The 57,671-nt window shown below is 58.7% G+C and carries 48 protein-coding genes, 3 pseudogenes and 1 riboswitch; of the genes and pseudogenes, 26 read left to right on the top strand and 25 right to left on the bottom strand.

Translation table 11 applies throughout. The features are described from left to right. Positions 1–209: 209 nt before the first annotated feature. From H8A92_RS09150 to noeE, 4 genes are all read right to left on the bottom strand, one after another. Entirely contained in the window at positions 210–1,286 is a 1,077-nt protein-coding gene (locus H8A92_RS09150; RefSeq protein WP_338026518.1) for a HoxN/HupN/NixA family nickel/cobalt transporter, read from the bottom strand. A 763-nt stretch (positions 1,287–2,049) separates the two neighbouring features. Further along, on the bottom strand, positions 2,050–3,936 hold the full coding sequence (gene cysN / locus H8A92_RS09145) for a sulfate adenylyltransferase subunit CysN (protein ID WP_229195506.1): 1,887 nt from the start codon (positions 3,934–3,936) through the stop codon (positions 2,050–2,052). Continuing rightward, positions 3,936–4,835: a sulfate adenylyltransferase subunit CysD gene (gene cysD / locus H8A92_RS09140; RefSeq protein WP_229195505.1), complete on the bottom strand. Its 900-nt coding sequence runs from the start codon at positions 4,833–4,835 to the stop codon at positions 3,936–3,938. Before cysD ends, cysN begins: the two co-directional genes overlap by 1 nt. A 264-nt stretch (positions 4,836–5,099) precedes the next feature. Continuing rightward, positions 5,100–6,359 carry a nodulation protein NoeE gene (gene noeE, locus H8A92_RS09135; RefSeq protein WP_229195504.1) on the bottom strand — a complete coding sequence of 420 codons (1,260 nt, stop codon included), beginning with the start codon at positions 6,357–6,359 and terminating at the stop codon, positions 5,100–5,102. 679 nt (positions 6,360–7,038) lie between these two features. Between noeE and H8A92_RS09130 the strand changes: the two genes are divergently transcribed. Then, on the top strand, positions 7,039–7,494 hold the full coding sequence (locus H8A92_RS09130; protein ID WP_229195503.1) for a MarR family winged helix-turn-helix transcriptional regulator: 456 nt from the start codon (positions 7,039–7,041) through the stop codon (positions 7,492–7,494). A 681-nt stretch (positions 7,495–8,175) separates the two neighbouring features. Here the strand turns inward: H8A92_RS09130 and H8A92_RS09125 are convergent. The 3 genes from H8A92_RS09125 to H8A92_RS09115 form a co-directional block, all read right to left on the bottom strand. Beyond that, on the bottom strand, positions 8,176–8,361 hold the full coding sequence (locus H8A92_RS09125; RefSeq protein ID WP_076829490.1) for a hypothetical protein: 186 nt from the start codon (positions 8,359–8,361) through the stop codon (positions 8,176–8,178). A gap of 1,120 nt (positions 8,362–9,481) precedes the next feature. Then, a complete protein-coding gene (locus H8A92_RS40950) occupies positions 9,482–10,699 on the bottom strand; it encodes a Ulp1 family isopeptidase (protein WP_338026517.1) in 1,218 nt (405 codons plus the stop codon). A gap of 22 nt (positions 10,700–10,721) precedes the next feature. Continuing rightward, positions 10,722–12,347, bottom strand: a complete 1,626-nt coding sequence (locus tag H8A92_RS09115) for a hypothetical protein (RefSeq protein WP_229195502.1) — start codon at positions 12,345–12,347, stop codon at positions 10,722–10,724. A 371-nt stretch (positions 12,348–12,718) separates the two neighbouring features. On the opposite strand from H8A92_RS09115, the pseudogene H8A92_RS09110 reads away from it, so the two are divergent. Further along, positions 12,719–12,976: pseudogene (locus H8A92_RS09110) on the top strand (IS66 family transposase); the annotation flags it as partial. Positions 12,977–13,089: 113 nt separating this feature from the next. Here the strand turns inward: H8A92_RS09110 and H8A92_RS09105 are convergent. The 7 genes and pseudogenes from H8A92_RS09105 to H8A92_RS09075 all read right to left on the bottom strand — a co-directional run. After that, positions 13,090–13,940 (bottom strand): annotated as a pseudogene (locus tag H8A92_RS09105) (4Fe-4S dicluster domain-containing protein); the annotation flags it as partial. Between the two features lie 88 nt (positions 13,941–14,028). Continuing rightward, complete coding sequence (gene ccoP / locus H8A92_RS09100) at positions 14,029–14,901, bottom strand: cytochrome-c oxidase, cbb3-type subunit III (RefSeq protein ID WP_229195501.1); 873 nt, start codon at positions 14,899–14,901, stop codon at positions 14,029–14,031. Positions 14,902–14,907: 6 nt separating this feature from the next. After that, positions 14,908–15,072, bottom strand: coding sequence for a cbb3-type cytochrome c oxidase subunit 3 (locus tag H8A92_RS09095; protein WP_229158203.1), 165 nt, complete (start codon positions 15,070–15,072; stop codon positions 14,908–14,910). A gap of 11 nt (positions 15,073–15,083) precedes the next feature. Beyond that, entirely contained in the window at positions 15,084–15,818 is a 735-nt protein-coding gene (gene ccoO, locus H8A92_RS09090) for a cytochrome-c oxidase, cbb3-type subunit II (RefSeq protein WP_229195500.1), read from the bottom strand. Next, positions 15,787–17,481: a cytochrome-c oxidase, cbb3-type subunit I gene (gene ccoN / locus H8A92_RS09085; RefSeq protein ID WP_229195531.1), complete on the bottom strand. Its 1,695-nt coding sequence runs from the start codon at positions 17,479–17,481 to the stop codon at positions 15,787–15,789. The genes ccoO and ccoN overlap by 32 nt, the downstream gene beginning before the upstream one ends. Before the next feature lie 69 nt (positions 17,482–17,550). Continuing rightward, complete coding sequence (locus H8A92_RS09080) at positions 17,551–17,889, bottom strand: hypothetical protein (RefSeq protein WP_229195499.1); 339 nt, start codon at positions 17,887–17,889, stop codon at positions 17,551–17,553. A gap of 347 nt (positions 17,890–18,236) precedes the next feature. Further along, entirely contained in the window at positions 18,237–18,464 is a 228-nt protein-coding gene (locus H8A92_RS09075; protein WP_229195498.1) for a hypothetical protein, read from the bottom strand. Between the two features lie 528 nt (positions 18,465–18,992). On the opposite strand from H8A92_RS09075, the gene H8A92_RS09070 reads away from it, so the two are divergent. After that, a complete protein-coding gene (locus H8A92_RS09070; RefSeq protein ID WP_229195497.1) occupies positions 18,993–19,211 on the top strand; it encodes a hypothetical protein in 219 nt (72 codons plus the stop codon). Here H8A92_RS09070 and H8A92_RS09065 read toward each other — a convergent pair. Then, positions 19,195–19,410 carry a hypothetical protein gene (locus H8A92_RS09065; RefSeq protein ID WP_229195496.1) on the bottom strand — a complete coding sequence of 72 codons (216 nt, stop codon included), beginning with the start codon at positions 19,408–19,410 and terminating at the stop codon, positions 19,195–19,197. The two genes, H8A92_RS09070 and H8A92_RS09065, sit on opposite strands and share 17 nt — an antisense overlap. 774 nt (positions 19,411–20,184) lie before the next feature. On the opposite strand from H8A92_RS09065, the gene H8A92_RS09060 reads away from it, so the two are divergent. The 9 genes from H8A92_RS09060 (at position 20,185) to hemN (ending at position 27,429) form a co-directional block, all read left to right on the top strand. Beyond that, the gene (locus tag H8A92_RS09060) at positions 20,185–20,367 is read left to right on the top strand and encodes a hypothetical protein (RefSeq protein ID WP_229195495.1); all 183 of its coding nucleotides are present in this window, start codon (positions 20,185–20,187) and stop codon (positions 20,365–20,367) included. A 107-nt stretch (positions 20,368–20,474) separates the two neighbouring features. Beyond that, positions 20,475–20,816, top strand: a complete 342-nt coding sequence (locus H8A92_RS09055; RefSeq protein WP_229195494.1) for a hypothetical protein — start codon at positions 20,475–20,477, stop codon at positions 20,814–20,816. 198 nt (positions 20,817–21,014) lie between these two features. After that, complete coding sequence (locus H8A92_RS09050; RefSeq protein WP_229195493.1) at positions 21,015–21,281, top strand: histidine kinase dimerization/phospho-acceptor domain-containing protein; 267 nt, start codon at positions 21,015–21,017, stop codon at positions 21,279–21,281. 62 nt (positions 21,282–21,343) lie between these two features. Next, positions 21,344–21,832 carry a sensor histidine kinase gene (locus H8A92_RS09045; protein WP_229195492.1) on the top strand — a complete coding sequence of 163 codons (489 nt, stop codon included), beginning with the start codon at positions 21,344–21,346 and terminating at the stop codon, positions 21,830–21,832. Beyond that, positions 21,798–22,403, top strand: coding sequence for a response regulator FixJ (gene fixJ / locus H8A92_RS09040; RefSeq protein ID WP_229195491.1), 606 nt, complete (start codon positions 21,798–21,800; stop codon positions 22,401–22,403). Before H8A92_RS09045 ends, fixJ begins: the two co-directional genes overlap by 35 nt. 296 nt (positions 22,404–22,699) lie before the next feature. Beyond that, positions 22,700–23,530: a universal stress protein gene (locus H8A92_RS09035; RefSeq protein ID WP_229195490.1), complete on the top strand. Its 831-nt coding sequence runs from the start codon at positions 22,700–22,702 to the stop codon at positions 23,528–23,530. Between the two features lie 721 nt (positions 23,531–24,251). Continuing rightward, complete coding sequence (locus H8A92_RS09030) at positions 24,252–24,845, top strand: helix-turn-helix domain-containing protein (RefSeq protein WP_229195489.1); 594 nt, start codon at positions 24,252–24,254, stop codon at positions 24,843–24,845. A 151-nt stretch (positions 24,846–24,996) separates the two neighbouring features. Continuing rightward, complete coding sequence (locus H8A92_RS09025) at positions 24,997–25,626, top strand: hemerythrin domain-containing protein (protein ID WP_229195488.1); 630 nt, start codon at positions 24,997–24,999, stop codon at positions 25,624–25,626. A 450-nt stretch (positions 25,627–26,076) separates the two neighbouring features. Next, entirely contained in the window at positions 26,077–27,429 is a 1,353-nt protein-coding gene (hemN, locus tag H8A92_RS09020) for an oxygen-independent coproporphyrinogen III oxidase (protein WP_229195487.1), read from the top strand. A gap of 702 nt (positions 27,430–28,131) precedes the next feature. Here hemN and metE read toward each other — a convergent pair. Beyond that, complete coding sequence (gene metE, locus H8A92_RS09015) at positions 28,132–30,477, bottom strand: 5-methyltetrahydropteroyltriglutamate--homocysteine S-methyltransferase (protein WP_229195486.1); 2,346 nt, start codon at positions 30,475–30,477, stop codon at positions 28,132–28,134. A gap of 98 nt (positions 30,478–30,575) precedes the next feature. After that, positions 30,576–30,777, bottom strand: a riboswitch (cobalamin riboswitch). Positions 30,778–31,008: 231 nt separating this feature from the next. Then, on the bottom strand, positions 31,009–31,206 hold the full coding sequence (locus tag H8A92_RS09010; RefSeq protein ID WP_229195485.1) for a hypothetical protein: 198 nt from the start codon (positions 31,204–31,206) through the stop codon (positions 31,009–31,011). 693 nt (positions 31,207–31,899) lie between these two features. On the opposite strand from H8A92_RS09010, the gene H8A92_RS09005 reads away from it, so the two are divergent. After that, a complete protein-coding gene (locus H8A92_RS09005) occupies positions 31,900–32,757 on the top strand; it encodes a nodulate formation efficiency C protein (protein WP_229195484.1) in 858 nt (285 codons plus the stop codon). Between the two features lie 443 nt (positions 32,758–33,200). Here H8A92_RS09005 and H8A92_RS09000 read toward each other — a convergent pair whose 3' ends face one another. After that, a complete protein-coding gene (locus H8A92_RS09000; protein ID WP_229195483.1) occupies positions 33,201–33,383 on the bottom strand; it encodes a hypothetical protein in 183 nt (60 codons plus the stop codon). A gap of 192 nt (positions 33,384–33,575) precedes the next feature. Then, entirely contained in the window at positions 33,576–33,701 is a 126-nt protein-coding gene (locus H8A92_RS40755; RefSeq protein WP_274613295.1) for a hypothetical protein, read from the bottom strand. Between the two features lie 542 nt (positions 33,702–34,243). On the opposite strand from H8A92_RS40755, the gene H8A92_RS08995 reads away from it, so the two are divergent. Continuing rightward, positions 34,244–34,969 carry a thermonuclease family protein gene (locus H8A92_RS08995; protein WP_229195482.1) on the top strand — a complete coding sequence of 242 codons (726 nt, stop codon included), beginning with the start codon at positions 34,244–34,246 and terminating at the stop codon, positions 34,967–34,969. 10 nt (positions 34,970–34,979) lie between these two features. After that, a complete protein-coding gene (locus tag H8A92_RS08990; RefSeq protein ID WP_229195481.1) occupies positions 34,980–35,723 on the top strand; it encodes a carbonic anhydrase in 744 nt (247 codons plus the stop codon). An 879-nt stretch (positions 35,724–36,602) separates the two neighbouring features. On the opposite strand, the gene H8A92_RS08985 is transcribed toward H8A92_RS08990, so the two are convergent. After that, entirely contained in the window at positions 36,603–37,754 is a 1,152-nt protein-coding gene (locus H8A92_RS08985) for an 8-amino-7-oxononanoate synthase (RefSeq protein WP_229195480.1), read from the bottom strand. Between the two features lie 1,971 nt (positions 37,755–39,725). Further along, positions 39,726–39,911 carry a hypothetical protein gene (locus H8A92_RS08980; protein ID WP_229195479.1) on the bottom strand — a complete coding sequence of 62 codons (186 nt, stop codon included), beginning with the start codon at positions 39,909–39,911 and terminating at the stop codon, positions 39,726–39,728. Positions 39,912–39,974: 63 nt separating this feature from the next. Between H8A92_RS08980 and H8A92_RS08975 the strand changes: the two genes are divergently transcribed. Further along, a complete protein-coding gene (locus H8A92_RS08975; RefSeq protein WP_229195478.1) occupies positions 39,975–41,141 on the top strand; it encodes an acyl-CoA dehydrogenase family protein in 1,167 nt (388 codons plus the stop codon). Positions 41,142–41,693: 552 nt separating this feature from the next. Then, on the top strand, positions 41,694–43,415 hold the full coding sequence (locus tag H8A92_RS08970; protein WP_229195477.1) for an MFS transporter: 1,722 nt from the start codon (positions 41,694–41,696) through the stop codon (positions 43,413–43,415). A 657-nt stretch (positions 43,416–44,072) separates the two neighbouring features. Here the strand turns inward: H8A92_RS08970 and H8A92_RS08965 are convergent. Further along, positions 44,073–44,375, bottom strand: a complete 303-nt coding sequence (locus H8A92_RS08965; RefSeq protein ID WP_229195476.1) for an HU family DNA-binding protein — start codon at positions 44,373–44,375, stop codon at positions 44,073–44,075. 575 nt (positions 44,376–44,950) lie between these two features. On the opposite strand from H8A92_RS08965, the gene H8A92_RS08960 reads away from it, so the two are divergent. Beyond that, positions 44,951–45,238 carry a hypothetical protein gene (locus H8A92_RS08960; protein WP_229195475.1) on the top strand — a complete coding sequence of 96 codons (288 nt, stop codon included), beginning with the start codon at positions 44,951–44,953 and terminating at the stop codon, positions 45,236–45,238. Between the two features lie 422 nt (positions 45,239–45,660). On the opposite strand, the gene H8A92_RS08955 is transcribed toward H8A92_RS08960, so the two are convergent. Continuing rightward, entirely contained in the window at positions 45,661–45,837 is a 177-nt protein-coding gene (locus tag H8A92_RS08955; RefSeq protein WP_229195474.1) for a hypothetical protein, read from the bottom strand. A 903-nt stretch (positions 45,838–46,740) separates the two neighbouring features. Here H8A92_RS08955 and H8A92_RS08950 point away from each other — a divergent pair. Continuing rightward, entirely contained in the window at positions 46,741–47,367 is a 627-nt protein-coding gene (locus H8A92_RS08950) for a Crp/Fnr family transcriptional regulator (RefSeq protein WP_229195473.1), read from the top strand. A gap of 117 nt (positions 47,368–47,484) precedes the next feature. On the opposite strand, the gene H8A92_RS08945 is transcribed toward H8A92_RS08950, so the two are convergent. Continuing rightward, on the bottom strand, positions 47,485–47,667 hold the full coding sequence (locus tag H8A92_RS08945; protein WP_229195472.1) for a hypothetical protein: 183 nt from the start codon (positions 47,665–47,667) through the stop codon (positions 47,485–47,487). A 1,231-nt stretch (positions 47,668–48,898) separates the two neighbouring features. On the opposite strand from H8A92_RS08945, the gene H8A92_RS08940 reads away from it, so the two are divergent. The 5 genes from H8A92_RS08940 (at position 48,899) to H8A92_RS08920 (ending at position 54,749) form a co-directional block, all read left to right on the top strand. Further along, positions 48,899–50,410: an FAD-dependent oxidoreductase gene (locus H8A92_RS08940; RefSeq protein WP_229195471.1), complete on the top strand. Its 1,512-nt coding sequence runs from the start codon at positions 48,899–48,901 to the stop codon at positions 50,408–50,410. Positions 50,411–50,431: 21 nt separating this feature from the next. After that, the gene (locus H8A92_RS08935) at positions 50,432–51,739 is read left to right on the top strand and encodes an aminotransferase class III-fold pyridoxal phosphate-dependent enzyme (RefSeq protein WP_229195470.1); all 1,308 of its coding nucleotides are present in this window, start codon (positions 50,432–50,434) and stop codon (positions 51,737–51,739) included. A 31-nt stretch (positions 51,740–51,770) separates the two neighbouring features. Continuing rightward, positions 51,771–52,709, top strand: a complete 939-nt coding sequence (locus H8A92_RS08930) for a sulfotransferase family protein (RefSeq protein ID WP_229195469.1) — start codon at positions 51,771–51,773, stop codon at positions 52,707–52,709. Then, the gene (locus H8A92_RS08925; protein ID WP_338026516.1) at positions 52,706–53,953 is read left to right on the top strand and encodes an MFS transporter; all 1,248 of its coding nucleotides are present in this window, start codon (positions 52,706–52,708) and stop codon (positions 53,951–53,953) included. Before H8A92_RS08930 ends, H8A92_RS08925 begins: the two co-directional genes overlap by 4 nt. Positions 53,954–54,539: 586 nt before the next feature. Continuing rightward, positions 54,540–54,749, top strand: a complete 210-nt coding sequence (locus H8A92_RS08920) for a hypothetical protein (protein ID WP_229195467.1) — start codon at positions 54,540–54,542, stop codon at positions 54,747–54,749. Positions 54,750–55,506: 757 nt separating this feature from the next. Here the strand turns inward: H8A92_RS08920 and H8A92_RS08915 are convergent. After that, positions 55,507–56,154, bottom strand: coding sequence for an FkbM family methyltransferase (locus H8A92_RS08915; RefSeq protein ID WP_338026515.1), 648 nt, complete (start codon positions 56,152–56,154; stop codon positions 55,507–55,509). A gap of 946 nt (positions 56,155–57,100) precedes the next feature. Between H8A92_RS08915 and H8A92_RS08910 the strand changes: the two genes are divergently transcribed. Together H8A92_RS08910 and H8A92_RS08905 are read left to right on the top strand one after the other, a co-directional pair. Continuing rightward, positions 57,101–57,415 (top strand): co-chaperone GroES, encoded by a 315-nt coding sequence (locus H8A92_RS08910; RefSeq protein ID WP_229158150.1) that lies wholly within the window; start codon positions 57,101–57,103, stop codon positions 57,413–57,415. A 78-nt stretch (positions 57,416–57,493) separates the two neighbouring features. Then, positions 57,494–57,671 (top strand): annotated as a pseudogene (locus H8A92_RS08905) (TCP-1/cpn60 chaperonin family protein); the annotation flags it as partial.

Here is a 57,671-nt window from a genome sequence, read left to right as displayed (position 1 = left end):
GCGAGGTACCAGATATATTGTCTGCTATCAACGATAGCGGGACAGCTCCCACAAAACTGTCAAGTCTGAGACTAGAGGGATGAATCATGCAGGAACTCCCCATGCCGCATCACAACGAGCGGGGCTCGCCAACCGAGATGCCTTCGCGCATCGGGTCGCGCATAAGCTTGGAGGCTTCCGCGTGCCGAAGCTCATCCGATTGTATGAGCTCACCCCGGCTCGAGCGGCTTTTCGAGCCCTTGCCAGCGATAGATCGCAAATGACAGCGCCCAACTGACCAGGAAGATGCCGACTACGAGATAACCGAAATTGGCCAAGCTGCCGTTGAGATCGTCCACCGCGCTCCAGAAAGTGCCTTCGAGCGCTAATTTGTTGGCGAGCAGGCCAAGTGCCTCGATGCCGCCGATCAGCAGCGCCACGACGACAGAGATCGCCGTAATGGTCAGATTGTACCAGATCTTGCGGATCGGGTTGAGGAAAGCCCAGCCATACGCGCCGACCATCAAGACGCTGTCGGTCGTGTCGACAAGCATCATGCCGGCGGCGAAGAGAGCCGGAAATATCATCACCGTACTGAAGTCCAGTCCTCCCGAAGCTTGCCCGGCTGCGACGGTGAAAAGGCTGATTTCCGTCGCGGTATCGAATCCGAGGCCGAACAACAGACCGATCGCGAACATCTGCCAGCTCGCCGTCACCATGCGAAACAGCGGACGCAAGAGGCGGGACAGCAAGCCACGACCGGACAGAAGCAGACCGAACTCATTCTCTCCGATGTGTTCGCCACGCCGCGCACGCTGAAAGCTCCGCCAGACATCCCGTAGGATCACAAGGTTGATGGCGGCAATTGTCAGCAAGAAGAAGGCCGATGCACCGGTACCGATGATGCTGCCAACCGCCCGGAACTCCTGGAAACCGCTTTGCAGCGCGAGCGCCGCAGCTGCGATCGCGGCAACCGCCACTGCAACAGACAAGGAATGGCCAAAGGCGAAGAAAAGTCCGACCGCGAGGGGGTGTCTGCCATCCTGCATCAGCTTGCGAACGACATTGTCGATGGTCGCGATATGATCGGCATCGACGGCGTGCCGAAGGCCGAGCACATAGGCCAACAACGCTGTCGCCAGCAGCGTCGGCCGCTCTGACAGCGCCACGATGGCCCAGGTCCAGGCGAAGCAATTGATGGCCAACAAGAAGGCATAGAGCGGGATGATTCGACTACGCGAGGCAGCCGATGCGTCGTCTATGGCAAGCTTTAGATATGCGAACATGATCTTGCCTCGGCAGCGCATTCAAGGATGAGTTCGACCACGAACGTCCCTCGTTGCATAAGTGCCGCGCGCGTCAAAGCCGGCTCGTTCAGGCTGAAGACGAACCGACGGATACAGCATCCGATGATCATGACCATTCGCAGCACGAAATGGACAATCGCGATGGTCGCAACGGCAGTGGAGATGAGTGCATTTCCTACTTCTCAGGGCTAGTGCACCCTCGCGGTGCAGGTTTCGTGCCGCTCTGCTGCGCTAACGCGCTGGACCGCTTCGTGCGGCTTCTATCCCGCCGTCAGCCGGCGTCGCGCGACTCGTTGGCGAAGATCGAGAGACACCGTGGCCCAGGAAAAAAGGTACTTTGCTCCTCAATCCCGGATTGCGGACGAGATCGAGGCGCCAGGACACTGCGGCTCTGCTGCACGAGGACCCGGCGCCGCGCTAGCCGCACATGCAGAAAAAAGGTCGGTTGAAACCCTCGTGCGACTGGAAAGCTGACTTCCTCTCTGTCCTTCGTTCATGGCGTCATAGACTCTGACCTGGAGCAGGGGACGGCACTTCTTGAGCTCTTGCGCTCCCGCCCAGGCGCCGTCTCTTGTCGCGAATTCGGTTTTCAATTGACCGTCGACTGCGAACACATAGCCGAAAGCGGGCAATCGACGAGATGGATGCAACCATCTTAATCCTTCAGCATCGACGAGTCCGATCGATGCTCCCAATTAACCCGAGTCGCCTTTGCCGGACCAGTAGGCTGGTGAGCGGCATCCGCGACGACGAAGCGACAGGTTTATCGCCGCTCATCGCAGAGGAGTGCGCGCGCCATCACGGCGTCGACGACGACTTCCGCTGCTTGCTCTGGGGCCTGCTCCATCGTCCTGAGATGAATTTCCGGCCTTATCGGCGCTTCGTAGGACGCATCGATGCCTGTGAAGTTCTTGATCTCACCGGCTTTTGCCTTTGAGTAGAGACCTTTTGGATCCCGCCTTGCGCATTCCTCGATTGGCGTATCGACAAAGACTTCGATGAACTCGTCCTTGCCAATCAGGCTGCGAACCATGTCTCGTTCGGACCTGTAGGGGGAGATGAACGAGCAGATCACGATCAAGCCGCTATCCAGCATCAACTTGGCAACGTGTCCGACGCGCCGAATGTTCTCCTCCCGCTCAGCCTTCGAGAAGCCTAGGTCCGCGTTCAATCCGTTCCGGAGGTTGTCACCATCTAGCAGCATGGCATGCCGCGACATTGCGAGCAGCTTCTGATCAACCATGTTGGCGATCGTCGACTTTCCCGCGCCAGACAGACCGGTGAACCAGACGACGCAAGGCTTCTGACCCTTGAGCGCGGCGCGCTCACCCCTGCCCACCGAAAGCGCCTGCCAGGGAACATTGGTGGCCCGCCGCAGTGGAAACGCAATCATGCCGGCGCCGACCGTACGATTGGTGTAACGATCAATGACGATAAATGATCCGGTTTTCCGGTTAACGTCGTAAGGATCGAATGCGGCGGGCAGTGTGGTCGCAACATTGCAGAACGCGATCTCGTTGAGAGAAAGCGTCTCGGCAGCCAGGTGCTCACATGTGTTGACATCGATCCGATGCCTGATTGCGGTAATGCTGCCGGCGACCGTCTGCGAGCCAATCCGCAGGATGTAATTTCGTCCGGGAGCCAGCGGCTCGTTGTCCATCCAGATCAGATAAGCGGCGAATTGGTCGGCGACGCTGGGTCGTTCGGTTGGCCGCGACAGAAGATCGCCACGGCCGATATCGATCTCGTCTTCCAGCGTAATGGTGACGGCATCGCCGGCTTCAGCGTCGACAAGGTCGCCACCATGGGTCACGATCCGCTTGATGCGGGTGGTCCGTCCGGATGCGGCGACAACGATCTCGTCGCCTGCCGAGATCCTGCCGGAAGCCACCGATCCGGCGTAGCCGCGAAAATCCGGGTCGGGCCGGTTCACCCATTGGACCGGAAAGCGGAAAGCCTGGCTTGCAGTGTCGGACTGGATATCGATGCTCTCCAAATGCTCCATCAGGCATGGACCATGATACCACTTGGTATGAGCGGACCGGTCAACGACGTTGTCGCCGTGGCGGGCAGAGATCGGGATCGGAACAATCGAGCTAAAGCCAAGGCCAGCGGCAAAGGCCAGATAGCTGGCGACGATCCGATCGAAAGCAACCTTGCTGTATGCGACAAGGTCGATCTTGTTCACTGCCAGAACAACGTGGCGAATGCCAAGCAGCGAACAGATGAAGGAGTGGCGGCGGGTCTGAACCAACACGCCCTTGCGGGCATCGATCAGGATGATTGCGAGCTGCGCATTCGAGGCGCCAGTTGCCATGTTGCGGGTGTACTGCTCGTGACCGGGAGTGTCAGCCACCATGAAAGAGCGCCGCGGCGTCGTGAAGAAGCGATAGGCGACGTCGATCGTGATGCCCTGCTCCCGCTCAGCCTCGAGCCCGTCGACGAGCAGCGCGAAGTCGATGTCGGCGCTGCCGTGCCTGATGCTGTCGCGTTTCACCGCCGTGAGCTGATCTTGGTAGATCATCTTGCTGTCGTGCAGCAACCGACCGATCAGGGTCGATTTTCCGTCGTCCACCGAGCCGCATGTTATGAATCGCAGCTGGTCCCTTGCACTAGGGTGGACAGGTTTCGACATTGCTATGGAAGTCATCAAAAGTAGCCTTCCCGCTTCTTCTTCTCCATCGAAGCGGCTTCATCCGTATCAATCAGGCGTCCCTGACGCTCCGACACCGTCGCTGTCCGCATTTCTGCGACGATGTCCTCGATCGTCGTCGCATCGGATTCAATTGCCCCGCTCAAAGGATAACATCCCAGCGTGCGAAAGCGGATCATGCGCATTTGCGGCGTCTCATCGCAGTTGAGCGGCAATCGCTTGTCGTCCACCATGATCGTCGCGCCATTTCGGCGCACCGTCGGTCTTTGCTTTGCGAAGTAGAGCGGGACGACCGGGATCTTTTCGAGCATGATGTATTCCCATACGTCGAGCTCGGTCCAGTTTGACATCGCGAACACGCGCATGCTTTCGCCCTGGCGTATCCGCGTGTTGAACAGGCTCCAGAGCTCCGGCCGCTGGTTGCGGGGGTCCCATACGTGTCCGGCCGAACGGAAGGACAGTATCCGTTCCTTGGCGCGGCTCTTTTCCTCGTCACGCCTGGCTCCGCCAAGAGCGGCATCAAATCCGTAAAGCTCGAGCGCCTGCTTCAGGGCGTCGGTCTTCATCACCTGGGTATGAAGCGTCGAGCCGGAGTCGATCGGATTGATCCCGCGCGCAATGCCCTCCTCATTCACATGGACGATCAGCTCGACGCCGAGCCGCTTGGCCGTCGCGTCCCGGAAGCTGATCATCTCGCGGAACTTCCAAGTCGTGTCGACGTGAAGCAGGGGGAAAGGCAATTTTGCCGGATAGAACGCCTTGATTGCAATGTGCAGCAGCACGCTCGAGTCCTTTCCGATCGAGTAAAGCATGACCGGCCTTTTGAACTCGGCGGCCACCTCACGCATGATTTCGATCGATTCAGCTTCAAGACGTCGCAGATGGTTTGGCAGCATATATGTTCTTTTCGATGCAGGATCTCGGTTCTGCAGCCCCGGCCCAGGAGGAACGTCAGGTGCGAGCTCGCCGGTGCGCGTCGCTATCCAAGCGATCAAATGCCGGTTGGGCGGCGGACTGACTGACACTCTCCGGGCATGTCGCATTCCACCGTCGTACCGCCGGCGCCTGCCTCACACGCTATTGGCGCAGATCAGCTCGTTGGGCGGAGGAATCCTGGCTAAATCAGCCAGCGTGTTTTGATCGCAAGCATCCAGATCACCCTAAGCCATATTGATGATCTGCTCAAGCCGCGCGACCTCGCCACGCAAGATCTCGATAGCCGCATCACGAGTCCGAATAGCATCCAGCCCTGCAGCTCGATCAGCTTCTGACGCCAAAAGTGCCTGCTGCAGCTGCGCTTTCATTGGATCGGCCAGGCGCAAATTTTCCGCAACGCTGGCGGCGGACAGATCTTGCGCCTGCACCACGGACATGTCGCACGTGGAACGAAGGTTCTCTGGAAGCTGCGGAGCAGTGTGGACTTGCTCGGATTGTGATGGCCCGGACGATGCTCCGGCCTTGCCAGTTCGCAAATCCCACCAGGTTCGGAAGGTGTGTCGATAGAGTTCAGTTAGCTGAGGCCCCCTATCCACAACTCCGGCTTGCTGTGCATGCAGCAGTTCCGCCTCATAGCCGAGTTCTTTCAAGAGCTCGGTGCCGACCAGATCGGTCACGGTTTGCATTTCTTCGATGCTTAGTTGGGATTGCCATGTCTTGACAGAGCTTTGATCGACCGAGTTTCGTTCCAGGATCTTTCGATCCCCAAAGCTGCTGGATCGAAGATAATCTACTTGTCCCATGCTCGCCGATGCGGCCGCCGCGGGATCACAGCCGAGTCCGCTTAGCAGGCGCCTAATCTCTTCGTCTGGTTGCGTCACGAGCAGCTCATATCGCACCAGCTGTGTGCGCGGGCGCGTGCGGTGCGCGGCGAGCCTCGGAAGGCCCAGAACCAAATCGGCAAATGAAGATATTAGGCCATCGGGCAGACGAAGCATGAGATCGGCGAGACTAGATACGCTGACCGAGTAGGAGCTTTCGGCTCGAAGCGGGATGCCCCACGTGGATTTCAGTGAAGCCGCGATGGCATAAGGATTGCGCATCAAAAGGATGTGTGGCGCTTCTGGATAGACACGTTCAAGGAATTCGAGCGCCGCCCAGTAACGTGGCGTTTTGTCTACGATGATCCGCTTGCCCGCTGCTGCCAGATACTGACCGTATGCTGCATCGGCGAAAGCGCGGCTGGCAGTCGTCCGATCGATGCGCCCCAGGAATTCGGAGGTTGCGCTCTCAATCAGCAAAGATCCTGCCGGGTGGCGTTTATCCACCCTTCCGAAGGCTTCAAGTGCCAACATCAACCAGGGTTCAGGCGGAGCCATGACCTCTGGATGGCTTTGGAGCAGGTGTGCCAGGAGTGTTGTCCCGGCTCGTGGAAGCCCGAGGAGAAAGCAGACCACAGGCGAACCGCCAAAAGCACAACTCATAATTCAGGCCCCATACTTGAAATGCGAACCGCGTTCGATTGAGCGAACGGCCAGTTGAGGCGGCCGCTCGCATACCAAGCGTTACTGCTACGCCTGCCACTCATGATTTGAGAGCCGTTACGTTCAATCGATTGGGCGGGATCGCTAGCGTTTGCCAGCTGCGGTCGCCCCCGATTGCTCGACAGTAGAGACCAAGTCAAGGACCAGGCAACTGCACGAAGGTTTGCTGCGCATATGGGAAGGATGGAATGAACTATACGGAAGTTTACGGGTAACGACCGCGGCGCATGGGACTATACTAAATACGATCGACGCGATGCCGCTTGCCAGGCCATTGAAAACATAAATGCGACATGCACCTCGCTGATGCTCGGCGTACACCGGAGAAGTTCTTCAGCGCGCGATATCGGTCCCGGCGCAACTGCCTGCCGCTGCTCGGCCAACACAATCAGCGTTTTGCACGTCTACCAACCTTGCTGTCGCAAGTCCCACAATCCGTCCGATCTGTACCAAGTATCTGAGTCGCTTGCTCTCGCGGCGTTGTCCCGATTTCTAATCCGCGCTAATGGAAGGTTTGTAAAGGATGGAACCCTGGCCCACAATGCCGCCGGATTTACCTAGTCCAGCAACCGCGCCTTATCGTATCTCCACTGAGGGACAGGAGATATTCCGGCCGTTCATGTGGGAGATCAGATCGATCAGTGCCTGCCTCGAAGAACTCGCCAAATTCCGTGCCAATATGCTTGGCATCACTGGGCCACAGTGGATGATCCTGATGGCAGTGGACTATCTGGGCAAAGAAAAAGGTGTGTCCGTCAACCTGGTGTCACGGTTGATGCACGTCGATCCTTCTTTCGTCACGACCCACTCAAAAGTCTTGGAGAAAAAGGGATTCCTGCGGCGCAAACCCTCCACAGCCGATGCGCGAGTAGTTCAGATGTCGCTGACCGCCAAAACGCGCAAGCATCTCGCAAGTTTGACGCCTCGAGAGGAAGCGCAGGATGTACAGGCTTTTGACGAATTCGGCCCTGACGGATCAAGCGAGTTCATTGCCGGGCTGGCCGCAGTGAGGCATCGCTTGGAGAAGGCCCGCTCCGGCATCCAGAAGACCAAAACGAGCAATCGTCAGAAATGAAGCTGGCTAACCATCCGACTCTCCCGGCCTTCGAATATTTCGTGAGGCGGCGCGGTCGAAGGTGGTTATGGTCCGTCCACACCGCCGAAGGCGCGCAGGTGATGATGGGTTTCGCACGCAATCGCTCCGCCGCCGTCTATCAAGCCAACAGAGCGCTTTTTCAGTTGCTGCTGAGCGCGCCTTATCGCTTGGCAGCTCAAGTTCACCAACAAACTCCGCGGCCACCCTTTACGCCAAAGCTTTAGCCTAGCATGAGCTTCAATTGCGGCGGCGTGGGTGTCAAGACTTGCAGCGATGCGGTTTGCTCATTGGAGCGCCCCTTCTCGCCGTCTCCGAGAACAATCGAGGCCCTTGACAGCCATCCGCCGCATTCCTCGACCCCTTAACGGGAACGAGCGACCATCGAAACAATTTCCAACCTTGAAACATTCGAAGCAGGACCGGTCATGCGATTGTCTCGTCGCTCTCGATCATACCGGGCAAAGCGGCCTTCGCAGCCGTACTCCTTTAAACCTCAAGGATCACGAAGCACTGGAGACCTTTCCTCGAGAGTGACAGACCAAACGCGTGAAAAGCTCTTTCCACAAAGCAATTGGCAGCCCGTGCAAAACAATTTCAACGGCCGTAAAGGACGGCCTGCGAGCCGCCCTTTTGTGCCGGCTACCAGCGCTGCTAAGTAAGCTACCGCTGATGTCCGAGTCCTATTCCGAGATTTAACGCCTTCTGGCGCAACGCACCGACGCTGCGTTTGGTCATTTTTGCAATTTTTATGACGGGAGTCCGAGCCTTCGAATGGACTTTGAGCTCCTTGATATCTGCCTTGGTCCACTCGCGCCGCTTAACGCGTTTCTTGGTTGCTTTTTTCACAGTGAATGCTCCTTTTGAGAGGAGCGGCTTGTAACATAGTTTTTTAGGAGCGACGATCGTAAAAAAAGAGGCAATCATGGGAACTCGCGCCGTGATATGTGGTCAGAAGACAACGCAGCTCGACTATTGTAAATTTAGTTCAGATGCCGCCTTGAGAGGCTTCGCCTGGTTATTCGAAGCTAAGCCCGCAGACTAACGTGTTGCTGGAAGGAAGTGAGCAAGCAGGGTGTGGTAAGCTTGAACAAACTCCGAATCAGGCATGTTCGTGATTTGTATTAGGCGTAGAGGCTCAACGGTCGAGGACTATGAGACATCGTAGCAGTCTCTGCCACGGTCGCCCTACTACACTTGGCGCGCTGCGCTGTCTAGGCTGTCAGAGCCTCCTTGCGCTGGCGAGAACACCAGATCGAAGCTCCTCTTCGTAGCCGTCGTCCGGTCTCGGCGCAAGGTTGGAGGGACGAGTCTGTCGCTATGAACGGCAGCTTTCACCGCGCTTGACGCGAGCCGCGAACGCTGCGATTGACCCCCGCGATGATCTCTCATAGAGAGGCTTCGGCTGACGTTAAGATGAGCGACCACCGCTTCAGCCTTAATGGCGCGATCCCTCCAATTTTCTTTTTAATGTGATGTACGCATATTGGCGAAAGAAAGGTGAGGCCGACGCCTGTTAGTCCGCGATCGGTGCTGTTGCGCCGCGAAAAATGCGGCCGCCTTATTGGGCCAAGGCGCGATAAGATGGCTTAGCCTGACCGATCCAAAGCTGACCGGTGTTACCGATCGACTTTTTCCTCACCGCGAGGCCGTCCTCAAACTTGCCGGACAATGCGACCTCGCGTGTCTCGGTAGCCCGACGTGCTGCCGAGCATTTGTTGCTGATCATGGCGCATTGCTGCCCTGGCAATGGAAGCTCCTGCGCCGAGCCGACAAGCCAGCCGATCAGCAGGTCGCCTGACCTTCACGCAATGGCATCCATGGAGTTCGCTGTGCCCGCGTTCATGCTCAGGTGGTCTCGTCGTATGCGTACTCAGTTCTTCACGTGAGACACTATGTGCTTTGCGAACACACCGATTGCGGATCTTCGATCGGTCAGAAGCGCATTTCACTCGGGTGCGCGACCTATTCAGCCGACACCAGCGCCTAGTCGGTCCCGCAGTGCCGGTCGACTGATGACAAGATTGTTGAGGTTCAGGTCCGGCCGCCTTGCTGCCAATCGTCTTACAAGTTCCCGGGTACCGTCCACGACAAAGACGCCGCAGTCATAACCGTTCTGCTGCTGTCTTATCGGGGCCTGTTGCAGGTTAGCGTCGAGCCGTCCTGCGAGTACCGCTGCGGGCCTGTCATTGTATCCCTGGGTGGAGTCATAGTGAAAGGCGATCGGCCCTCCCCAATTGCGGCGGTCAACCAGCAGCAGCGACCAGTGACTGCCGCGCTGATGTCTATCCGTATCGCTGGCATCGCTTACCGGCAGAAACAGGAAGTCGGCGGTATCATGACGAACCCACCCTAATGCTCGTTCGGCTATCTCCGTGGAGGGGGATCGCAACATTTGGGCTATCAGGGGATCCACGAACCGCGTCCGGGCGGCGAGATCCGGATTGTTCTGCAGCAACTCCTGCGCCAGGAGCTCATAGTCCCGCTGGATATGCTCGTCACCCAGCCACTGCGTGGGGCCCAGCACGGCTCCGCTGCGCTGGCCGGAAGAGGCAACGGTCGCCGCGGGGCCGATCTGAGCACCCGGGACGGGAGACGGGCGAGGATGATGGATGACCTGCGCACCGCGGCGTCCTAGCGGCCCCAATGGGATCGAGCGGGTCTCACCATTGACGGAGACCTGGGTTGGGCCGCTGGACCGGGGCGGCAGGACCCCGATGTTATCCAGGACATCGCGTAAGAAATCCGGCACCGGCTGGCGGCCATCCCGCCAATCCGCGTCGACTCGGTGTCCGATGACCTCAAGCGCCTGAGGTACGCCCGATCGCCCGACGAAGAACGCGGGTTTACCGGCAGGGCTGAGCACCGCCGCTGACTGAGCATCGTCACGCATCTGCTGTGGCGTGTACGGCAGATCAACGAAAGACTGAAGACCGCGGAAGGTGTCTGTCGACTGAGCTGGCGCGTCCGTTGGTCCGGTGAAGAGCGGCGGTTTGGCGCCAGCCCCGCCCGCCGGCGCTGACTGAGCATCGTCAAGCATCTGCTGCGGCGTGTACGGCAGATCAACGAAAGACTGAAGACCGCGGAAGGTGTCCGCCGACTGAGCTGGCGCGTCCGATGGTCCGGTGAAGAGCGGTGGTTTGGCAGCAGCCCCACCCACCGGCGCGGACTGAGCATCGTCGCGCATCTGCTGTGGCGTGTACGGCAGATCAACGAAAGACTGAAGATCCGCGGAAGGTGTCTGCCGACTGAGCTGGCGTGTCCGATGGTCCGGTGAAGAGCGGTGGTTTGGCGACAGCCCTAGCCACCGGCGCTGACTGAGCATCGTCACGCATCTGCTGCGGCGTGTACGGCAGATCAACGAAAGACTGAAGTCCGCGGAAGGTGTCTGCCGACTGAGCTGGGGCGGCAGCCCTACCCACCGGCGCTGACTGAGCATCGTCACGCATCTGCTGTGGCGTGTACGGCAGATCAACGAAAGACTGAAGATCGCGGAAGGTGTCTGCCGACTGAGCTGGCGCGTCCGATGGTCCGGTGACGAGCGGCGGTCTGGCGGCAGCCCTACCCACCGGCGCTGACTGAGCATCGTCTCTCACTTCCTGCGAGGTGTGCGGCAGGTCAACGAAAGAGTCGAGACCTCGGTAGATCGCCGACGACCCCTCTGGTACCGCTTCCGGCGTCGGCCGCTCAAAATCGTGCGGCAGGTGCGGCGACCACGTTGAGCCCGGCTCGTCACGCCGCGGCTCCCCACCCGCCTGCTCAGGGGAGACGCCCAGCGCAGCGTTCGCCTCGACGAGGCATAGGTAGCTCCGAAGACGATCGAAGCCCATGTCATCGTTTCGACTGGCTTTTTTGAAGTCCCTGTGATCGTCATTCAACGACTCTTGCTGCTCACTGGTGCCGGTGAGCCGGCTCACTATGCTCCCTCGCCCGTTCCTCTGGAGCCAAGCACCGAATCTTCGTTGGTTGCCGGCCAGATTTTGAACAACTGTTCTCCGGCTAGTATCCTCGGATTTGAGCAGGCTCAGCTCTGCCTTTTCCAGGCTATCAATGATGCGGGCGTCATCGGGATAAAGATGCAATGTGGGCGACGGGACAGCATGACCGCGGGGTTTCCGAGACGCACCCACCCCGGAAACGTGGCCGGCATCGCCGACCTTGCCTAACGCGAACAATAGATGCTCGTCCTTTGGGAACAACTTCTGAGCAAATTCAATGCGCGCAGCGTGGTCTAGCCCGGATATCGAGTAGCCCGCAGATTTAAGGGCGTTAGAAAATCTGCGAAGACTACGATCATGACGAGCAGCGCTGCCCGACGTCATGCCGCTGGCATTAAGCCGCTCTGAGAGGGGCGCGTCTTCCGCTGAGGGGATCGTGCGCGGCCGCCCACCAGAAGCTACATAGCTCGGATCATGATACGAACGAAGGATATTCAACCCTTTCTTCACGTCCTCGTCCTTTGGAAAGTAAGTCTTGACGTAACGGACCAAGGACTCGTGGTCCCCCAGCACAATCGTTTGGCGATGAGCGCCAAGATGATTTCCAAGTCGGCGAAGCGCCTGAGTATAGCGCTTAACCGTCTTCGGGCTTGGCTTTTTCTGATCCGCATATTGGGCAATCGCCTTATCGATAATGTCTCGATGTTCTGCAGAGAGATCGGGATGGTAGTTGCGGCCGCCACGGGAGACAGGACCCGGATCGGGTGAACGCGCCTCGGCCAAGTGCTGCTCAAACCCTTCTTGCGCGGCATGGCCGCCCTGGTGCTCTTCCAAGACGGCGTGCTGCACCTGGGACCAAGCTGCTACATTGGATGGATCGGACTTGTACGGGTCCACGCTAGCCTCACGTCCAAGAAATCAATTGAGCTGATCCTATCTGGATAGGCTTTCCAGAAGCTGACGAGGCCGTCGCGCGGGAAACATTGCATCGCACATCCGCAAAATGGAACTGCCCCGCGGCTCTCGATCGTCGCGGGGCTTCATCGGTTTCAGGACGCGCCTTCCTTGCCGCCGATGACGCCTTCCGCCGGCATGGGAGCCGAGGACTCGTCATCGCTCCGGTTGCAAAGCGGCATACGGCGGCGCCGCAGGTGCACGCATGGGTGCCAAGCCACAGTTGATCCGGATCGTTCTCGCAAATCCGCGACGAGCCTTTCGCGATTCGCTCCTCCTTCATTCGCCCTCTCATCGGCTATTCACGGAGAGTGCGCTGGGACGACTTCGCCTGCTTCCTCGACGATGGCAGGATCTGCATGACCACAATTGTGCCGAGCGTGCATTGAGAGGTATCGTTTTGGAAGGTGGAACTGGACCTTTGCCGGCAGCCAGCGCGGCGCCAACCGGGCCACCCATCATGTTGACGATGATCACGATCTGTCGCCTTAACAAGGTCAACCCAAGGCTTGGTTCGCCCACGTCCTCGCCCGGTATCGCCAAATCTTCCCGCATCGCGTCTGCACGAATTGCCCTGCTCAACAAGTTGTCGCTGCCTCTCCTTGGACCGCGCGTCTCTCAGTTGCGCCGCGGTCCACCGGAACGGCCGAGCTAGCACTCTCGTCCCAGCGGGGACCGTCGCAATTACGCATTTGGACCGGCGCCTCGTCGGGCTCATCATCCGCGAGGGCGCGATTGCAATCGAGCAGTCTCCGATCTTTTCGCCCCGCGCGCGCAGATCGAATGACTTCTTCAACGAGCAGCGCTGTTCGCCGCGATCGTACTTGTAGGTGACATTGAGTGTGCTCACTCGTCGGCGAGCGCGGCCTGGATGCGTGGCCAGGGGCACATGTACACGCAAACCTGTTCGCGCATGTAGCCGGCTAACAAGCATGTTGTAGCGGTCAGGATACCAATCCAGATATAGGAGATCGCGGGCGCCTGGAATGTCGCCAGATCGCGCACCAATGTATGGGCGTCGACGAAGTAGAGCACCCAGGCACCACCGGTCCACCAAGCAATCATCAACCAGACCGCGTGCTTCAGCACGCGCTTTGGCGCCCGTCCCACTGTCATCGGGCGTGCGGCGGCCCTCAGTCGGTCGCGACGATCGTCCTCGACCCAACGCTCTACCGCATAGAACAGATCGGTCCATGCCGTTTGCGGACAGAGATAGCCGCACCAAATACGTCCGCCCAGCGCGTTCATCAAGAATAGTGCCAGCGCGGCAAGCACGAGTAGCCCCGTGAAGTAGTAAAGCTCCTGCGGCCACAACTCGATGAAGAAAAAGTAGAATCGCCGGTTCGGTAAATCGAGCAACACCGCCTGGTCAGGAACGCCTAAGCAACGACGCCAACGCACGAACGGCAGCAAATAGTAGATGCCCAGACACACCACCAGCAGCCGCCATCTCTGCGGCTGGACCTTCTTATGAGCTGTATAGAGAGGCCCATCTTCGCCGATCGACGGGTTATCGCGCGAACCAGTCTTTTTCAGGGCTAGCTTCATGGCCGACCTTACATCCGGCACGGGTGAGTGATTTAGCGCCTCGTCGATGGGCCGGTGGCTTCTCGGCTCATCTCACCTATTGTCCACCACCGAGCGAGTGCACATAGACCGCAAGTACCTTGATCGTGATGGGATCGAAGCGCCCGTTCCAGGCCGGCATGATGCCCCCACGGCCATAGCTGATCGTCTCGATCAGCGTCTCCTCGTCCGAGCCGTACAACCAAATGTGGTCCGTCAGATTCGGCGCGCCGAGCTCATGGTTGCCTTTGGCGTTCTCGCCATGGCAGACCGCACAATTGTCGGCAAAGATCCTTGTGCCGGCCGCGGCATCGAAATTGGCGACTGTTGACAGGCCGGACAGCGATCGCACGTAATTCGCTACTGTGGCGATCTCATCTTTCCGGAGGATGCCGTCGCGGCCGAAGGCCAGCATTTGCCCCTCATGGGCCTGGGCGTGCCCGGACCGTGCGCCGAACTGGATGGTCCGCTGGATCTGATCGAGCGATCCGCCCCACAACCAGTCATCGTCGTTGAGATTGGGATAACCCTTGGCACCTGCGCCGCCGCTGCCGTGGCATGGCGCGCAATTGTCCGCGAACACCGTCTTGCCCCGGGCACGGGCCAGTGCCAGCAGGGCCGGATCCGTCTCGATCTCTGCCAGAGACGCTTTGCCGAGAACCGCCATCTTCTCGCCCCGCAGCCTCTCGAGCCCGGCAAGATCGTTGACGACACTCGCGCGGGTCGAATGTTGAAATACGCCGGTCGTGTAGCTGGAGAGGAGCGGCCAGGCCGGATAGACGACCCAATAACCGATTGCCCACAGGATGGTGGCGTAGAAGGTCGAGATCCACCAGCGCGGCAGCGGCGTGTTGAGCTCCTTTATGCCATCCCATTCGTGTCCCGTCGTGGAACGGCCGGAGATCCGATCGAAGTCGTAGCGGTCAGTCATGGTCTGTCAATCCCGGCACAGCGGCATGCGCGCCGCAGAGTCAAAACGCCGCTTATTGCCGGGCCACAGCGCATAAACAACGACGGCCATGAAGATGCCGACAAACAACGGCGTCCAGAGGCTCACGACGAAGCTTGACGCCAGGTTCTCGATGGAAATGACGGCTTTCATCACGAGGTCCTTCAGCGCAGATTGGCTTTTTCGTCGTAGAGCTTGAAATCGATCAGCGTACCGAGCATCTGCAGGTAGGCGATGAGCGCATCGAGTTCGGTCGGATTGCCAACACTTCCGTCGAAATTGCGCACAGCTGCCTTCGGATAGCGTTTCTGGAACGAGGCGAGGTCCGCGCTGTCAGGATCGAGCTGGGTCTTCAAGTCAGCGACCGCGTTCTTGATCTGATCTTCGGTATAGGGGACACCGACCGCCCGGTTGGTGCGCAGATGTGCGGCCATGACGGTCAGGTCGAGCTCGGTGTGCGCCAGCGTCGGGTATCCGGGCATGACGGACCGCGGGACGATGGCCCGCGGATTGGTCAGATGCGCGACGTGCCATTCATCGGAATATTTCGCGCCGACGCGTGCGAGGTCCGGGCCGGTACGCTTCGAGCCCCATTGAAACGGGTGATCATACATGCTCTCCGCGGCCAGCGAGTAATGCCCGTAGCGCTCGACCTCGTCACGCAATGGCCGGATCATCTGCGAGTGACACAGATAGCAACCTTCGCGTACGTAGATGTTGCGGCCTGCAAGCTCAAGCGGGGTATACGGTCGTACGCCATCCACGACCTCCATCGTACTTTTGAGGTAGAACAGCGGCGTGATCTCGACCAGCCCCCCGATCGCGATCACGGCAAGGATGCCTGCGATCAGGAGGATCGAGTTCTTCTCAAAGATCTTGTGTCGGTTCCAAAGAGACATGCGATGACCTATTCCCCGGGACTTGGAGCGCTCCAGTGTCCTGGATCTGATCGGTTTGCTTTGCATTCACGGTCATCCAGAGATTGGCGGCCATGATCAGCGCACCAATCAGGAACATTGCGCCGCCCGCGGCGCGAATGATGTAGAAGGGATGCATAGCCTCGACCGACTCGATGAACGAGTATTCGAGGAACCCTAGCGAGGTATAGGCGCGCCACATCAGGCCTTGCAGGACACCGGACACCCACATCGCCGAGATGTAGAGCACGATCCCGATCGAGGCGATCCAGAAGTGCCAGTTGACGAGCTTGAGGCTGTACAGCTCGCGCTTCCAAAGCCAGGGAATCAGGCAATAGAGCGCACCGAACGATACAAATCCGACCCAGCCCAGCGCGCCGGAATGCACGTGGCCGACTGTCCAGTCGGTGTAATGGCTGAGCGAATTGACGACCTTGATTGCCATGGTCGGGCCCTCAAACGTCGACATGCCATAAAAGGCCACCGAGACCACGAGCATGCGGAGCACCGGGTCTGTGCGCAGCTTGTCCCACGCCCCCGAGAGCGTCATCAGGCCGTTGATCATGCCGCCCCATGAGGGCATCCACAGCATGATCGAGAACGTCATGCCCAGGGTCTGTGTCCAATCCGGCAGCGCGGTGTAATGTAGATGGTGAGGGCCAGCCCAGATGTAGAGGAAGATCAGCGCCCAGAAGTGGATGATCGAGAGGCGGTAGGAATAGACCGGGCGCTCGGCTCTTTTCGGAATGAAGTAGTACATGATGGCCAGAAAGCCGGCGGTCAGAAAGAAGCCGACCGCGTTGTGGCCGTACCACCACTGAAACATGGCGTCCTGCACGCCGCCCCAGGCGATGTAGGATTTCGAACCGAACACGGAGACCGGTAATGCTGGATTGTTGCCGAGGTGGAGCACCGCAATGGTGACGATAAAAGCGAGATAGAACCAGTTGGCGACGAAAATGTGCGGCTCTTTCCTTTTCACCAATGTCGCCAGGAACACGATGAAATAAGTGACCCAGACGATGGTGAGCCAGAGATCGGCGTACCATTCGGGCTCGGCGTATTCCTTTGACTGGGTGGCGCCGAACAGATAGCCGGTGCCCGCGATCAAGATGAAAAAATTATAGCCGACTACCACGAACCACGGCGCAAGATCGCCGGCAAGGCGCGTGCGGCAGGTCTTCTGCACGACGTAGAAGGAGGTCGCGATAAGCACGTTTCCGCCGAACGCAAAGATCACGGCCGACGTATGCAGCGGGCGGAGTCGGCCGAAGCTCGTCCAAGGCAGATCGAAATTCAGTGCGGGCCAGGCAAGTTGCGAGGCGATAAACACACCGACCGAAAAGCCTGCGATACCCCAGAACATCGCCATCACTGAGGCGAATTTGATCGGAGCGAGATTGTAATTCGGCCTCCCCTTGATCTGCGCCGGCGGCAATTGCGCCGGGCGTTCGTAGTAGCGATTGAGGATAACGCTTGCGGCGGCCAGGCTGGCGGCGGACGAGATCAATGCGTGGAAGGTAAACGCAGGATCGTGCCCCATCGCTCCTGCGAAATAGCAAACATAGGCAGAAACGGCGAATACCGACATCAGGCCTGCTTCGCCCATGGTCATGGATTTCGAGGCGATGGATGGGCTTGTCATGTCTTGGCCTCTTTGAAAGCGGGCTTGCCAGGAGATCACATTTTCGGGGGACGGGACGATCGAGCGCGATCAATCGCCAAAACGCTGCGGACCGCTGCCGATATCAGGTACGAGCGCGCGCAGAGTATGTTCGTTGGGGCAGCCTTTGAGGGGATTTAGAGGCTTATGCCGCTCGAGGTCGGCCGCGCAGCGGATCTTGGTCTGACACAGGCCGCATACCCGCTGCAAATCGCGCAACACGTCTCCATAGCGGGCGGATAGCGCATTCTCGGAAAAGCCGGCACGTGCGAGGCGCTTGCTTAAGAGTTCGGGAAAGCCCGGATTTTGCGCCATCTTTCGAAAGTCGGATGTGGACAGATTAAGTTCACGTGCGATCGCGTCGATGTCCTGCGCGCTCAAATAGGCCAATTCGGCTGTCCGGGACAGCTTCGCTCGTAACCGGGTGAGCAGATTCTTGAACCTCCAAGGGCGACGGACATATCCAGATTGGCTAACCATGTGTCATACCCCTCAGAGCAGCCATAGCTGCCGGCGGCAGACTTGTTTTTGACATCCATCAAATAAGGCCCGTCTGTGGGAGAAAATCGGCGAACCGGAGAATGTCGCGGACAAGAGGGCCCGCCTGCTCAATTGGCGGCAGCATCGCGAGCTGTTGTCTCGATCGACACTCGGAAAGACGTTTTATGTGCTGGGTGCCTGGATTCGCGGAGTATCTCTGCGATCCAAATTCGTAGACCTCCCTCGCCGAGCTCGGGTTAGCCACCCCATGCTGGGGGCATTGCAAGCGCGGTTTGAAGCTCCATCGCATCGGCGAAGATGGTCCAATCGCGGACACCTTTTTGCTTGCAGAAATCAGTTTCTGCCTGCTGTGCAGCAGCACTCAGCGAGGCCGCATCCACTCGGAACGCTGCCTGACAGGCACGATGCTCGTGGCCGGTGTCGTCAGAAACGGTCTTGATGAACCGAACGTTAAATGAAGGCATGATACCTTGTTCCAGTGCGTTTCTTATGCTGCATTCTGCCAGCCGCGTCAGGCGAGTATTTGATTTGTCTCAAGCAGCACCCAAAAAGATTACCGCTCCATCGAGATAAGGTCGAGGCTTGGGTAGGTGATGTGTGCTCTTTCGTCCGAAGAAGCTCCAAATCAACAAGCGTCGGCTTTGCGGATCACATCTGATTGAGGTGGCTCAGGAACAACAGCTCTCGTCTTCCTGTGCGTTGGGCCGGGAGAGTTGAGTCGCTGATCCAGAAAATTGTCATGAGACGATTGGGGGCTTGGAACGGGACGAGGGCGAGTGGCAACTGCCAGTGCGTTGCCGGTAACACCTAGCAAACCGGGTCATCCGGCGGGGCCGCGCATCGATCCACACAATACGCCAGCATGTAGCGGGTTTGATGAAAATCAAAATCTAGGACGCGCAATGTGCGAGTGTTCAGGCCGCGCAGCGTACGGGCATTGCATCATGTCGCCCGCGTGTCACTGAGCTGCGAGAGTCGAAGGAGATGGTAAGTTGATTGCTCGCCTCACATTGTCGTTGGTCTTGCCCGCGCTGATCGTAGCGATCGGTTATGGCGCGGAAGCCTTTAAGCTTGGGCTTATCGAAACCTTGGTTGCGGCCAGCCTGATCATCGGTTTTTCGGTTGCTGCGATAGGATGGACCATCACGAGCGAGATGAAGCCGCTTCGCCTCATTTGCCCACGTGCGGGCAGTTCTAGCCGCCGCCGGTAGTCTTCAGCCGCCCGTGCCGGTCGGAAATATCTTTGCCCGCCGCCTTGCAATCAGGCGGAGCGGTCGGGAATGCCTTGCGAGACGACCAAGCACCGTGCAAGTTTCGCGGCGGCACAAGCTTCCACATTGGCGGCGATTGAAGTTGGGATTGATCGATAATCGCCATCTTAACGTGCATCAACTTCTTTTTGACCTGCATCAATACAGTGGTGGCGGCTTGAGATAGAAAGGACGTTCCAGTCAAGCTCAGACACGTGGCAGATTGAAAGACTTGGCGTCCTATCATCTTTTTGTATCCAAATACTGGCAATGGGGCTCAAGGACTGCTGCCGGACGCACCCGAGCGAAGTGCACCCCGTCGCCTGCGCCGCGTGTGATGCTGGCCACTTCATCGACCCGCGGATCGGCACGATGCTCTGGCCAAGCGCAGCTGATCCATCTGAAAGCCATCGAGCGAATTCGGGCGTCATACCGTTCCCGCACGGACACGGCGCCTGACTCGCAAGAGCGCGTTCGACGGCATCAAGGCTCCACGCCCCACGCTGACTTCGTGGGACTGGGAACCGTCCGACCGACAAAGGATGTTCGACATGACAGACCACGGCGACAATTGTCCCGCCGCGGCCACGCCTGCGGGAACTGCAGTCCACTCCAGCTGCTGTACAACAGCAATCAATAACAACCGGCACTGGCTTGATTGGATCCGGTTCGACACGACCGGACCCCGGGGACTGCTTCGCAGCCCTCATACTTCGGTCGGCGATCGGATCACGTCCCAGCACAATCCGACCGGCGGTTGCTACGTCCCAAAGCATGCGGACCATAACTGGCCTGATCGAGACCATGCGACGCTTGGGCGAGATCGGCTGAGCTTGTTGGCGCAGCAGCCGAGCGATCTCGGCGCTAGTATTCGGAAGGTTACCTGATTTTGTCAGTCGGCGGCGATGAACACCGTCCAGGGTCTATTGGCAACTTGACCTGGGAGCGAATTGAAACGGCGCCCTTTGACCGGGAGCTGGAGATCGCGGTGATCGAGGGTAATGCCATCCACCGGCTGGTCTTTCCTTGCCGACGGATCTTCGGCGGCTGGGTCAAGGCCATGACCGGGGAGCACGTCGCTGTGCAGCCCACGCACTGGCGCATCTGGCCGAGATAGCGGCGGCCGCCCTGCACAATAGGTAGCGCAATGAAACGCGGCTGCATCCGGCCGCCTCACATAGACAAACTACGTACATTCGATCGATGAGAGGGTCTGCCCGGAACATGTCCGACCATATTTGGTACCGCAATGGCACGGCCGCGGCGGCCGCCGCGCGGGCGGTCGTGCTTCGTGCGGCGCTGAATCCGTATCTCTGCCTCATCATCAGCGCGGCATGTCTTGGGAACAACCTCATCTCCGATTCCGCAAACATGATCGATATAGCCGGATTCGCGGTACTTGGCCCCCTCCTCGGCCTCATGGGCGATCGGCTGCGGCGAGAATCAGAGCAGGCACGGTACCGACAAGCCCATCTGCAGTCGATCCTGGACACCGTGCCGGAAGCCATGATGGTGATTGACGAGCGGGCAATCATTCGCTCGTTCAGCGCCGCGGCAGTGCGTTGATTCGGTTGGTCTCCGGACGAAGTGGTCAGATGGAATGTATCCAGGTTGATGCCACAACCCCACCGCGCCGAGCATGAACGCTATATGAACGCTATCTCGCTACCGGAGAGCGGCGCACCATCGGCATCGGCGCATTGTGGTCGGCGAGCGAAGCGACGGCTCGACCTTTCCGATGGAGCTTACCGTCGATGAGGCAAAGTGCGCGGGGAACGATTCTTCACCGGCTTCATCCGAGACCTCGCCGAACGGCGAGCGCAGGAATGGCGATTGCAGGAACTGCAATCTGAGCTCGTGCACGTCTCGCGGCTGACCGCCATGGGAGAGATGGCCTCGTCTATTGCCCACGAGATCAACCAGCCGCTCTCCGCAATCACAAACTACATGCGCGGCGCCAAGACGCTGCTGGCATCAGACAAGCCGGACACCAATCGTATTGCTGATGCCATCGAAAATGCCACCCAGTAAGCGCTGCGCGCCCACGATATCATCAAGCGCCTTTCGTCGCCAAAGGCGAGACGGAGCATACAATGGAGAATCCGCTCACCTTGCTTGAAGAAGCGGTCGCTCTCGCCTTGCTCGGCGCCAAGGAGCAAGGCGTGCGGGTGACGATCCGCAGCGATCGCGATCTGCCATCGATAATCGTGGACAAGATCCAGATCCGGCAGGTCGCGCTGAACCTGATACAAAACGCGATCGAGGCGATGGCTTCCAGCCCGTGTCGCGAATTGACCGTCGGAGTTACCAGAGTCGGCGGCCTCGCCAGGTTTACCGTCGCCGATACGGGCTCTGGCATCAGCCCTGATGTCGCCAATCGCTTGTTCCACCCCTTTATCACGACCAAAGAACATGGCATGGGTGTGGGACTATCAATCTGCCGCACGATCATCGAGTCCCTGGCGGCCACATCGTCGTGGAAGCCAATCCGGGCGGCGGCACGGTGTTTCAGTTCACCTTGCCATTTGCGGAGGCCAATGAGGAAGCATGACCATGCGGCGCATTCTTGTGATCGACGATGACGCCGCGATGCGGGACTCGCTCGCGTTTCTGCTTGATGTTAAGGGCTTCTGCGTGGCAACCTATGAGACGGCGAGCGGCTTTGTCGGTGACGCCGCACGTGGACCGGTTGATTGCATTGTGTCGGACATCCGGATGCCGGGCATGAGTGGCCTGGAACTGGTCCGCAAACTGAAGGCGGATCGCGTCGACTGTCCCGTCATCCTTATAACTGGTCATGGCGACGTAACGCTGGCAGTCGAAGCGATGAAAGCGGGTGCGGTCGACTTCATTGAGAAGCCCTTTGAAGACGAGGTGCTATTGCGCGCAATCGATAGCGCCTTGGAAGCAGGGCCAACCGAGCCAGCGGACCATACGGCGAAACTACAAGCTGAAGCCCGCCTGGCAGAGCTCTCGTCGCGCGAGCGTGATGTCCTGCAGGGACTACTGGCCGGCAAGATCAACAAGGTGATCGCCCACGATCTTGGTATCAGCCCGCGAACAGTCGATGTTTACCGGGCGAACGTCATGGCCAAGACCAATGTTCGCAGCATGTCCGAGCTGATGCGAATAGCCATCGCCGCCGGACTCTAGCAACATCGCCGAGCGACGGAATGTCCTATTCAAGCATCCAGTTGTCTGTTTCAACTGAGCAGGTCGCGCCGGGATGGTCATGTCGCTGATGCGGTGGAGCTTTAAATCGCCTGCATATTCTTTGCAGGGCGTAAATCGTGCGACACAGGCGAGTACTATTCCTAGCCGTGGACTATTATGGGCCCGCTCCTTACCAGTTTGTTCGTGCTCAAAAACATTCAGCGGCGGCAACTGTGCGGATCATTTGAGGCTCGGATTCTTACGAGGCAGCAGGTCTTTGACTTCGGAGAACGACAATGCTCGGGAACATTCTTGTCCACCTTCCGACGGAGCTCCCGGTGCGGGCCGCAATCAACGGGTCGATTTCCTTCGCACAGAGTACCGGCGCCCATCTTGACGTTGTAGCCATCGGCTACGAGAGAACAATTATTCCGCTTCTTGCAATTGGCCTAACGGCGGCTACTTCCGTTTTCGACGTTGAGCAGGCGCGTGCGTTGGAGCGGGCCGAAGTAGCACTTCATGCCTTCGATCTACAGGCACGGAATACCGGCATTTCCTATACGAGTCGGGTGCTGAGCGCGCTTCCAACCGACGCGCGCCGGATCATCTGCGCGAGCGCGCGAGTCCACGACATGACCATCGTTACCCAGCCTCAGGGCGGCTACGATAGTTGCGACAATCTGATACTCAGGGGGATCCTTTCCCAGGCTGGCGGGCCAGTTCTGTATCTGCCACCTACCTTCGACGGCGCCTTCTCGATTAGACGAGTAGGGATTTGTTGGGACGGCAGCCGCCGTGCGGCGCGTGCGTTGCACGACGCAATGCCACTTTTGTGTAAAGCCGATACCCTCACAATCATCGCGACCACCGCCCCGGACAAAGTCCCGGCAGAGAGTTCCACCGCGCATCTGGGAGAGTATCTTACAAAATCAGGACTTCCTGCGAGGATCGTGTCACTTCCGGCATCCCGGGCAGCGCGGCGCGCTCTCCCGTCCCTTGCGGCCGACGAAAGCTTCGACCTGGTGGTGATGGGAGGCTACGGTTGCTCTCAGCTGCAGGAGAGGCTGCCCGGAATCGCCGGGCATATGCTCCGCGGGGTCAACATCCCGGTCCTGATGTCACAGTGAGACGGTACGGACGGCACGTCGCCAGATCCGCGAAGATGCCATCAACATGCTGTCGCGATCGGCGCATCCGGCGATGCCCGAGCTCAACATCAGGCTAGATCACGATTGTCCTTCGGTTCCTACGATTGCGGAGGTGCGGCAGAGCGGACTGTTGAGCCAGGTCAATATGTCGCGCGAGCCTAGCTCTACGATTTAATTTCCAACTCGGACCACATGACGTGACGACCGGGCCGTCGTCCACGTCGATGAGCATACTTGGATCCTCATGATCCCGGCTGGTCATTCTAAGGCCGACCAGAATCAGAGTCATGATTTGCAAAGCAGACTTCCTGCTGCGGGCTGAAAGTGACGGTGGAGACAGCTCTTGAAACTCTCCACCGGTGTGGCCGCGCGGTTTCGATTGTTTTCGTGGCGGCCGGCCAGGTCAGCCTTCTGATCCAAAGCTGGCCTAAGTTGATTTGAGCATGTTCGAGTAGCAGAGGCCCCGCGTCGCGCGTCGTTCAAGAGGAACTCAATCATGAGCTTACGCGTAAATACCTAGTGGCTTCTACTTAGGTAAAACATCTGGATTTCACAGTTTGTCAGGAGCGTCCAATCTGCGAGTCATCGACGTTCGCAAGCAAAGTCCGCCATGCACGCCCGGGCCGCCAACCTTACTGAGACCAGCCGCCATCCACCCAACGTCTTGCGTGGGAAATCTGACAATCGTGGACCGCTTGGTATGATTGCGACACCGATGCGGTTCACACGCAATAGCGAGATTTACGGAGAGGATGAAGCAGCCGAATACCTTTATCAGGTGGTTTCGGGGGCTGTGCGAACCTACAAGATTCTGGAGGACGGACGTCGTCAGATCGGCGCGTTTTATTTGCCTGGTGACATCTTTGGCTTTGAGGCCGAAGAAAGCCACATCTCTTCGGCCGAGGCGATCTGCGAGACGCACCTGCTCATGGTGAAGCGCACCGCTGTCATCTTTCGCGCCAGCCACGAGAGGGAACTCGCAAGGCAGCTCTGGGACGCGATGGCGCTTGAGCTCCGCCGTTTCCAGGCGCATTCGATGCTCCTGATCAGCAGCGCAGAGGAACGGGTCATCACGTTCCTGCTCGACATATCTCGCCGCACCACGAAAAGCGCGGCCATCGATCTGCCCATGTCACGGCAGGATGTTGCAGATTACCTTGGCTTGTCCATTGAGACGGTGTCGCGCACTTTCACTCAGCTTGAGCAGAATGGCGCGATCGCCCTGCCGACCACGCGCCGAGTCGAGCTCCGCAAGGACACATTGTCCAACCGCTTTGCGCAGAACTTTGGCTAACGTGATTTGCGCCAGCTCCAGGCTGGGCGGCGCACGCCTCTGTGCGCCGAGCCGTGCCGGAAAATACAGCGCAGAAGGACATCCGACTGCGGCTTGGGAACCGGGCACACAAATCGCCGCCAGCTTACATTTTCCTCCATGGAGCACCGCAATGATCATCGGTCGCTTGCTTCGAGAGCATCGCAATATCGATCTCCTTTTGGTCGCCCTTCAACGCGAATTGGAGATTTTTGAGCAAGGACATCGTCCGGACTATGAGGTGATCCGCGCGATTATCAGCTATTTCGAGGTTTACCCTGAGGTGTACCATCATCCTCAAGAAGACTTGATCTTTTCCAAGCTTAAGAGGTGCGATCCGGATGCGGCCGCGATGGTCGGCGATCTCGCGCATGAGCATCAGGAAGTCATCGACCGCTTGCACCACTTCGCTCGCGCCATCGATGGCGTCCTGGCAGATCGTGAAGTCCTTCGGCAAGACGTCGGCAAGATCGTACGCGACTTTATAGTACGCGAGCGGCACCACATGATGTGGGAAGAACGGGACTTCTTCCCCGCCGCCGTTACCGCTTTATCGGCTCAGGATTGGGCCGAAGTCGCTTCCGCCCTCACCGATCATGGTGATCCGCTATTCAGCGAGACAGCTGAAGCGGCTTCCGACGCGCTAAGAGCCCATATTCTACAATTGGAACAAGAAGCTGAGGCCGAACGGAGCGCAACTGCATTTTCGAGCGCGTTGGCCGGCAACCCGCGACACAATGCGGAGAGGGATGGACCACATTGATCGCCGCCGCATTGCGCAGGAAGTGGACATCATTTCATGGGGCTCAAATGAAGATCGCCCTTTGCTTTAACTGGGGGCACAAGCGGCATGGCCGACGTTAAAGGCGGTCTGATTCGACATAATCGGCAGTGACCGTAACAGGCTCGAGCATGAGCATTGGCATCGCGCGAAACGGACATTTCTCAGCAGGGCTGTCGGATGTCAATTTATGATCCGTTTGCTGCTTCGTTCGTCTCGTTCTCGCTCGATTTGACCATGATGGGAGGTGCATTGCCAAGGAAGCTCATTCCTGCCGCCGCGACCGCTTCATCATAATTCAAAGCATGATGTTTGCGCCGGTGGCATGACCTACCGGCCGGCCCATCAGTAACCGCGATATTTGAGGCAGCGCAAAGCTTACCAGGCCCCTGTCCGATAATCGGGCGCCCAGAGAGCGAGAGAGGCATCGCAATGCGACCGGACCTAGCACAATCGTACGGGCAGCACCGACTACCGCGCTACACCAGCTATCCGAGCGCCCCTCATTTCTCGGCATCAGTTCGGGAGCTCGACTATCAAGCTTGGCTCAAGTCTCTCGACGGCCAGCAGTCCGCCTCTATCTACCTGCACGTGCCATTTTGCCGAAGCATGTGTTGGTACTGCGGCTGCCATACATCTGTCACGAAGCGCGACGATCCGATCGCGATCTATACGGCTGGATTGCGCACTGAAGCCTACCTCGTTGCAGAAGCCATTGGCCAACGACAGGCAATCTCTCATGTCCACTTCGGCGGCGGCACGCCGACGATCTTGACACCTGAAGCATTCGCCGATTTGGTCGGCTCATTGCGTTATTCGTTCGCCATCCTGCCTAATGCTGAGATCGCCGTCGAGATTGATCCCCGCATGTTGAGCAATCCGATGGCCGAAGCCCTGGGCTATAGCGGGGTCAACCGGGCAAGCCTCGGCGTGCAGAGCTTCGATCCGGTCGTCCAACAGGCCATCAACCGCCCTCAAAGCTTCGAACAGACCGCCGTTTCGGTCGAGCGGTTACGCCACGCCGGCATTTGCCGGATCAATTTCGACCTGTTGTATGGGCTGCCCGGGCAGACGGTCGATTCGTGCCTGGATACCGTCGGCAAATGCCTCGAATTGTATCCGGACCGGTTTTCGGCCTTTGGTTACGCGCACGTTCCGACCTTCAAGAAGCATCAACGCAAGATCGACGAATCGACTCTGCCCGACAGCGTCGAGCGCTATCTCCAATCCGAAATGGTAGCTGACACTTTGGTTGACGCTGGATACGTACGCGTAGGCCTCGATCACTTCGCCCTGCCGCATGACAATCTCGCTGTGGCGGCGAAGCAAGGCAGGTTGCGCCGCAATTTCCAGGGATATACTGACGATTGCGCAGGCGCGCTGATTGGCCTCGGTGCCAGCGCCATCGGCCGGCTGCAGCAGGGGTTCGTCGCGAATGCTGTCTCGACCAGGGATTATCTCGCTCGCATCACCGAGGATCGGCTCGCGACGGCGAAGGGCTATTTACTAACTGATGATGATCGCTACCGAGCGGAGATTATCGAGCGAATTATGTGCGACATGACAATCGATCTCTCCGAGACGTCTCGCCGTCACGGCAGGGATCCGGATTCGGCCGTTGTCGATCATTCCCGGCTTGAAAGCCTTATCGCAGATGGCGCCGTCGTGTTTGACAATGGCCGGCTTTCCGTAGCCGGCGGCGCCCGGTTTCTGGTCCGGAGCGTCGCCTCCGCGTTCGACGCTCACCTCGCTCGGTGCGGGGCTACGCACAGCGCGGCGGTCTAATCGTGCGAACGGCGGCCGTGCCACTCTAATCATCCCGCACTTCAGCGACCAGTGAACTGGTATGCCCGGTTCGGGCTGATCTCGTGATCGTGGAGCATCCTATTTGTCCGCCACTTTGATGGTCACGCGTCGACCTGCCCATCCATTCCAAACAGAGTTCCAAACCTTCACCAGAGTGGAACCGGACAGACTGCCTGCGCAGCTAGATCAACAAGAAACCCCTCATGCATTGATTGGTCGAGTAATCCTTGCGGTCGCGTTTGCTCGCATCGTCGCGCCGATCCAGCGGCAGGCAGGCGCCGCTAATTGCACTTAAGGCGGCCGGGGCATCGCCAGCCGTGGTCTTCGCTCGCCTCGGCAAACCGTTGTGAACGGGGCTCATCGCGGACAAACCTTGGTCTAGTCTTCCCATACTCGACTACGTTGGTCGCATACCACAGCATGATTGAGCCACGCTGAGCCGTGCTTTAACTTGGGTTCAGATTTACGGCGAATGTCCTCGCCGGGAATCGGACCATCGGCTGTCCTCCCTGCGCCGGTGGAAGTCGGCGATGTGTCAGCGTCGCTCCTCTCAGACTTAACTTTCGCCCGGCCTGCTAAACGCGGCCGGGCGTTTTTTTGTCCGAGCTCGGTCGAGACGATCCAGAGCGCAAACGCGCGATGAGCGGATCAGCGTCCTGGAGGAGAGAGCCAAGCGCAGGATCAACGACTTGGCCGATCGGATGCCGCGCGCAGTTGCCGGGCGGCGGCGACCATATTGATCAGCGCCGGGCGAACCTCCTCCCATTTGCGCGTCTTCAGACCACAGTCCGGATTTACCCAAAGCTGCGAGTCCTGCAACCGCTGTCGAGCCAATGCTATCAGCTCCTTCATTTCCCCTGCCTCGGGAATGCGGGGAGAATGGATGTCGTATACGCCCGGCCCGATTTGATTGGGATATTTGTAATTCCTGAACGCGTCGAGCAGCTCCATCTTCGAGCGAGACGTCTCGATCGAGATGACATCCGCATCCATTGCAGCAATGGCGTCGATGATGTCATTAAACTCCGAATAGCACATGTGCGTATGAATCTGGGTTTGATCTGCAACGCCTGATGAGCATATGCGGAAGCTATCGACGGCCCATTGAAGGTAGGTCGCCCACTCCGATCGGCGCAATGGCAACCCTTCGCGGAGGGCCGCTTCGTCGATCTGGATCATGCTCGCACCGGCTATCTCGAGATCACGGACTTCGTCGCGGATCGCCAGTGCGATCTGCCGGCAGACCTCGCCTCTTGGAATATCATCGCGAACAAACGACCAGTTCAAGATCGTTACTGGTCCGGTCAACATCGCCTTCACCGGCTTACTGGTGAGTGATTGCGCGTAGAGCCACCAATCCACGGTAATCGGTTTTCGCCGCAAAACATCGCCAAACAGAATCGGTGGCCTGACACAGCGCGAGCCAAAGGATTGTACCCAACCATTCCTGGTAAATGCGAATCCGGCGAGTTGCTCACCGAAGTACTGCACCATGTCATTGCGCTCAAACTCGCCATGCACGAGGACGTCCAGCCCAATGTCCTCCTGCCAACGCAGAGCGCGCGCGGTCTCCTCCTTGAGGAACTTGTCGTATTGCTCGTCGCTCATGGCGCCTTGCGCATGTGCTGCGCGGGCGTTACGGACCTCTGGGGCTTGCGGGAAAGATCCGATCGTCGTGGTGGGAAAGGCCGGCAGTCCAAAGCGTTTGCGCTGGATCTCGGCTCGACGGACAAATGGGCTGGCGCGCCGGCGCATGGCTTGGTCAATCGCTCGCATCCGTACCGCGAGATTGGCATCGCGGATCTTTTGTGAAGTCCGGCGGAACGTCACGGCCGACTCCGATTCAGCGAGACTTTCAGCAACATTCTGATCACCCGCGAGTGCCCGCGCCAGGATCGCGAGCTCACGCATCTTCTGTACCGAAAAGGCAAGCCAGCTTTTGAGATCGGATGCAAGTCCGGTCTCGAGTTCAACATCGACGGGCACATGAAGCAGCGAGCAGGACGGAGCGATCTGGACACGATCCCTGCCTAGCTTCGCAATGGCGGGATCCAGTTGCTGGCGGAGCGTCGACAGGTTCGACCGCCATACATTTCGTCCGTCGATGACGCCGAGAGACACGACGAGGTCACTTCGCCGGGCAGCAATGATCCGGTCCAACAGGTTCGGCGCGCGAACCAAATCCACGTGCAGTCCGGCAACGGGCATGTTCAAAGCTGTGTCCAGATTATCGCCGAGATCGCCGAAATAGCTCGCGACCATGATCTTGACGTCGGGTACTTCCTTGGCGAGCCGATCGTAGACGTGCAGCAAAGACTTTCGCGTCCCCTCCTCCAGATCAAGGACCAGGCAGGGCTCGTCGCTTTGAACCCAGTTTGCTCCCCGTTTGGCTAGTTCTTGCAGAACCTCGACATAAACCGGTATCAGCTCGTCCAGGAGCGACAGTGGCTGGAACGCTGGATCCGCACTCTTGCCAAGCTTCAAGAATGTGACCGGCCCGATCAGCACAGGGCGGGTCTGGAATCCGAGGGCTTTGGCTTCCTCGTACTCCTCGATGGGTTTTCGAGAGGATAGGCGGAACGTCTGTCCCCGATGAAATTCAGGGACCATGTAGTGGTAGTTGGTGTCGAACCACTTGGTCATCTCCTGTGCGGGCGCGCCATATCCGCCCGATCCGGGGCTGCAACTCGCATTCTGGCGGTCCCACTGTGAACCGCGGGCCATCTCGAAGTACGTCTTGAGCGAAACCGGCTCAATTTTCGACGCGTAGACTTCCGGGATGGCACCAACCATGACAGAGGTGTCGAGCACCTGATCGTACAACGAGAAATCGTTGGACGGAATGACGGTGACACCGAGGGATTTTTGGCGGGCCCAGTTCGCAGCGCGCAGGCCCGCTGCGTCCTCGAGCAATTGCGGTTCGCTGATTGCGCCGGCCCAGTAACTTTCAAGCGCGCGTTTGAGCTCGCGTCTTGGACCGATCCGAGGCGTTCCAAGCGTGGCAACCGGAAGGGAGAGAAGAGACATAGCGCTAACCCCGTAGTTGGGGGCAAAGGCCATGGCGGACGCAAGCACGATCGCCCGAGGGCGGCTGCTTGGCGTACCACCGGGACACCCCGCCCGTGGACGTACATGTGGTTGAGGCAGGTCTCCTGGCTCGCGGGTCATCGCCGCTGTCCGGCCTTCCCGAAGCCGCACGGGCTTCAGTGACTTTGTTGGACAGCGGCTCGCCGCTTACAGTTGCGGGGGCAGCGCCGGCCTGTTCACCGGCTTCCCTCTTAGCTCCGGATCCAGCGGGACCGGAGAACCTCTACATTTCGATTATCTGCAACAGACCTCTTCCGTCAACCTCTCACATGAATCTCTCACGTTAATGCTGCCGTCATCGACGACTCAAATGGCGATTCATCGAAGGCGGACCACGAGTGGAAGCTCTCTCCAATATAGCTGTCGAAAGGATTGTCGAAGGCTCAAGTCGCGGCGCTTCGAGCGTGCGGGCATTCCTGTCTTTCGACAGTCAAGAACGGCCGCCTCGGCGCAAAAAAATGCCGCAAACCATCAGCATGCCCGGCGCGCATGTTGATCTGCGTGCCAACCAATCTTAGTAGGCGACTTGCGGTCCGTGATGCCGACAATGCGCAGGAACTTGAGCACTGGGAAACCCGCACTGAAAATGGCTGCTTGGAGCGCAGTTGGCGTCTTTGCTGTCACCGTCTTTGCGGTCCGCCTGTTCGGGTTGTTGGTGAAAGAGTTCATGAATCAATCCGTCAGACAGATGCTCTCGAGAATGTCGAGCAACTCGAGAGGAAGTAGCGCGATTAGATCGTTTCTCGCTTACCGGCCGGCGCGATTGGAAACAGCGGCTGATCAAACCATGAATGCGGAGCCGAGATGGCTGGACGATTGGCCGAGCACTTAGGCAGATACGGGCGCTCCATATCATTGCCTGCCTGACGATACCTCGCTTCCGAACGATTCCACACGCCCGCCGGTGATGAGCGTTTTTTACTTATTAGCATCTGCGAGCCGGTAGAGATCGCGGGCGTTTGGGTGACCATACCGCGAGGACGGTCGATAGCATTTACAAATGCTTCCCGATTTTTATCCATAGATCACCGCGGCCTTCGCCTGCGCCAAGCCCGCGCGGATCGGCGGAATGCAAACATTGAAGCGAGCGGAGGTCGGAAAGCGGACAAACGCTGCACTAATCCGGCGCGATTTGCCAGGTATTTCCTGGCACGAAGGATGCAGGCTCAAGGTGCCCAGGCTCCTCCCCCTGGGCAGGTCCAGCACAGCAAAATGATTTGTAGCTGGCCCACTGAAGTTAGCGGCGCGTGACATCGAGCGGACAGCGCCTGCTCGCGCGGGACATCGGCAGGCGCCCGCGTCACGTTGCCGCTAACTTCTTCCAATCGAGGACAGATTGAAGGCTGCCGCTTTGACGCGTAGATGAAAACCGATGGTCCGGCCGTTATGAAGAGAATGTCTGCAAGAGGCGTGTACCGTCTTTGTCAATCGCTGATTTTCCTTGTTGGGCTGGTTGCGGCGGTCAACAGTGCGCAAGCCGGCGAAAACGCGCTCGTCGAACGCGTCAAGTCTACCTGGCGAGCACGAGACGGTGAGACAATCGAACACATTGTCTCAAAGGTCTCCAAAGTGGCGCACTTCGTCCCGCGAAACTGGGGAATCGCCGAAGGCATCGACCACACAGAGTATGTTTATCTTTCCTGGACCAGACATCAGGATAACAGTTCAGACGAACATTACGTTATTACCTGGAAAGTCGGGACCGACGGAAAGATTGAAGTTGCGTCTCCCTATGCAAAGCCCATTGAACTCGGCTGGCGCGCCCTGGCGCTTTCACTCATCGCCAGTGAAGTCACCGACGGCGAAAAAGACGTAAACCTTGGTTTTCTGCATGATCCGGTCAATTTCAACTTTGTGACGACCGCGCAGGGCAAGCTCGGAAATCTTCTCCGGCACGGCCGTTGTCATATCATCGAACCTGTTGTCGTGGATTACGTTACGGCGGCGAATGACAAGCCTGCCGAGAAAGCGCACCGGTGGCGCGTTCTGCTGCTGGTGAATTGCAACATACCAGGCCCCCGCGACTTTACCGAAAATGGGGTCATCACCTTCGAGAAGCGCGAGGGACACGAATGGGAGCCGCAATCTTTCCTTGCCAAGAGGATTGCGACTTTTCCTCCCGGCTCCTGGTTCCATCATATAGAGCCAAACGAACGGGACGCGCTGGAGGGGGTTCGAAAGGCCTCGACAAATGATCAGGATGGCAGCCCTAAGCGCTGAGCGCTTAGGGCCGACAGCAGGACCCCGGGCTGGAAATTGATGCGTCCAGCAATACCAGCTGGGGCAAGCCTGGCTCCCGCCTGCAAGCCCCAATCGGAAAAGCCAGGCATCAGGATGGCTCTTGCCGCTTCAGACGAGTAGCCGCGGCGGAACCGGTACAAAAAGACACGTCCGAGCTCTCGCCAGAGCGCCATTCACCTTTCATGGACCAAGCGAGGGATGCTGACGCCAAGCCAGATCCGGCGTGCGCGCAGCGCATCGCGCGACCAACAAGCACCCGCGGGAGCGAGTGCAGCGACGAGACCGGATTAAGAGGGACCCCGGGAACGGGGCAGTGATAGCGACGCCGGCATCCTCGATGGCGGCGGGCCCCTTTCCCGAGTGCCCCCGGCGGGGAGCTCCGCAGCCTTGCTGCGAGGATCGAAGATGGAATTGAGCCTGATCTAAACTTCCTCGCGCGCATTCGTCTGCGCGTCATAGATCTTGATTTGAAGCGTGGGAAAACGCTTCTTTAGTTCTGCTCCACCAGCTCGGGCGCCATCTCTGGTTACGAATTCGGCTTTGAGTCGGCCGTCGACTTCAAGCGCGTAATATGAGACCGGCAGTTCAGGGGTGGCCACAATCATTTCAATCCCATTGTGCAGCGAGGCAATTAAACATGAGTATTAGGGTGAGTCGCCTAAGCCCGGCCAGCGCTAACTGCCGCAATGCCCTGAGTGCCGACACGTGTTGTGGATTGATTCATCGCTCTGAAATGACAACCACGTCCCCACTCGCGAGGACGCCTTTGCACCGCAAGCCCGCAAAAACCGGTCTCGTCAGTCCGCACGCTCGTCAATGCCGAGCCGCGCTTTCTTCCGCTCGAGCATAAAGGCCAGCCAGGCGTAGTGGAAGTTATTCGCCCGCAGCATTTCGGAGCGCATAAGGTCGCGGATACGGGCCACCGTGTGAGTGAAGCATGGTGGCTTTATACCGTGAGACCAAGCGGGAGTCCGATCTCTTTGAGCAATCACTCCTATCGTGCCCTGTCCAGGCCTCCACCATGTGAACCGCGTTCAGTTCTGTCGAACGATAGCAGTCAATGAGGTTCAGCAACGCGGATTCTTCCGCTTGGCGGCGAAGACTAGCACCCGTTCGGTTCTCCCGAGCCCTTGGAGAAATGCCGTGTCAAGCACCGCATTCTTGGGACGCGAGCCCCGCGCTGAAACATGCGCGATCTCTTCTTCAGGTTCAGAGCGGGAGATTTGATCGGGGAGTGGCAGAGTTGAGCTTCAGATGCCAGCAGCACTTCGGAAAATGCCTCCCAAAAGAAATCTCTTGAATCTCACCCAGCGTCAGGTCGTAGCCTGAAAAGCAAGCTTCCACAAAAGCATCGTCGAACGGTGCTGACCAGATGACGGACCTTTGCGGTCAAGCAGTCGGCTGTGACGCCACCAGATCGCTGGAATTTTGTAACCCGATGAACCAAGAGCGAAAGGATACCAGGATGAAGTACCGCGTAATGATGGCAGCATTGCTCGCTATCATCGCGTCTCCTGTTTGTGCGGCGAAACTGAGCGGTACTCCCCAAATCCTCGACGCCAACATGATAGAAATCGAGCAAACGCGGATTCGGCTCTCGGGTATCGAGGCCCCTGAGACCGATCAGATTTGCCTGGATGCTCATGGTCGGAAATGGGCCTGCGGGGTAGCTGCTCGTGACGCACTTATCAACTACTCGAATGGACGAATATGGGATTGTCAGACCGCAGGAGTCGACAAGTACGGCAGGTCTCTCGGCAGTTGCTTCATCGAGGGCCAGGACGTGAACGCCTGGATGGTAAGCTCCGGTTGGGCACTATCATCCGATCCATCCACCCATGTTTACGTTATCAATGAGGTGGTGGCGAGCAATGCCTTTGCCGGCTTGTGGTCGGGGGCATTCATCACCCCCTGGGACTGGCGCCACCGCAACAAGAGCACGATTGTTGTCGGCGCGAGCTCGGTGCCGAACAAGGCCCAGGAACTCCTGCTCGGATCCGCTCTGCTATCTGACCCACCCTCGCCCGACTGCCTGATAAAGGGCACCGTCGACGGTACTGGTGAGCGCACGTATCACTCTCCGGGGCAAATCAGTTACGGACAAATCGACATGACGAAGAAGCCGGCTGAACGCTGGTTCTGCAGCGAAAACGAGGCCGAAGCCATGGGGTGGCATAGAGCCGCGCGATAGGTGTTCTACCATGCATGCAAACCATACACAGGGCACCCCCTATCCGGCCGACGTCGCGCCTTCGCGCCGCTCGCTGTTGCTGTTCGCTGTCTCGGCGTTGGTCGTTCCGTTTGCCGGCAACATTGTCGCCGCGAAGCAAGCAACAGCACCGCCGAAGCAGGATAACCAGCTCTCGCCCGATACTGCGCTGAAGCGGCTGATTGAGGGTAACGACCGTTATGTACAGAGCGTGTCGCGAGGGCGCGATCTCGAACGCGAGCGCCGACTTCTAGTCAATGGTCAGAATCCATATGCGGCGGTTCTGAGCTGCGCCGATTCGCGGGTAGCGCCCGAGCTTGTCTTCGACAGCGGACTTGGTGATTTATTCGTATGCCGCCTGGCCGGTAACTTCGTCAACGATGACACGCTAGGTAGCCTGGAGTATGCTGTTGCTGCACTAAACACGCCGTTGATCATGGTACTCGGTCACGATCACTGCGGCGCGATAGACGCTACCATCAACTCGCTTGACGAAGGCAAGCCGGCGCCGGGACATATCCGCTCCCTCGTCAGCGCGCTCGCGCCTGCCGTAAGAGGGGCGCGCCACCAGCCAGGTGACAGTTCGGCCGATGTGATCCGGCAGAATGTGATCGACAACGTCAATAAGCTCAAATCCGCCAGCCCGATCCTGAACCCGGCTGTCGAGCAGAAAACACTAAAGATCGTCGGCGGTCTATATCGGCTCGAAACCGGCAGGGTCGACGTATTGAGCTGACGCTGATGCCTTCGCGCGATCGCCCAGCCGGTGTTAAGCGGGAACCCTCTACGCCTCTCGAAATAAATGCTCCGAAATCTGGTAACCTCACTGGCCCCAGCTCCAATATTTTGGTCCTCTGGAGCGTTATGAATGAGACGCCCGCCGCTAGAGGGGTCCAGCGCGGCTGTATAGGGATGCCCTTTGATCTCATAGGTCATATCTCGGCTGGTCAGCGTCAGGCAGGAGACCCAAGTGGTTCAGTCTCTCGACCATTTGCCCGGGGCGGATTGGGTGCCGTGGGGAACGGCGAATGAGGCCTCGTATGCCGTCTCCTCATGCACCTGCCATCCCTCGGCGTTGCTTTCTCGATCCATCATCAGATGATAGTCACCTGCCGAGCTTGGCCGTCTTCGGGGCCCGATCACTCGTGCTTAACAGGGGCCCCAGCGATGCTGCTCCAACGACATTCATGAACCTGATTGTCGACCGTGACGCGGGGCGATCCGCCGATCGGCCGGCATGTAAGCCTTCAATATCGAACAGCCTGAGAAGCCATCCGACGCGGATCGTCCGACCTTTGGCCATCAAGCAGGACTAAAGATTACATACAGGAGAATTGCGATGGCGATGGCGGTCCAGCCCAGCGATGATACGAAGAGTGCTACTCGCGTCGACATGGGGCTTTTTCTCTTTCGTCAGCCAACGAAGCGGCCGCCAGTACCGTAATGAGCAGCCTCGTCGACTTTAAGTCGAGTTTATATTTGCGTCGCATAAAGCGGAACTAACGAGCGCAGGACTTGTGATCACCGATCGGCGGGAGGATTTGCGCGCGCCGGCGCATTCCTTGGAGGATCGTTGACCGATCCGAATATCGACCAGCATCACGATTGTGGAACCTCATCGTAGCTTACCCCAGGTCTCTTCGACCAACGCATCGATCATCTCGGATACATCATCTGGCTCGACATTAAGTGTTAACGAAATCCGCAATCTTGCCCTGCTCGGGGGCACCGGCGGTCGTATTGTTCGGACATCAAAACCGCGCGCCTGCAGTGCTGCGGCCAGCCGCATCGTGCGAGCGTTGTTACCGACCCTGTAGGGAACGATCTGTGAGCTCGAACGGGTCGGGCGGCCGCAGATGGCGAGCTGACGGTGTGCAAAATTGATAAGATCGATCAGGCGTCGCCGCCGCTCAGGCTCCTCCTGTACAATCAAAAGCGCCTGCCGAACAGCGATTGCCATCAGGGGCGATGGCGCGGTGGCGAAAATAAATGGACGGCAGCGATTGATCATGAAATCGCGCAATACGCTGGACGCAGTGACAAGAGCACCGGCCGCGCCTAGAGCCTTACCGCAGGTGTGGACCACCAGAATATATTCGCGTCCCTGGTAGGGCGCTGTGAGCCCCCGCCCCTGCTCGCCGTAAATGCCTGTGGCATGGGACTCATCCACAACCAGGAACGCCTCGTAACGTTTAGCGATTTCAACCAGATCTGCAAGCGCCGCCAAGTCACCGTCTATACTGTAGAGGCTCTCGACCACGATCCAGACGCGCCCTACGCCGCCTTTGGCGCGCCAATTGCCAATCGTGTCTTCAACAGATTGAGGATCATTATGGGCTGCTATCCGGAACTCAGCTCGGCCGACGCGCGCGCCTTCATGAAGGCTGGCGTGCACGAGCGAATCGAGAACCAGCAGATCGCCTCGCTGCGGCAGCGTTGTCAGAACAGCGAAGTTTGCGATGTACCCGCTACCGAAGAACAGCGCTGTCTCCGCCCGAAAGAAGCGCGCCGCTTCCGTTTCGAGAGCTTCGTGTTCCTCGCAATTGCCGCGCAGGAGCCGTGACCCGCCAGCTCCGATTGGCGTTCCAGCCTTGAGCGTCGCGAACAGAGCCTCCTTCATACGTGGCGCGCTCGCCAGTGCCAGATAATCGCTGGAGGCAAAATCAACACCTGCGCGTGACCTGCGGCCCCACCGCCGGCCCTCTTCTCTCATAGCATCGACGGCCGCGGCATAGCGCTCAAGCTTGCTTGGTTGAGTTAAGTTCATGGCTCGATCCAGCCTATGGCATCGAAAGGGAAGACGAGGGAACGCCGCGCAATCTTTGATCCTTTTAGAACGCAGCTGCTTGCCCTCAAGCAGAGCGACAGGCAACCTTTGCGCCTTCCCATGGCTGCAGCCTGTCAATCGGAGGTGCCAGTCCGGATCTCGGAACGCTTCGATCACGTAAACGGCGGTCGTCGCTTCGGCTTTTATAAGTCACATCTTGTCCGCTCAAGCGGCTATCCTGGCCACGCGGCCGCCGAATCGATCAAGTCTTTGTCCAGCAATCTGACGCGGGCCACTGGAGCGCGACGTATTTGCAGGACGTTCTACGGCATGCTGTGCAGAGCGGCAAACCACCGCGATACTTACCGCCGAGTCGGTCAACGCGATGAAGAGGAGCGTTGGGAAGGCGCCTTTCGATTTGGGCCACCACGACCACCAGCGCAGGCTCAAACGTCTCAGGGACGTTGCTAAATGAGCGTTCTCAAAGTCGAGCCACAGCTGCCACCAGTCAAATAGAACTGGCATTTCTGGCCTGATCTCCACATGCTCGCCCACTCCGGCGCTGCTGCCGCAGCTGAATCGTTGACATCGCACAGAGACACTAGCGCCTTTAATCTCTAATCTCTTGCGCCCGAAAAACGCTTTACAGGAAGGCCCGATGAGAGGACGAGCCTTGCGCTGGGCACTCTTGCACTCGCAGAAAGTCATGTTGGCAGATTACTGTTTGCCATTCGCGCGCAACTTCGGCACGAAACGGACAAACGCGCAACATGGCAGCGAGTGTGATGCAATTGCATCACAATTGTTCGATACGCACGAACCTTTCCAACGCCATTGCCGATTGATGTGGCGCGCGTCACGGCAACCGGAGCAGCGCCGCGGTGCAGCTAATGCGACAGTCACGTTCTGACCGGTTCGGGTCGCGAGCTCGGACGTGTCAGGATTCGTGACATGGTTTGTTCACTGCCCCGAATAAGTTCAGTCCGAGCGAGTTCTGACGGCAGACCGGAACTCGCAACGCATCGCTGGGATAGGTCGAACAATCCAACTTGGATTAGATTTAACCCGCCGATGTGTAGCGTTAATTCGCAAGGCAGCTACTCCTTCCGAACTCATAACGCTTTCGGAAACCGAAACGGAACAGCTCGTTGCGTGCGCAATGGTTGGTACAGTACGTGCGTTCGGACGGTACAAGGCTTAACCGATGGTGAAACGTGAAGATCTGCTCGCCTGGCCAGCTCGTGGTATCACTTGCCATCGGGGACCTGGCGAGCTCTAATCAGGTCCCGTTGCGCGTGCAGCGAGGAGGCACGGGAGTTAGGTCGTTCTTCGGAGTGGTGCAAGGGGTAAACAGCGACAAATGCCGGCGCGTGCTGGCATTCGGTGGTAACATTGGCTTTGCATCGAACGTTCCTTACAACAAAGAGCGGCGACATATACGGGCACCCGCGCGCGCCAACGTCGATCGCTATCTGAGCTGTCGTGTAGCACTGATCTCACCAGCAGGGTGCTGGGCAAACGATGCACGTCTCGGACACAAGGCGGTCGCGCGGTCTCTTGGCTCGGCTATGTATCTTGGGTGCCTTTGCAGCGATACGCCATATCGCCAAGTCGCAGTGACGGCAAATGACCGAGGCGGGCGCGTCCTTGGTCGAGATCCATTAACAGTCATTCACCTCGCGTCCTGTCCGCTTGAAGACGCGATGAGGCTGGAACCAGACACAGTTGTCGCTAACATCCCGCTGACCCGGCTCGTGCCACGCGATTTATCTTCCACGGAAACACAGCCAACAGGCCCTGTTTGATGGCACATCGATTGCTGGTGAGACGATAAACGGATCCGGTCCGCAAGTCTCCAACTTCCCAGTTTGAGAAGAGATGGAAACCAAGCGCTATCGTCAACTTTCGCAGCCTGGTCGAAGGGATTAGGACGGATGCCGCCGACGCAGTTGTCTGCTTACCGTTCCAACCTCAAGGGCAGCGCCGATTGGCCATGTGTTGCTCAGCCTTCGGACCCCTCGCGACCGTGTTGTTGATCCGATCCAGTTCGGCAAGCGGTTTGGAGAGGGATGAGTCTGCGGGGCTGGTCACGATCAATATCAACTGCGGCAATCGGCGATCTTCTCCGGCTTCAGTCAATACGGCCGGCTCAGCCATGCGCTTCGCAATCTCCATCAATGACCGGCCACACCGCTGGTTGTCTTAGCACCGAGGACAAACATGAACGCTCCACCAGGAACGATCGCGGCAGAAACGGACGTTTCCACTGCAACGAGTGATGATCTGTCGCCGTTGTTGGCCGATATCCGCGCGCGCCGTAGCGAGTTTGCCCGCGCGCAGAAGGTTCCAGATGACGTTATTCAGGCATTCAAACGCGTTGGCGTTTACCGGGCTTTGGCCGACAAACGCTTTGGCGGCGACGAGAGAACGCCTGCAGATTTTTGTCGCCTGATCGAGCGTATTTCCGAAGCGGACGGATCGGCCGGTTGGGTCGCCAGCTTCGGCGACGGGGCTCGCTACCTCTCTGCTCTCCCCGAAGACACGCTTTGCCGCGTATATACCAATGGACCTGACGTGGTGTACGCGGGTGCAGTCTTCCCGCTCCAGCCCGCTCAACGATGTGCCGACGGGTTTGTCGTGAACGGCGTGTGGCCCTTCGCAAGCGGATCACCCGGCGCGGAGCTAATTGGTGTTGGAATCACTCTCGACGATGATCCTACAGGCGGACTTGCACGTATAGCCGTGATGCCGGCCGACAAGGTAACAATCCGTCCCAATTGGGAGGTCATCGGCCTGCAAGGCACCGGCAGTCATGACATCGTTGTCGATAATGTAATCGTACCAGAGGAATGGACGTTGATTCGCGGCGGTCCACCGGCTTTCGACGGGCCCCTCCATCGTTACCCTTCGGTGACTTTTGCTGCGCAGGCGCATGCGATTGTGGGCATCGGCATTGCGCGCTCCGCGTTAGACGAGGTGATTGTCATGGCCCGGAGCCGCGCCTCGATTACTGGAGCGCCAGTGATGGCAGAGCGCGGCTACGTTCAGCTGGAGGCCGCCAGAGCCGAAGCCATGCTGCGCTCCGCACGCTCCTTCTTTTATGAAGCCACCGAGGAGCTATGGAACGAAGCTTTGCAGGATGCGGTGCAGTCGAATACGACGAACCTGATGCGCCTTGCCGCGACCAACGCCGCCCGAGAGAGCGCTGAGGTTTGCAAGATCGCGAGCAGTCTCGCAGGAACGCAATCACTCTATTCGACAAGCAATCTCGCGCGCGCGATGTGCGACAGTTTCGTGGTTGCGCAGCACGCAGCCTTAAACGAAGGAACACTTCAGAGCGCTGGCCGTCTCCTGCTCGGAAGTTCAGCACCGGCAGGGTTTCCATGAGGACCGGCCATCCAACAGCAGCCTGCGACAAACTTGCAGCCATTGAGGTAAAGAGCTCTCGGGCTGAGCCGGGATAGCACTCTGTTGCATCTCATTGTGTTCTAGGGAGATCCCCGCCGCAGTAGAGCGTGCGACGGAGGGACGCTGCCCAGCCTATTCTGTTTGCAACCGCTCACCTCGAGGGACAACAACGGTCTCCCAGACGCTGCGAAACACGTGAACTATGGATAGTACTGTGCCATAGGCATTCGGCTTCTTAGGGTCGTAGTTCACTCTACCCACCGACGAGCGATTCCGCACTCATCGACTTCACCATTTGTTCGTTACGTACAAAGATTGCGCGTGAGCGATCCAGCGTCTGTCAATGTGTCCCTGTATGGGCTCGATGCCGCATTAAAGTCACCAATGAACGGCGCTTGGTGCAATGGAAGATACGTAGGCAACGAAACATCGTCATCAGATCGTCGCGCCTCATTCCGCTGCGACATCACGCCGGGAACATCCTTGTGATCCGTACCAGAATCAAATCATGATAGATCATCGCGATCCAACATGAACGATTCAGCAAAAGCCCAGCCACGTAGCGCCGACGGCATCGCGGCGCCTCTGCGGCACGCAACTTTCCGTCGTATCTGGATTGCGAGCCTCCTGTCCAATGTCGGCAGCTTGATACAAGGTGTGGGTGCAGCCTGGGCGATGACGCAGATGACGTCATCGGCTGACAAAGTGGCGTTGGTGCAGACCGCGCTGTTGCTGCCGGTGATGCTGATTTCAATACCAGCGGGCGCAATCGCCGATATGTACGATCGCCGCATCGTGGCATTGGTTTCGCTTGGCGTCGCGCTCGCCGGCGCAACTGGCCTTACGGTGGCCGCCTGGCTTGGCTTGGCCACACCGAACGTCTTGCTCGTACTCTGCTTCGTGGTCGGCAGCGGCATGGCGCTTATGGGACCGGCCTGGCAATCATCCGTAAGCGAACAAGTGCCGTTGGAAGCGCATCTACCTGCGGCCATTGCGCTGAATGGCATCAGCTACAATATCGCACGGAGCGTCGGCCCGGCGATCGGCGGCGTGGTGGTAGCTAGCGCTGGTGCAGTGGCCGCATTCGCTCTCAATACGCTACTCTATCTGCCGCTGATGGCCGCATTATTCCTTTGGAAGCGTGCCCGTGCCCCCTCACGCTTGCCGCCTGAAAGATTGAGCCGCGCAATGATATCTGGCGTGCGCTACATCAGCAATTCGCCATCGATCAAAGTCGTATTGCTTCGTACCCTTGTAACCGGCGTCGGAGGCGGCGCGATTACTGCGCTGATGCCTCTGGTCGTGCGGGATGTATTGCATGGCGACGCCCAGACCTACGGCATTATGCTTGGTGCTTTTGGCGTCGGGGCCGTGGTCGGCGCGTTGAACATTGCCGAGATCCGCAGGCGGATGAGCGGCGAGGCTGCGGTTCGCGCCTGTGCATTGGCAATGGGCGCGGCGATGGCTGCCGTGGCGCTTAGCCGCCAGCCGCTATTGACCGCGGCCGCGCTGGTCCTGGCAGGAGCCGTGTGGATGCTGACATGGGCGGTGTTCAACATCGGAGTTCAGCTGTCGGCGCCACGCTGGGTGACCGGTCGCTCGCTCGCGGCCTATCAGGCGGCGAGTTCAGGCGGGATTGCCGTCGGCAGCTGGGCGTGGGGCAATCTGACGGACGCGGCCGGCGTTGAAACCGCGCTGCTGGTGTCGGCCGCGCTGATGCTCGCCTCAACACTCATCGGCCATTGGCTACCGATGCCCCGTGTCGGCGCGCGGGGTGAAGAGCCCGAGCTGCTCGCCGATCCCGAAGTACGGCTCGCGTTGACTGGACGTAGTGGGCCGCTCGTCGTCGAGATCGAATACCGGATTGCACAAGAGAACGCCCGCGCGTTTTACAACGTCATGCAAGACGTGCAAGTGTCCCGCCAGCGCAACGGTGCCTATGGCTGGTCGATCGCGCGCGACATCGCCGATCCCGAATTGTGGACCGAACGCTATCACTTTCCGACCTGGTTCGACTACTTGCGCTGGCGCAACCGCCCGACCCAATCGGAACGTGCCCTGGAGCGGCGGGCCGTTCACTTCCACATCGGTCCTGCACCGGTACGTGTTCGCCGCATGCTGGAAAGGCCATTCGGTTCGGTACGCTGGACGGACGATTCGCCTGAGCAAGCGAGGTCGGAAATGTCGCCGAAGACGACAAACGCGGCAACCGCGGCAAACGCGCGTAGCTGGCGCCTTCGGCTAACCAAGTAACCCGGTTTGCCCGAAGCTGCGAAGCGCTGTCGGACGGATGTGCTCGATGCAGGAGGTCTGTTTTGGCCGACTGTAGAGCTAGTTTAAGCGAAAGCGGCCCGCCAGCGAACACGATCTCCTGACTAATGCCTGCGGCGTCGCTCGAGCACTGACGCAGTTCTCACCGGCGAAGAGCAGCTCATGCGTAGTACAAGATGCCGCACACACAAATTTGGCTGTCCGGTCGGCAGTCGCGGAGGATCGAAGACGTGCAGGGATCCGACTTTGTCCGTGGTGATCGATCTATAGGCGTCCTGTTGCTGTCCGGCCCCTTGCGGTCTATCGCGAGCATGCAAACCGCAAAACCGATCGAAAGTAAGCCAAGCGCGACAATGTGTACAAAGCGGGAAAACGCCGTACTGTGATCGCACGGAACAAAACTTATTGTTGTCGACAGACGCTCGGTGTACGCGGGAGTCCCTCGGGCTAAGCGGTAGGATAATGCTTTGCAGCATCCGTGTACGGCTCCTGCGCCGCTGGACGTACCTGCTCGCATCATAACCAGGAAGCCGAGCGGACGCTGAGCCAATTTGTCAGTGATGCGACAATGATCCTCCGCTGAGCTCAGCCTTAATGGAGGAGCTTCGCAACCGAAAATCGAGGCACGGCACGGATGGACTATGCCGCGAATACGTCTTTAGCGACCTTGAGTGGTGACGCCTTAACGGATTTACGAGCCGGCTTCGCCGCAAATTTCATTGGCGCCTTCGTGAACGGATTGACGCCGATGCGGGCTTCAGTAGGAGGTTTGCTCACAACTGACATTTTCACCATGCCGGGAATGACGAACTCCCCGCAGTCATGCAATTCTTTGTAGCCTACAATCGCCAGCTGCTCAATTACGGCCCTTACGTCAGCTTTGGGAAGCTGCGTTCCATTAGCAATCGAGTCAATTAGCTGGCTCTTGGTCATCTTGGACATCATGACACCTCTCGACGAGGCAGAGAACGGTCTCGAATTGACGAACTCCGCCGGTACTCCTCACATTGAGCATGGCAACGTGCAAATTGTTAGGCCGTTGCCAAGTTCCGGAAGTGGTGCCTTTAAAAGCTATCGTAAGCGAAAACACAAGGCTAAGTTCCGTGTGGCGGCGCTTTGCCGATTCATGCGTCAGAAGATTGGTCGTTTCTCACCTGCCCGACTGGGCCAAGCGGCACGATATTGCACAGCCGCTTCCACCAGCCGGTGATCGATAGCGGAGACAGCTATTAGCCATATGTCTTGGCCGCACAGTTTTTATCGCTACCTTTTGCGTACATTCACTGATGAAGAGGCCCATGGCTGTCAGGCCGAAAGGGATCCGTGCAGCTTCGCACGCCACCGAGCGGTGGTCCGACGCACAAGCAATTCAAGTCCGAAACAGGCCTATCCGCTCCCTTCATTCACGTCGCATGTCCAACTATGGTTGCGTTGAATGTCGGTGCGATTAATGTCGCAAAACCCATGCTCTCCGGGAGCGTGATGGTTGCCCAGCAAAGTAAACAGCTGAGGGGCGTGTGCAGCAAACTGGACGGCTCTATGGGAGAGCCCTGCCGCTCACCGACGCCATTGTCGAGGAAGCCCTGCGCCGCACCGAGGGAGTCGCCGCGGCTTTCATAAAGGAATTGATGCGGCGCATCGCGCAATCATCCATCGTGCGCGATGGTGGGAAGTCGGTCATCTCCCATGATATCGACCAGGCGCTGGATGACATGCTGTTAACGGGCGGACGGCTCAACATGAGGCTACTCGGGGGTGCACAAGGCGCACCATCACAACAGAATGATCGCGTGCGCCAAGTCTAGGACACGACCTTCTTTGACGGAATTTCACCAAATTCGCCATGATCAACATCGGCATAAAGCAGAGCACCGCATGCAAAACGCTGATCGTTGACTTTACCCGATCCTTGCACGGCCCGCTCCCCGGGTTCAACACCAGCGCGGGATCGAGGCAATCTGTAAGACCTGCATAGCGCAGGTCTATGAGCGATCGACAAGATAAATCGGCCGACGAGTGCCTGCAGACTTACATTCTTTCGTGCGACACGGATCACGCATGTGCATCGATCCACGCGGTTCGACCGGAGATTACGTGGCCCCGCCCCATGAAGAACAAGGGCGGGGCCGCTCCCCTCCCTCGGGGCGACGCCGCACTGCGGACCATAATGGCTCTTGCCTAACGTCCGTCACCTGCGGATTGACCGTTCGGTATACGGGCGAGCGGGTCAGCCGGATTGCGAATTTCGGCCCTCTGCGTTTTGCGTGACATTGCGCAAGACGAGTTCAGAAAGCTGCACGACCAGCTGTTTGAGACGCGCTATCTCCCGTCTGCAGCGCACCAGCTCACGCTCTTCATCTGTCGTTGTCGACAGTTCATAGCGGCTCCCAACCGCATGATTCATTTGACCCTCTATCCGACCAAATAACCGCGAACGACAATTCAAGCACACCCTATTGCCCCGTAATTGTACGGGAACATCGGCCATTCTACGCCACTAAACACTGTACGCAACGATCCAACTGTCTCGCCGAGCCGATCAATGCGTTATCCGCGCTACAGATCGGTCCGTTTCGTACATACGTAAACTTGCTGGCATGACGCGGCAGGACGTCGAGCTTTGTCCTCTTGGAGCCGGAACGAATAAACAATTCGGATTCCTCTTGGGTCACCTTGATGACAGAGCGCACCGCCCTGAAACCTATCCCAGAGGCGATCGCCATCCCAGCTGAGGAGGTCTGCCGATCGTGTTTCAGGGGTTTCAGAGCCGGCCGCCCGTTCGACGACGTCCATCCTCACTCATGATCGACCGCAAATTAGATACATTCTTGCGCAGCCAGACGAGCGCCCCCGGCTCCGGTAACTTTTGTTGGGTGCCGCCAGGACACGACGCGGAAGGCGTCTGTGTCGAGCCGACGTTGGCTGCACGCTCGTGAGCCTTGACGCTCGGTCGGAGGATATCGCAGCTCGGCGGTCCACTGCGGTCGCGCGCCATGTTTCGTCGTTCTCCAGAAGTAAGTGGTCTATCGTCGAGCTTTCAGGAATGGCCATAGGTCATCGTCCGGTACTTTTGTGGGCTATCCGGTATCCCCCCAGAGATCGCGTAAACTCGAATAGGAGAGTAGAAGAAATGTTGAACATCAAAGGGAACCATGCAGAATGGCCGCGGCCATAGCTGGTGGGGAAAGGTGTCGATATCGGCGTACCCCGGCGATAGAACGGGGTACGCTTGCCGCACCAAATGCTCATTGCGCGCCTACGGGGCGTCACAGGCTTGTCCGAGCGAGACCAAGCTGAGCTCGAAAGCATGCCTCACACCATCAAACGGCTTTCTCCGGGCGAGTGCCTGGCACGCCAGGGGGATCGTCCTGCAAGTTGTGCGGTCGTGATGGGCGGCTTTCTGTCTCGCCAAAGAGTGGCATCGGATCGGACTCAAATAACGTCATTCTATGTACCTGGTGACATCCCCGACCTGCACACCCTTCACTTCCCGGAAATGGATCGGGATCTCTGCAGCATCGGCATGAGCGTCATTGCCCTTGTACCCCACTCTTACCTTAGGGATATCCTCGCAAAGTCCGCTACGCTCACCCATGCGTTTTGGCGGGAGACGTTGATCCATACGGCGATCTATCGCGAATGGATCGAAAATCTTGGCTCCCGAGCAGCGCTGCCCCGACTTGCTCATCTTCTCTGCGAGATCGCCGCGCGGCTTGAGCTCGTCAGTCTTCTGGACAATGGTCGCTTCCATGTTCCGTTCACACAGCAAGACATCGCCGATGCATGCGGCCTTTCGACGGTGCACGTGAATCGGACAATCCAGGAGCTTCGGCGCAGGAAGCTTATTGAATGGAACGGACATGCTGTTGATCTTCTTCAGCGAGATCGGCTCGAATCGCTTGCAGAATTCCGTCCCTCCTACCTGATGCGCTGAATTGCTTCGGCCGTTTCTGCCTCCGCAGCTTTGTCAGACATCGCAGGCGGCATTCACCATTCGACAGGCAAGACCGAGCGCTGGGTTGTAATTGACTTTGAGGCGAATGCATTGCTCCTAGGCGACGCCGGCAAGATCCAGAAAATCTGCATTGTCAATCGCCAGGAGCTCGCGGCCATGGGAGAGCGATTTGCGTGTTGCCAGCACAGCTTTGGCGCTTAGCTGTGATGTGCCCGCCGAATGAGCCGCGCCGCGCAACTCCCCGGTAAAGAAGCTCGGATCGGACACCGAGCCCATCATACTCGAACCAATCCTGTCTAGTCTTGGTAAATGATCATCGCGCATTTGGGATCGTCGACACCGACCTTGTCATTCGGCTGGCTAACAAGACGCTCAAAAGGTGCGCTGAAGTTTCTCGGCCGCCAATCAGATAGCCCGTCAGCTTCTGGAAAGGTCAAAAGGCACGAGATCAGATGGAAAACATGACGCGCATCGCGTCTCGATTACAGTGTAGTACGCGACTATCAAATAACGATGCAACACGTACCTCTGCCCCCTCTCGAAGCACTTAGCTGATGGTAAAAGGCCGTCCGCTCGAATGTATGCGGGTCAGCTCAAAGAGCTTGTATCGCACGCGGCGTCACGTTGTATCATCTCAGAGTAGCTAACAAGGGAGCCCGAAAGGACCCACTGTTGCTGCCATGATGAGCGCTGATGCGGTCGGAAAATGTGCAGCAGAGGTTAACTTCACTGTTGCAACCATCATCCATGATGATGACGCGAAGGAGGAATACTCGCCGCCAGATTTGCCCGACACGATCCTTCGCAATTGAATTTGCGGTGAACTCTTTGCCGCAAATAACCGCCGGCAGCCCTCCCTCTGTCGACGGAAGCTGGCGCGATGCTTAGCAGCCTCGCTCCCCCAGACTGACTCCGCCCGGCCATCGATGAGGCCGGGCATTTTTTGCTGCCCATGAAGGGCATAGTTTCAGGTGTTCTTGCCGGCGTCTGATGATTGCGGAGAGTTGAGAACGAATTTTAATTACCGGTCGGTCCATCAGACCGGCTGAGTCACTCGCGATCAAACCGCGTACAATTAAGGGCGATGTGCGAGAGTGGCGACCGATCGACGCATTCCAGAACTGCGGCCTTAAAAGCTTCCACATGGCGTCGCGAAGCTGAACTTGCGAGCGTCTCTCGAACACGAAAATATACTTTGGTGCGAGCATCGGGACACATGTGGGTCGATTTGCTTTGAGAGCTCTAGATCTATCAAGTATCGCATTTCGAAAAGCCGCTTCATATTTATGCGGTTTGCTGCCTCGAAGGGCTTGAATCGCACGGGACGTCATATTGTACGATCTCAGATGATCCTTGGCAGACGAGCGAAGCCAAACCGGATAATCCGGAGCGATCGATGGATCAGCCGCGCGTCCAACGCTCGCGACGAGACTTAGTTCGATGGCACCTCCTCTCTAATGAATACGGCGCGATAGCGCATCGGCGATATTTGTTGCCAGAAGATGGGATAATGACGGCCGACATTGTTGATGTATGTGTAATCGGGAGTGGCGCCAGCGGCTTGATGGTCGCTCACGAGATCGCACAACGCGGATTGCGAGTACTCCTTCTCGAGGAGGGGCGAAGACTTCCTCCCGGAGCTTCGCTGGCGAGCGTCCAAAAAGACATGGATAGCGCCCTGGTGCAGTCAGCGGCAGGGACGTTGACCCCGTTGGGGCGTCCGTGGACCGTCAGCGCGCTCGGCGGCGGAATGACCTTATATGCCGGAATAGCCTTCCGCTATCGCGCCATCGATTTTGACGCACGGGCGCATGTGGCCGGGGACGCGCTCGACCCGAGCTGGCCGATCGACTACACGGACCTACGCCCATTCTATGACGAGCTGGAACGGCGCGTGGGAGTGGCCCGTGTAGCCGGAGCCGACCCGCTCGAGCCGCCGAGCGATCCTCCCGTTCTGCCACCGCACCGGTACAGTGTGCAGGGCCAGTTGATTGCCGATGCCGGGGCACGCCTGGGCCAGCGACCGTTCCCCACTCCGTTGGCAATCAACTCGATCCCATATCGTGGCCGGCCAGCCTGTCGCTGCGAGGGACCATGCAACGAACATCTGTGCCCGAGCGGCGCAAGGGCCGATGCACGCTCGCCGTTCACAGGTATCGCCCTGCCGCCGGACGCGCTGACGATTGCGGTCGGCAGCAAGGCCGTCCGCATCGATCTCGGCAACGTGAGTCGAGCCGATTCGGTGGAATGGGTGGATACTCTCAACCGACAACGCGCTCGGGTCCGCGCCCGCTGCGTGGTACTCGCGGGCAACGCAGTGCAGTCTGCCGCCCTGCTCCTACGGTCGGCGCAGCCGGCAGCACCCAACGGAATCGGCAACGCATCTGGCATGGTAGGCAGTGGTATCTCGTTTAAGATCAGCGGCTACGTGTCCGGTAGGACCACGTTAAATCCGCCGATCACGCGCCAGGCCGGCCGCCCGTTCTCCACGGTCGCGGTGTCCGATCACTACCTGGACGACGAGGCGCCTTCGGGGCTCGGCGGAATGATCTACGAAGCAAGTCCGCCTGAACGCACGCATTCGGGAGAAATGAGGCTACGACTGCATTTTTTGGCGGCCGATCAACCCATGCGCAACAATGCGGTCCGGCTGGCCACCAGCCGGAACGAACAGGGTTTGCCCAAGATCATTCTTGATTACCGGACCCATCCCCTCGACAAGCGCCGACTAGGCTACTTGTCGCGACATGCGTCGAACTTGCTGGCCGAGGCTGGGGTAAAGCAAGTCGATTATCAAGATTCCAATTATCAGTTCGGCAGCGGCCATCTCCATGGCGGCTGTCGGGCGGGAGTCGATCCGACACAATCTGTGGTCGACCGTTGGGGGCGCGTGCATGACATCGACAATCTCTATGTCGCGGATGGCGGCTTCTTCCCCTATGCCGGGGGCGTCAACCCGACCTTCACCATTCAGGCGAACGCGCTGCGGATCGCTCGAAGAATAGTCACACAGCTGACGTAGCGAGCGCAACGGAGACGAGTCTTGTCGATCAGCACGCCTACTGCCACCGTGACCGCGACCGACGGGCATGGATCGGCGCTGCGACGCGCCCTGCGTGTCACTGCCTCGCAGAAGTGGGATCTCAACAGGCGTTTTCCGGTGGTGCTGACGCGCGCGTCAGGCGCGCATGCATGGGACGTCAATGGAAAGCAATACATCGATTTCACTTCCTGTAGCGGTGCCGCACCGCTCGGGGCCGGATACGAGCCGGTCGTGGTACACGCCGCCGCTGAGATGCGCCGTACCGGGGGGATTCTGCCCGGACCGCTGTCCGTGCACCGGGTCGAATTGGCCGAACGGCTGGCGGAGATCTTCCCCGTCGCGGAACGCTCAATGTTTTTCCGCACCGGATCGTGCGCTACCACCGCAGCCGTGCGCCTTGCCCGCGCGTTCACGGGCCTCAACCATGTACTGACCAGCGGATATCACGGCTGGCATGACTGGCAGTTGCAGGACCGCCCCGAGATGGGGCTGCCCAATCGGGACCGGGACAGCGTAGACTTCCGCTACAACCTCGACTTGCTCGACGAACTGGCAAGTGTCCAGCGCGTCGCCGCGGTGATCGTCACCCCGGAGGTCAACTTCTTCCCGCCTGAATACCATCAGGAACTGCAGAGGCTGGTGCATCGGCACGGCGCCCTGCTGATCCTTGACGAGGTGATGACGGGATTCCGCTACGCCCTTGGCGGGTACCACATGGCGGTCGGCCTCACGCCCGATTTGATTACACTGAGCAAAGGACTGGCGAACGGAATGGCGCTGTCGGCAGTCGCGGGTCGTGCGGACGTACTCGCCGCGGCCGAAAAGACATACATGGGAAACACCTATCAGCGCGAAGTCACCCCGTTCGCCGCTGCATTGAGCACCCTACACGCCCTGCGCGACGGGACCGCGCTGGGCCGGATGCGCGAGGTCGGCGAGCAATTGATCAAGGGACTCAACGGCGTCTTCACAAGACAGCAGGTCGCGGCATGGGCGTTTGCCTGGCCCACCATGTTCGACGTCGTATTTGCTCACGCCGAGCTTGGCCATGCCTTCTTCCAGGAAATGTGGGGTCGGGGCTTCCTGATGCAGTATGGCGGGCGTTTCATGCCATCGGCGGCAGTGTCCGACACCGATGTGCAGGCCGCCGTCGAAGCAGCCGGAGAGGCCCTTGCGGCGGCGCTGTCCCGCATGGAGAACCCGGCCCGCGACCCGGATCCAGTCGCAGCTGCGATACGGTTCGCCAGAGATCATTTCGTTGCCACTCCGGGAGCGGTTCGGCGCTGGTTCAATGCGCCCGTCCACTGACAAGCACGCATGTCGAACAGAGAGCAAGGCCATGTCGCAGCCGGATCCATATTCCACATCGCCGGTGCTACTCGGAGGTGACAACCGGTCGGGCACCACCCTGCTGAGTATCGTGCTCGACTCGCATCTGGATCTAGTAGCCGGACCAGAGATCGACTTCCTCGAACCGCCCAATCTCGGGCCGCACATTCTAGGTGCCATCGATTTGCTTGCGGCCGATTCACGGCACATGGGCGCAGGCAAGAACACAATCGATCCGTTCTGGTATGACGGGACGCATTTTGTGGTGCAGTGTCGCCGCTTCGGTCTCGACTTCGATGACGTGCGCGAACTTGTCGGCAGGGTCATGGTCGCCACGGGCAATGACATTGTTTCGTTCGCCGACCGATGCCACCTGATCAACGCGATCGGCGAGTTGCGCCGGATGCGCAGCGGAGCCCGACGCTGGGGATTGAAACTGCAGCGGAAGATCACCCGGATCGACGACTTCGCCCGGCTGTGGCCGCGTGCACATTTCGTGCATATCGTGCGGGACGGTCGCGACGTTGCCGCCTCTCATCTGAGGACAGTTCCTGAGTGGGGGTACCGAACAATTGCCGATGCCGCCCGCGGCTGGGCTGAAGTGGTATCCCGGCCGCACAGAATCGCGCCGCCTGGCCGTTACTTCGAGGTGCGTTACGAGGACCTTGTCAGCAGTCCCCGCACTACTCTGGCGACGATTTTGGATCACCTCGGCTTGCCTTGGGACGAGGCCGTGCTGCGTCACGCTGAATACGAACACGCGTTGTTCGAACAGCCACACGACCACCCGGCAGCCGAGGCTGCGGGAAAGCCACTGCATCAGGGGCGGATCGGTCGCCATCTCCAGGATTTGACGCCAGCTCAGATTTTGGAGTTTGAGGAGATCGCCGGAAGTGAACTGGCCCGACTAGGCTATCTGTCCACCTCAACCTCGTCTGGCGACGCGTGAGTAGCCGGCACCGATCAGGTGCGCCTCACCGGCTGCCGAGCAGCTACCTTGCGCTGCTCGTCGGCCAGACCATTTCCTTGCTGGGCTCCAACGTAACCGTGCTGGCGCTGCCGCTCACTGCAATTACCCTGCTGGATGCCGGACCGGCGCAGGCGGGGTTCTTGCTGGCCTGCGGTCGGGCACCGTGCCTCTTCGTGAGCCTGTTCGCCGGGGTCATCGTCGACCGTCTCCCGCACCGACGAATCCTTCTGACGGCCAATATGGTGATGGCGGTAACGCTCGCCACCATTCCGTTGTGCGCCAGCCTTGGACATCTGGGAATGGTTCAGCTGTACGCGACAACCGTGCTGGTGGGGGTAGCCGCGGTGATCGCCGACGTGACTTATCTGGCGTGCATACCCGCAGTCCTGGACCGGTCTCAGCTGGTTCGGGCGCAGAGCTCATTGGAGTTCAGCCAGGCGACCGCGATGGCCGCAGGTCCGTTCCTGGCCGGCTGGCTCATCAACGCGTTCTCCGCTCCAACCGCAATCCTGGCCGACTCTGTCTCCTTTCTGGTCGCCGCCGCATTGCTCGCGCTGGTGCCGATGCGTGCCGCCTCGTGCTCAGCGGCCCCGTCGAGCACTGTGCTGGTCCAAATGGCAGAAGGGTTGGCGAGTGTATTCGGCAATCCAGTTTTGAGGGCCGTTACCCTGGCCACCGGCACATTCATCTTTTGGCACAATGCGTATTCTGCGGGGTTTCTGCTGCATCTGATCAGGAATCTCGCGTTCGACAGCCAGATCGTCGGCATAGTGCTCGGTATCGGCGCCCTTGGCGGTGTGGTGGGCGCGGCGGTCTCACCGTGGGCGGGCCGGACAATTGGGCTTGGTCCCGTATTAATGACCGGCTTGGCGGTGAGCGCGGCAGGCATGAGTCTTGGAGGCATGCTCACTGAGCCCTGGTGGGCAGCAGTGGCATGCGTGGCGCTCTCCCAATTCATTCTGTGGACCGGCCAGGGACTCTACCACGTGCAGCAAGTTCCAATTCGATATGCGTTGGTCCCGCAGCAGATGCAAGGCCGGGTCAATGCGAGCATCCGCTGCGTCGTGTGGGGACTGGGCTCATTGGGCGCACTGGTCGGCGGCGCGGCCGCTGCTGCAACGGGCCTGCGCACCATGTTGCTGACGAGCAGTGTGCTAGGCACTGCCTCGATACTCTGGATCTGGTGCTCGCCGCTGCGCCGCTTGCACGGCTTGCACCTATAACCATCGCGGCGGCCCTTCATGGACATCAAGCAATTTTGCGATACTGATCGGCAGCCGGGTCGGCTAATGGCGTGGCGGTGAGCGTTCCCGACGCGGTTAGTTGGCGGCCCGACCCGCGCCGTCCGTCCCATGTTCAGGAAGACCATCTTCGCTTTGCGCACGATGGCCGGCCCGGCTGGCTCGGCACGGCCTTCGAACGCAGGTGAGCAGCTATTTGGACCACGCTGAATCCGAACGAGAGCGACTGGGCGATTTGACCGATGATCATCCTGCTATCGCTCACTGGCGCGAACTGATCGCCGCAAACGCCGGTCAATTGCCGGATCTTCCGCTACCACTCGGTGCGCCGGAGGGGACTTTACAACGCACAGGGCGAATGTGGCTGCTCGACGTGGCACAAGTATCTGAGTTCGATCGCGGCTGCAGGTCCTAGGGCGGAAACGCGACGACGGGATTATTCGCCCGTCTGGCGCTCGCCGGGAAGACACTGGCGGACCAACGAGAATTCCTCGCCGTTGCCCCCTCTCAAACGCTGTACGATCTGCCCTCGATGCGCCCGGTAGGATGCTATGTCGGGATGAGCCCGGTGCGTTTCCACCTGGCTGGCACGTTGCCGGAGCTCCTGCGCGCCGCGCGGCTCGAGCTCAAGCGAGCCAATAAAAACGCTCAGGTGCCATTTCCAAAAGCGATGGAGTGCTCGGCACCGCGCTGCGCGACCGTTCATGGTTTCTTATACGGACAATCGCACTTTGCCCGGGTCAGACCTGTGGCCGCAGTGGCGGACTACGATTTATGATCACGCTCATTTCATCAGTCGCGCTCGTCCGCTGCTGTGACTTTCGGACTGACCAAAAGGCGCACAGCATCGTCACCTGCCTTTTTTTCCCTGAGCCTGGCGATGGCACAGTCCTTGCCAAGCCTCGGCCGTGAGATTAATTCGTCCCAAAACGGCCGAGGAGGCCTACGGGATGATCGGCTGCTGCAGTTATGCTCGCATGGATAAAGGAAGCTTCAAATGAAGCCTGCTACGACCAAGTTGCCCGCAGATGCAGACTCATTCGAACAAGGAAGACGTCAGGGGAAGGCGTGACCATCAACTCACGACGTGAAACAAGATAGCAGCGTTAAGTGCGTGATGAAATCCGACCAACTCAGGGAGTTACGCGAACTCATGCAATTGCTTTGGCATTTGTTCGAACGAGTGCACCAGCTTCCAAGAGGCCCAGAACATACAGCAGCCGTTCAGACGCTTAAACGCTTGGAGCGCCGGCTGGTAGTCCTGGTTCAAGCGTCTGAAACGGCTCGGGCGACTGACCGCAAAATCGCCGGTCGTCCCGGCTCGCTAAGCGGGTGATTGTCAGACTCTCTCCAAAGCCTCGAACTGGCCGCAATAGGCGGGATCTGCAACAATAGCCGCGAACAAAAGGACGCTCGCAAGCCTCCGACCAGCTATATTTGTTCGTCCTATTGATCACTGGTTGTGCAGCTTTGGGCGGCATAAACTGCGCAAATCAGTCTTTTAGCTACAAATGACCGCCGCATTCAAGTAGCCGCTAGAAGCGGATATTTTTAAGCAGTACATCGCCTTCCACGTCGCGCGGATAATGCGCCGCCACTTCGAACGATGGCAACAGGTCAAGAATGGCCTGGAGAGATAGCTGCCCTTCGTAGAGCTCACGGTCGCTGTATTCCGTGTAGATGAAGCGCGTGTTGCTGACGGTCTGCATGCCTCCGGCGATGACGTCGGCTTCGGCTCCCTGGACGTCCATCCAGATGAAATCGACCCACTTCAGCCCGGCTTCGTTGCACCAATCGTCAAGCCGCCGCGTTTGAACCGGGACGGGACGATCGAAACGAACCCAATCATACTCAGTCAGATGATTTTTCGGGCGGCGTATCGAGCCAGAAAGATCCCATTCCTTCGCATCACCATCTGCATTGCTTGGATGGAATTCGATCATCCCGTTTCGATCGCTGATCGCGATTTCAAGTAACTTCACCTTGTCGAGAGATGGGCCCAGCTTCCTCTTGAAGCGCGCGATCGCTCTGGGGTCAGGCTCGAAGCAGTAAAGCTGCGCTTGCGGGCAGAGGTTGAGAAAGTGTTGCGTGTCGGTTCCGTCGTTGCATCCGATATCTAGGATGACCGGATCCGACTTCTCAAGAAGCGAAACAATGTGTTGATGTATTTCCACAGAAGACACCGGTCTTGTCCCAATAGTTGAGATTTGTGCTCGAAGCCGCAATCACATGCCAGACGCCCCCGCACAATGCATATCAACGTATATAATTCATATGCCCGTCACCCCTTTATCCAATGGCCATCTGGACGGTGATACCAAAGGGGGGTCTGTCGCGTCGGCAGCCGCAGCGATTGTCCTAGGGCGACGGTGCTATCCTGGAGACCGGAAATTACCTGCCGGCAGCTCTCGATGGAGCGGTCGAAGGCAGAGTGACCGCTCCTGCGCAACGATGACCGATCACCCTCGATCGCAATGCAGCCCAGCCAATGCGCCCTGCCATCTGACAGCCGGCGTTCCAGATTAGCGCACTCACGATCCTCCGGCTCACAACTTTTAGGCTGTTTGGCCTGAAGGAGCGCAAATACGCCGAACGTTGCTGAGGGCGCCTCAGGTCACGCTGACCGCCGTTGAATGATAGTCGCAGAACTCACCGCAACGTTCACCGATTCCTGTAGCGGCGCTCGGAGAAAACAGCCTTGGTGCGGCGCGAACTGCTAAGGAGCATCGATCATGGCCACTCCGACGGGGCACGCGGCCTCCACGTGGTCGGGCGTTCCCGACGAACCGGCTCGGTTCCGGAAGGCTACGCCAATTCGGACCGTCGCCTGGGGGTCGCGCTACGTTCCGCTACCCTTCAGTTTGCGGGACCCGCGGCGTACAATCCAGAGATTGCGAGTATAGGGGAATGTGGTTGTGTTGACGAAATGCAATGTCATTTTCGCAACAGCTTGACTGTCTCTAGACATGACGACGTCTGCTTCCGACCTAGAACACACGCAGTCCAGGTGCACGATTCAGCAGAACCGCAGGCAAGAGGCGCTCCTCATCGTTGGCCTGGCTCTTGCTATCACCGATACTGTTGCAATGTGGCGAAACGCCAGCTCGTTCAAACGCTCAGGAGGTCCGTATGAATTTCCGTCCGCTTCACGACCGCGTCGTGGTTAGGCGCATCGACGCTGAAGAGAAGACCGCTGGCGGTATCATCATTCCCGACACAGCCAAGGAGAAACCCTCGCAAGGCGAAGTCATCGCCGTTGGCCCGGGCGGCCGCGACGAGACCGGCAAGCTGATTCCCATCGACGTCCAGGTCGGCGATCGTGTCCTGTTCGGCAAGTGGTCGGGCACCGAGGTCAAGATCGACAGCCAGGAGCTCTTGATCATGAAGGAAAGCGACATCATGGGCGTTCTCACCGATGTGTTTTCCAAGAAGAAGGCCGCCTGACCCGGCTACTCGCACATCTCACTCCGAGGGGCGCCTGCCGGCGCGCCGAAGGATGAAAGAATAACCAAGGGAATTGTTATGACAGCCAAAGAAGTCAAATTCGGAGTAGACGCGCGCGACCGCATGCTGCGTGGTGTGGACATCCTCGCCAACGCGGTACAGGTCACGCTCGGTCCGAAGGGCCGCAACGTGGTGCTCGAGAAGTCGTTCGGCGCTCCGCGCATCACCAAGGACGGCGTCGCCGTCGCCAAGGAGG

It is taken from the genome of Bradyrhizobium acaciae (genome assembly GCF_020889785.1).
Taxonomy (GTDB): Bacteria; Pseudomonadota; Alphaproteobacteria; order Rhizobiales; family Xanthobacteraceae; genus Bradyrhizobium; species Bradyrhizobium acaciae.
Note: the sequence above shows the minus strand (reverse complement) of the source record. Positions and strands in the feature narration are given on the sequence as shown.

Excerpts from the sequence above, each read along its gene's own strand:
- ccoO (WP_229195500.1), bottom strand. The coding sequence starts at position 15,818 with ATGTCTCTTTGGAACCGACACAAGATCTTTGAGAAGAACTCGATCCTC.
- H8A92_RS40950 (WP_338026517.1), bottom strand. The coding sequence starts at position 10,699 with ATGCGCGACGATGCTCAGTCCGCGCCGGTGGGTGGGGCTGCTGCCAAA.
- H8A92_RS08980 (WP_229195479.1), bottom strand. The coding sequence starts at position 39,911 with ATGGCTGAGCCGGCCGTATTGACTGAAGCCGGAGAAGATCGCCGATTG.
- metE (WP_229195486.1), bottom strand. The coding sequence starts at position 30,477 with ATGTCTCTTCTCTCCCTTCCGGTTGCCACGCTTGGAACGCCTCGGATC.
- H8A92_RS08975 (WP_229195478.1), top strand. The coding sequence starts at position 39,975 with ATGAACGCTCCACCAGGAACGATCGCGGCAGAAACGGACGTTTCCACT.
- H8A92_RS08985 (WP_229195480.1), bottom strand. The coding sequence starts at position 37,754 with ATGAACTTAACTCAACCAAGCAAGCTTGAGCGCTATGCCGCGGCCGTC.
- hemN (WP_229195487.1), top strand. The coding sequence starts at position 26,077 with ATGCGACCGGACCTAGCACAATCGTACGGGCAGCACCGACTACCGCGC.
- H8A92_RS09130 (WP_229195503.1), top strand. The coding sequence starts at position 7,039 with ATGTGGGAGATCAGATCGATCAGTGCCTGCCTCGAAGAACTCGCCAAA.
- H8A92_RS09045 (WP_229195492.1), top strand. The coding sequence starts at position 21,344 with ATGGAGAATCCGCTCACCTTGCTTGAAGAAGCGGTCGCTCTCGCCTTG.
- H8A92_RS08945 (WP_229195472.1), bottom strand. The coding sequence starts at position 47,667 with ATGATGGGCTCGGTGTCCGATCCGAGCTTCTTTACCGGGGAGTTGCGC.
- H8A92_RS08930 (WP_229195469.1), top strand. The coding sequence starts at position 51,771 with ATGTCGCAGCCGGATCCATATTCCACATCGCCGGTGCTACTCGGAGGT.
- H8A92_RS09005 (WP_229195484.1), top strand. The coding sequence starts at position 31,900 with ATGAAAACCGATGGTCCGGCCGTTATGAAGAGAATGTCTGCAAGAGGC.
- H8A92_RS09065 (WP_229195496.1), bottom strand. The coding sequence starts at position 19,410 with ATGCAGGTCAAAAAGAAGTTGATGCACGTTAAGATGGCGATTATCGAT.
- H8A92_RS08910 (WP_229158150.1), top strand. The coding sequence starts at position 57,101 with ATGAATTTCCGTCCGCTTCACGACCGCGTCGTGGTTAGGCGCATCGAC.
- cysD (WP_229195505.1), bottom strand. The coding sequence starts at position 4,835 with ATGCTGCCAAACCATCTGCGACGTCTTGAAGCTGAATCGATCGAAATC.
- H8A92_RS08940 (WP_229195471.1), top strand. The coding sequence starts at position 48,899 with ATGACGGCCGACATTGTTGATGTATGTGTAATCGGGAGTGGCGCCAGC.
- noeE (WP_229195504.1), bottom strand. The coding sequence starts at position 6,359 with ATGAGTTGTGCTTTTGGCGGTTCGCCTGTGGTCTGCTTTCTCCTCGGG.
- H8A92_RS09035 (WP_229195490.1), top strand. The coding sequence starts at position 22,700 with ATGCTCGGGAACATTCTTGTCCACCTTCCGACGGAGCTCCCGGTGCGG.
- H8A92_RS09030 (WP_229195489.1), top strand. The coding sequence starts at position 24,252 with ATGATTGCGACACCGATGCGGTTCACACGCAATAGCGAGATTTACGGA.
- fixJ (WP_229195491.1), top strand. The coding sequence starts at position 21,798 with ATGACCATGCGGCGCATTCTTGTGATCGACGATGACGCCGCGATGCGG.
- H8A92_RS08970 (WP_229195477.1), top strand. The coding sequence starts at position 41,694 with ATGAACGATTCAGCAAAAGCCCAGCCACGTAGCGCCGACGGCATCGCG.
- H8A92_RS09000 (WP_229195483.1), bottom strand. The coding sequence starts at position 33,383 with ATGATTGTGGCCACCCCTGAACTGCCGGTCTCATATTACGCGCTTGAA.
- H8A92_RS08955 (WP_229195474.1), bottom strand. The coding sequence starts at position 45,837 with ATGAATCATGCGGTTGGGAGCCGCTATGAACTGTCGACAACGACAGAT.
- H8A92_RS09055 (WP_229195494.1), top strand. The coding sequence starts at position 20,475 with ATGTCCGACCATATTTGGTACCGCAATGGCACGGCCGCGGCGGCCGCC.
- H8A92_RS09075 (WP_229195498.1), bottom strand. The coding sequence starts at position 18,464 with ATGCCTTCATTTAACGTTCGGTTCATCAAGACCGTTTCTGACGACACC.
- H8A92_RS08950 (WP_229195473.1), top strand. The coding sequence starts at position 46,741 with ATGCCTCACACCATCAAACGGCTTTCTCCGGGCGAGTGCCTGGCACGC.
- ccoP (WP_229195501.1), bottom strand. The coding sequence starts at position 14,901 with ATGACTGACCGCTACGACTTCGATCGGATCTCCGGCCGTTCCACGACG.
- H8A92_RS08995 (WP_229195482.1), top strand. The coding sequence starts at position 34,244 with ATGAAGTACCGCGTAATGATGGCAGCATTGCTCGCTATCATCGCGTCT.
- H8A92_RS08990 (WP_229195481.1), top strand. The coding sequence starts at position 34,980 with ATGCATGCAAACCATACACAGGGCACCCCCTATCCGGCCGACGTCGCG.
- cysN (WP_229195506.1), bottom strand. The coding sequence starts at position 3,936 with ATGACTTCCATAGCAATGTCGAAACCTGTCCACCCTAGTGCAAGGGAC.
- H8A92_RS09025 (WP_229195488.1), top strand. The coding sequence starts at position 24,997 with ATGATCATCGGTCGCTTGCTTCGAGAGCATCGCAATATCGATCTCCTT.
- H8A92_RS09010 (WP_229195485.1), bottom strand. The coding sequence starts at position 31,206 with ATGAACTCTTTCACCAACAACCCGAACAGGCGGACCGCAAAGACGGTG.
- H8A92_RS09095 (WP_229158203.1), bottom strand. The coding sequence starts at position 15,072 with ATGAAAGCCGTCATTTCCATCGAGAACCTGGCGTCAAGCTTCGTCGTG.
- ccoN (WP_229195531.1), bottom strand. The coding sequence starts at position 17,481 with ATGACAAGCCCATCCATCGCCTCGAAATCCATGACCATGGGCGAAGCA.
- H8A92_RS08965 (WP_229195476.1), bottom strand. The coding sequence starts at position 44,375 with ATGTCCAAGATGACCAAGAGCCAGCTAATTGACTCGATTGCTAATGGA.
- H8A92_RS09150 (WP_338026518.1), bottom strand. The coding sequence starts at position 1,286 with ATGCGCTGCCGAGGCAAGATCATGTTCGCATATCTAAAGCTTGCCATA.